This window comes from Castellaniella sp. WN (assembly GCF_054457555.1).
Window position 1 is genome coordinate 2,670,778 of the sequence record NZ_JBTKZC010000001.1, and the last position, 54,287, is coordinate 2,725,064.

57 protein-coding genes and 2 pseudogenes (2 of these 59 only partly in view) are annotated in these 54,287 nt (G+C 67.8%); 30 read left to right on the top strand and 29 right to left on the bottom strand.

From position 1 onward, the window contains the following. The 4 genes in view from ACTPOE_RS12620 to ACTPOE_RS12635 are tightly spaced (each overlapping or abutting the next) and all read right to left on the bottom strand, a layout consistent with a single transcriptional unit that may run on beyond the window. Positions 1–106 carry the beginning of a metal ABC transporter solute-binding protein, Zn/Mn family gene (locus tag ACTPOE_RS12620; protein ID WP_458872485.1) on the bottom strand. The gene continues 938 nt to the left of window position 1, outside the view, so 106 of the gene's 1,044 nt are visible here — the first part of the coding sequence; its start codon is at positions 104–106; its stop codon lies beyond the left edge, outside the window. Further along, the gene (locus tag ACTPOE_RS12625; RefSeq protein ID WP_458872486.1) at positions 103–1,008 is read right to left on the bottom strand and encodes a metal ABC transporter permease; all 906 of its coding nucleotides are present in this window, start codon (positions 1,006–1,008) and stop codon (positions 103–105) included. Before ACTPOE_RS12625 ends, ACTPOE_RS12620 begins: the two co-directional genes overlap by 4 nt. Beyond that, positions 1,008–1,742, bottom strand: coding sequence for a metal ABC transporter ATP-binding protein (locus tag ACTPOE_RS12630; protein ID WP_458872487.1), 735 nt, complete (start codon positions 1,740–1,742; stop codon positions 1,008–1,010). Before ACTPOE_RS12630 ends, ACTPOE_RS12625 begins: the two co-directional genes overlap by 1 nt. Next, positions 1,739–1,882, bottom strand: coding sequence for a hypothetical protein (locus tag ACTPOE_RS12635; RefSeq protein WP_458872488.1), 144 nt, complete (start codon positions 1,880–1,882; stop codon positions 1,739–1,741). Before ACTPOE_RS12635 ends, ACTPOE_RS12630 begins: the two co-directional genes overlap by 4 nt. 52 nt (positions 1,883–1,934) lie before the next feature. Between ACTPOE_RS12635 and ACTPOE_RS12640 the strand changes: the two genes are divergently transcribed. The 6 genes from ACTPOE_RS12640 (at position 1,935) to hslU (ending at position 7,568) form a co-directional block, all read left to right on the top strand. Further along, positions 1,935–2,402 (top strand): Fur family transcriptional regulator, encoded by a 468-nt coding sequence (locus ACTPOE_RS12640; protein WP_458872489.1) that lies wholly within the window; start codon positions 1,935–1,937, stop codon positions 2,400–2,402. 161 nt (positions 2,403–2,563) lie between these two features. After that, on the top strand, positions 2,564–3,673 hold the full coding sequence (locus ACTPOE_RS12645) for a helix-turn-helix transcriptional regulator (RefSeq protein ID WP_458872490.1): 1,110 nt from the start codon (positions 2,564–2,566) through the stop codon (positions 3,671–3,673). 237 nt (positions 3,674–3,910) lie between these two features. Beyond that, entirely contained in the window at positions 3,911–5,005 is a 1,095-nt protein-coding gene (locus tag ACTPOE_RS12650) for a CobW family GTP-binding protein (protein ID WP_458872491.1), read from the top strand. Between the two features lie 82 nt (positions 5,006–5,087). Next, positions 5,088–5,528 (top strand): RNA polymerase-binding protein DksA, encoded by a 441-nt coding sequence (gene dksA / locus ACTPOE_RS12655; protein ID WP_458872492.1) that lies wholly within the window; start codon positions 5,088–5,090, stop codon positions 5,526–5,528. A gap of 162 nt (positions 5,529–5,690) precedes the next feature. Continuing rightward, positions 5,691–6,224 (top strand): ATP-dependent protease subunit HslV, encoded by a 534-nt coding sequence (gene hslV / locus ACTPOE_RS12660; protein ID WP_458872493.1) that lies wholly within the window; start codon positions 5,691–5,693, stop codon positions 6,222–6,224. A gap of 27 nt (positions 6,225–6,251) precedes the next feature. Further along, complete coding sequence (gene hslU, locus ACTPOE_RS12665) at positions 6,252–7,568, top strand: ATP-dependent protease ATPase subunit HslU (RefSeq protein ID WP_458872827.1); 1,317 nt, start codon at positions 6,252–6,254, stop codon at positions 7,566–7,568. 7 nt (positions 7,569–7,575) lie between these two features. Here hslU and ACTPOE_RS12670 read toward each other — a convergent pair whose 3' ends face one another. Beyond that, a complete protein-coding gene (locus tag ACTPOE_RS12670; RefSeq protein WP_458872494.1) occupies positions 7,576–8,634 on the bottom strand; it encodes an AraC family transcriptional regulator ligand-binding domain-containing protein in 1,059 nt (352 codons plus the stop codon). 138 nt (positions 8,635–8,772) lie between these two features. Between ACTPOE_RS12670 and ACTPOE_RS12675 the strand changes: the two genes are divergently transcribed. Continuing rightward, positions 8,773–10,191, top strand: a complete 1,419-nt coding sequence (locus tag ACTPOE_RS12675; protein ID WP_458872828.1) for a coniferyl aldehyde dehydrogenase — start codon at positions 8,773–8,775, stop codon at positions 10,189–10,191. 15 nt (positions 10,192–10,206) lie between these two features. Beyond that, on the top strand, positions 10,207–11,802 hold the full coding sequence (locus ACTPOE_RS12680) for a GMC family oxidoreductase (RefSeq protein ID WP_458872495.1): 1,596 nt from the start codon (positions 10,207–10,209) through the stop codon (positions 11,800–11,802). Here the strand turns inward: ACTPOE_RS12680 and ACTPOE_RS12685 are convergent, their stop codons facing one another. Then, the gene (locus ACTPOE_RS12685) at positions 11,803–12,168 is read right to left on the bottom strand and encodes a copper-binding protein (protein ID WP_458872496.1); all 366 of its coding nucleotides are present in this window, start codon (positions 12,166–12,168) and stop codon (positions 11,803–11,805) included. A 173-nt stretch (positions 12,169–12,341) separates the two neighbouring features. Here ACTPOE_RS12685 and ACTPOE_RS12690 point away from each other — a divergent pair, with 173 nt between their 5' ends. After that, positions 12,342–12,776: a GNAT family N-acetyltransferase gene (locus tag ACTPOE_RS12690; RefSeq protein WP_458872829.1), complete on the top strand. Its 435-nt coding sequence runs from the start codon at positions 12,342–12,344 to the stop codon at positions 12,774–12,776. A gap of 40 nt (positions 12,777–12,816) precedes the next feature. Next, entirely contained in the window at positions 12,817–13,365 is a 549-nt protein-coding gene (locus ACTPOE_RS12695) for a cob(I)yrinic acid a,c-diamide adenosyltransferase (protein WP_458872497.1), read from the top strand. A gap of 10 nt (positions 13,366–13,375) precedes the next feature. On the opposite strand, the gene ACTPOE_RS12700 is transcribed toward ACTPOE_RS12695, so the two are convergent. Both ACTPOE_RS12700 and ACTPOE_RS12705 read right to left on the bottom strand, forming a co-directional pair. Continuing rightward, positions 13,376–13,903: a carboxymuconolactone decarboxylase family protein gene (locus tag ACTPOE_RS12700; RefSeq protein WP_458872498.1), complete on the bottom strand. Its 528-nt coding sequence runs from the start codon at positions 13,901–13,903 to the stop codon at positions 13,376–13,378. A 63-nt stretch (positions 13,904–13,966) separates the two neighbouring features. After that, on the bottom strand, positions 13,967–15,292 hold the full coding sequence (locus ACTPOE_RS12705; protein ID WP_458872499.1) for an aspartate aminotransferase family protein: 1,326 nt from the start codon (positions 15,290–15,292) through the stop codon (positions 13,967–13,969). An 84-nt stretch (positions 15,293–15,376) separates the two neighbouring features. Between ACTPOE_RS12705 and ACTPOE_RS12710 the strand changes: the two genes are divergently transcribed. From ACTPOE_RS12710 to ACTPOE_RS12725, 4 genes are all read left to right on the top strand, one after another. Beyond that, positions 15,377–16,267, top strand: a complete 891-nt coding sequence (locus ACTPOE_RS12710; RefSeq protein ID WP_458872500.1) for a MurR/RpiR family transcriptional regulator — start codon at positions 15,377–15,379, stop codon at positions 16,265–16,267. Between the two features lie 7 nt (positions 16,268–16,274). After that, on the top strand, positions 16,275–17,321 hold the full coding sequence (locus ACTPOE_RS12715) for a C45 family autoproteolytic acyltransferase/hydolase (protein ID WP_458872501.1): 1,047 nt from the start codon (positions 16,275–16,277) through the stop codon (positions 17,319–17,321). A gap of 181 nt (positions 17,322–17,502) precedes the next feature. Further along, positions 17,503–17,889 (top strand): chaperone SicP, encoded by a 387-nt coding sequence (sicP, locus tag ACTPOE_RS12720; RefSeq protein WP_458872502.1) that lies wholly within the window; start codon positions 17,503–17,505, stop codon positions 17,887–17,889. 61 nt (positions 17,890–17,950) lie between these two features. Further along, the gene (locus tag ACTPOE_RS12725; protein ID WP_458872503.1) at positions 17,951–19,312 is read left to right on the top strand and encodes a type III secretion system effector BopA family protein; all 1,362 of its coding nucleotides are present in this window, start codon (positions 17,951–17,953) and stop codon (positions 19,310–19,312) included. A gap of 185 nt (positions 19,313–19,497) precedes the next feature. On the opposite strand, the gene ACTPOE_RS12730 is transcribed toward ACTPOE_RS12725, so the two are convergent. The 8 genes from ACTPOE_RS12730 to ACTPOE_RS12765 all read right to left on the bottom strand — a co-directional run bounded on the left by ACTPOE_RS12730 (position 19,498) and on the right by ACTPOE_RS12765 (position 25,961). Further along, positions 19,498–19,818, bottom strand: a complete 321-nt coding sequence (locus ACTPOE_RS12730; RefSeq protein ID WP_458872504.1) for a c-type cytochrome — start codon at positions 19,816–19,818, stop codon at positions 19,498–19,500. Positions 19,819–19,873: 55 nt separating this feature from the next. Continuing rightward, on the bottom strand, positions 19,874–20,959 hold the full coding sequence (gene nirK / locus ACTPOE_RS12735; protein WP_458872505.1) for a copper-containing nitrite reductase: 1,086 nt from the start codon (positions 20,957–20,959) through the stop codon (positions 19,874–19,876). A 201-nt stretch (positions 20,960–21,160) separates the two neighbouring features. Beyond that, complete coding sequence (locus ACTPOE_RS12740; protein WP_458872506.1) at positions 21,161–21,949, bottom strand: formylglycine-generating enzyme family protein; 789 nt, start codon at positions 21,947–21,949, stop codon at positions 21,161–21,163. A 246-nt stretch (positions 21,950–22,195) separates the two neighbouring features. After that, positions 22,196–22,987, bottom strand: coding sequence for an enoyl-CoA hydratase (locus tag ACTPOE_RS12745; RefSeq protein WP_458872507.1), 792 nt, complete (start codon positions 22,985–22,987; stop codon positions 22,196–22,198). Beyond that, complete coding sequence (gene lipB, locus ACTPOE_RS12750; RefSeq protein WP_458872508.1) at positions 22,953–23,654, bottom strand: lipoyl(octanoyl) transferase LipB; 702 nt, start codon at positions 23,652–23,654, stop codon at positions 22,953–22,955. The genes ACTPOE_RS12745 and lipB overlap by 35 nt, the downstream gene beginning before the upstream one ends. 14 nt (positions 23,655–23,668) lie before the next feature. Then, positions 23,669–23,944, bottom strand: a complete 276-nt coding sequence (locus ACTPOE_RS12755; protein WP_458872509.1) for a DUF493 family protein — start codon at positions 23,942–23,944, stop codon at positions 23,669–23,671. Between the two features lie 7 nt (positions 23,945–23,951). Then, positions 23,952–25,190 carry a D-alanyl-D-alanine carboxypeptidase family protein gene (locus tag ACTPOE_RS12760; protein WP_458872510.1) on the bottom strand — a complete coding sequence of 413 codons (1,239 nt, stop codon included), beginning with the start codon at positions 25,188–25,190 and terminating at the stop codon, positions 23,952–23,954. Between the two features lie 126 nt (positions 25,191–25,316). Then, positions 25,317–25,961: an alpha/beta hydrolase gene (locus tag ACTPOE_RS12765; RefSeq protein ID WP_458872511.1), complete on the bottom strand. Its 645-nt coding sequence runs from the start codon at positions 25,959–25,961 to the stop codon at positions 25,317–25,319. A 45-nt stretch (positions 25,962–26,006) separates the two neighbouring features. Between ACTPOE_RS12765 and ACTPOE_RS12770 the strand changes: the two genes are divergently transcribed. From ACTPOE_RS12770 to galU, 4 genes are read left to right on the top strand one after another with little or no spacing between them, the layout of a single operon-like run. After that, the gene (locus tag ACTPOE_RS12770) at positions 26,007–26,879 is read left to right on the top strand and encodes a biotin--[acetyl-CoA-carboxylase] ligase (RefSeq protein WP_458872512.1); all 873 of its coding nucleotides are present in this window, start codon (positions 26,007–26,009) and stop codon (positions 26,877–26,879) included. Continuing rightward, positions 26,876–27,736, top strand: coding sequence for a type III pantothenate kinase (locus ACTPOE_RS12775; protein WP_458872513.1), 861 nt, complete (start codon positions 26,876–26,878; stop codon positions 27,734–27,736). Before ACTPOE_RS12770 ends, ACTPOE_RS12775 begins: the two co-directional genes overlap by 4 nt. 41 nt (positions 27,737–27,777) lie before the next feature. Continuing rightward, positions 27,778–27,951 carry a hypothetical protein gene (locus ACTPOE_RS12780; RefSeq protein ID WP_458872514.1) on the top strand — a complete coding sequence of 58 codons (174 nt, stop codon included), beginning with the start codon at positions 27,778–27,780 and terminating at the stop codon, positions 27,949–27,951. Then, positions 27,951–28,790 carry a UTP--glucose-1-phosphate uridylyltransferase GalU gene (gene galU / locus ACTPOE_RS12785; RefSeq protein ID WP_458872515.1) on the top strand — a complete coding sequence of 280 codons (840 nt, stop codon included), beginning with the start codon at positions 27,951–27,953 and terminating at the stop codon, positions 28,788–28,790. Before ACTPOE_RS12780 ends, galU begins: the two co-directional genes overlap by 1 nt. An 84-nt stretch (positions 28,791–28,874) precedes the next feature. Here the strand turns inward: galU and ACTPOE_RS12790 are convergent, their stop codons facing one another. Next, positions 28,875–30,224: a 3-deoxy-D-manno-octulosonic acid transferase gene (locus ACTPOE_RS12790; RefSeq protein WP_458872516.1), complete on the bottom strand. Its 1,350-nt coding sequence runs from the start codon at positions 30,222–30,224 to the stop codon at positions 28,875–28,877. A 42-nt stretch (positions 30,225–30,266) separates the two neighbouring features. Beyond that, the gene (gene waaC, locus ACTPOE_RS12795) at positions 30,267–31,271 is read right to left on the bottom strand and encodes a lipopolysaccharide heptosyltransferase I (RefSeq protein ID WP_458872517.1); all 1,005 of its coding nucleotides are present in this window, start codon (positions 31,269–31,271) and stop codon (positions 30,267–30,269) included. A gap of 91 nt (positions 31,272–31,362) precedes the next feature. On the opposite strand from waaC, the gene ACTPOE_RS12800 reads away from it, so the two are divergent. Then, on the top strand, positions 31,363–31,887 hold the full coding sequence (locus ACTPOE_RS12800) for a gamma carbonic anhydrase family protein (RefSeq protein ID WP_458872518.1): 525 nt from the start codon (positions 31,363–31,365) through the stop codon (positions 31,885–31,887). A 26-nt stretch (positions 31,888–31,913) separates the two neighbouring features. Here ACTPOE_RS12800 and ACTPOE_RS12805 read toward each other — a convergent pair whose 3' ends face one another. From ACTPOE_RS12805 to ACTPOE_RS12820, 4 genes are all read right to left on the bottom strand, one after another. Beyond that, entirely contained in the window at positions 31,914–32,969 is a 1,056-nt protein-coding gene (locus ACTPOE_RS12805; RefSeq protein ID WP_458872519.1) for a glycosyltransferase family 4 protein, read from the bottom strand. 16 nt (positions 32,970–32,985) lie between these two features. Next, positions 32,986–34,353 carry a bifunctional UDP-N-acetylglucosamine diphosphorylase/glucosamine-1-phosphate N-acetyltransferase GlmU gene (glmU, locus tag ACTPOE_RS12810; RefSeq protein ID WP_458872520.1) on the bottom strand — a complete coding sequence of 456 codons (1,368 nt, stop codon included), beginning with the start codon at positions 34,351–34,353 and terminating at the stop codon, positions 32,986–32,988. Between the two features lie 74 nt (positions 34,354–34,427). Beyond that, the gene (locus ACTPOE_RS12815; RefSeq protein ID WP_458872521.1) at positions 34,428–35,048 is read right to left on the bottom strand and encodes a PhaM family polyhydroxyalkanoate granule multifunctional regulatory protein; all 621 of its coding nucleotides are present in this window, start codon (positions 35,046–35,048) and stop codon (positions 34,428–34,430) included. Between the two features lie 51 nt (positions 35,049–35,099). Continuing rightward, the gene (locus ACTPOE_RS12820) at positions 35,100–35,981 is read right to left on the bottom strand and encodes an NUDIX hydrolase (protein ID WP_458872522.1); all 882 of its coding nucleotides are present in this window, start codon (positions 35,979–35,981) and stop codon (positions 35,100–35,102) included. A gap of 425 nt (positions 35,982–36,406) precedes the next feature. Here ACTPOE_RS12820 and coxB point away from each other — a divergent pair, with 425 nt between their 5' ends. The 5 genes from coxB to ACTPOE_RS12845 all read left to right on the top strand — a co-directional run bounded on the left by coxB (position 36,407) and on the right by ACTPOE_RS12845 (position 40,483). Further along, positions 36,407–37,564 carry a cytochrome c oxidase subunit II gene (gene coxB / locus ACTPOE_RS12825; protein ID WP_458872523.1) on the top strand — a complete coding sequence of 386 codons (1,158 nt, stop codon included), beginning with the start codon at positions 36,407–36,409 and terminating at the stop codon, positions 37,562–37,564. A gap of 85 nt (positions 37,565–37,649) precedes the next feature. Beyond that, positions 37,650–39,260: a cytochrome c oxidase subunit I gene (gene ctaD / locus ACTPOE_RS12830; protein ID WP_458872524.1), complete on the top strand. Its 1,611-nt coding sequence runs from the start codon at positions 37,650–37,652 to the stop codon at positions 39,258–39,260. A 10-nt stretch (positions 39,261–39,270) separates the two neighbouring features. Further along, positions 39,271–39,387, top strand: coding sequence for a cytochrome oxidase small assembly protein (locus ACTPOE_RS12835; protein ID WP_325123879.1), 117 nt, complete (start codon positions 39,271–39,273; stop codon positions 39,385–39,387). Further along, positions 39,384–39,578, top strand: a complete 195-nt coding sequence (locus ACTPOE_RS12840; protein WP_458872525.1) for a DUF2970 domain-containing protein — start codon at positions 39,384–39,386, stop codon at positions 39,576–39,578. The genes ACTPOE_RS12835 and ACTPOE_RS12840 overlap by 4 nt, the downstream gene beginning before the upstream one ends. A gap of 29 nt (positions 39,579–39,607) precedes the next feature. Beyond that, positions 39,608–40,483, top strand: a complete 876-nt coding sequence (locus ACTPOE_RS12845) for a cytochrome c oxidase subunit 3 (RefSeq protein WP_458872526.1) — start codon at positions 39,608–39,610, stop codon at positions 40,481–40,483. An 81-nt stretch (positions 40,484–40,564) separates the two neighbouring features. On the opposite strand, the gene ACTPOE_RS12850 is transcribed toward ACTPOE_RS12845, so the two are convergent. Beyond that, positions 40,565–40,789, bottom strand: a complete 225-nt coding sequence (locus ACTPOE_RS12850; RefSeq protein WP_458872527.1) for a twin transmembrane helix small protein — start codon at positions 40,787–40,789, stop codon at positions 40,565–40,567. Between the two features lie 227 nt (positions 40,790–41,016). On the opposite strand from ACTPOE_RS12850, the gene ACTPOE_RS12855 reads away from it, so the two are divergent. From ACTPOE_RS12855 to ACTPOE_RS12875, 5 genes are all read left to right on the top strand, one after another. Further along, positions 41,017–41,796 (top strand): SURF1 family protein, encoded by a 780-nt coding sequence (locus ACTPOE_RS12855; RefSeq protein ID WP_458872528.1) that lies wholly within the window; start codon positions 41,017–41,019, stop codon positions 41,794–41,796. Further along, on the top strand, positions 41,793–42,404 hold the full coding sequence (locus ACTPOE_RS12860) for an SCO family protein (protein WP_458872529.1): 612 nt from the start codon (positions 41,793–41,795) through the stop codon (positions 42,402–42,404). Before ACTPOE_RS12855 ends, ACTPOE_RS12860 begins: the two co-directional genes overlap by 4 nt. Next, a complete protein-coding gene (locus tag ACTPOE_RS12865; RefSeq protein ID WP_458872530.1) occupies positions 42,404–43,471 on the top strand; it encodes a COX15/CtaA family protein in 1,068 nt (355 codons plus the stop codon). The genes ACTPOE_RS12860 and ACTPOE_RS12865 overlap by 1 nt, the downstream gene beginning before the upstream one ends. A gap of 34 nt (positions 43,472–43,505) precedes the next feature. Beyond that, a complete protein-coding gene (gene cyoE / locus ACTPOE_RS12870; protein ID WP_458872531.1) occupies positions 43,506–44,414 on the top strand; it encodes a heme o synthase in 909 nt (302 codons plus the stop codon). 88 nt (positions 44,415–44,502) lie between these two features. Then, complete coding sequence (locus ACTPOE_RS12875; RefSeq protein ID WP_458872830.1) at positions 44,503–45,114, top strand: SCO family protein; 612 nt, start codon at positions 44,503–44,505, stop codon at positions 45,112–45,114. Here ACTPOE_RS12875 and ACTPOE_RS12880 read toward each other — a convergent pair. Beyond that, a complete protein-coding gene (locus tag ACTPOE_RS12880) occupies positions 45,098–47,755 on the bottom strand; it encodes a cation:proton antiporter (RefSeq protein ID WP_458872532.1) in 2,658 nt (885 codons plus the stop codon). The two genes, ACTPOE_RS12875 and ACTPOE_RS12880, sit on opposite strands and share 17 nt — an antisense overlap. Before the next feature lie 187 nt (positions 47,756–47,942). Here ACTPOE_RS12880 and ACTPOE_RS12885 point away from each other — a divergent pair, with 187 nt between their 5' ends. Then, complete coding sequence (locus ACTPOE_RS12885; RefSeq protein WP_458871650.1) at positions 47,943–49,052, top strand: IS110 family RNA-guided transposase; 1,110 nt, start codon at positions 47,943–47,945, stop codon at positions 49,050–49,052. A 534-nt stretch (positions 49,053–49,586) separates the two neighbouring features. Here ACTPOE_RS12885 and ACTPOE_RS12890 read toward each other — a convergent pair. From ACTPOE_RS12890 to ACTPOE_RS12910, 5 genes and pseudogenes are all read right to left on the bottom strand, one after another. Continuing rightward, positions 49,587–50,579, bottom strand: a complete 993-nt coding sequence (locus tag ACTPOE_RS12890; protein ID WP_458872831.1) for an ABC transporter ATP-binding protein — start codon at positions 50,577–50,579, stop codon at positions 49,587–49,589. Positions 50,580–50,762: 183 nt separating this feature from the next. Further along, positions 50,763–51,086, bottom strand: a pseudogene (locus ACTPOE_RS12895) (oligopeptide/dipeptide ABC transporter ATP-binding protein); the annotation flags it as partial. After that, a pseudogene (ltrA, locus tag ACTPOE_RS12900) lies at positions 51,070–51,978 on the bottom strand (group II intron reverse transcriptase/maturase); the annotation flags it as partial. The pseudogenes ACTPOE_RS12895 and ltrA, both read right to left, overlap by 17 nt. A 669-nt stretch (positions 51,979–52,647) precedes the next feature. Then, positions 52,648–53,553, bottom strand: a complete 906-nt coding sequence (gene rpoH, locus ACTPOE_RS12905; protein ID WP_458872533.1) for an RNA polymerase sigma factor RpoH — start codon at positions 53,551–53,553, stop codon at positions 52,648–52,650. Positions 53,554–53,664: 111 nt separating this feature from the next. Further along, positions 53,665–54,287, bottom strand: the 3' portion of a protein-coding gene (locus ACTPOE_RS12910; protein WP_458872534.1) for an endonuclease/exonuclease/phosphatase family protein. It continues 229 nt past the right edge of the window; the window shows 623 of its 852 coding nt (coding positions 230–852); its start codon lies beyond the right edge, outside the window; its stop codon occupies positions 53,665–53,667.

A 54,287-nucleotide genomic window follows, 5' to 3' on the forward strand; every position in this document is an offset into this window, starting at 1 on the left:
GGGCCGCCTGCGCGCCCGCCGCCATGCCCAGAACCAGGGCGCAGGCGGCCCCCGCCAACCGCGCGCCGCACCGTCCGAACGCGAAAACCCGTCGATCCTTCATCATTGACCCCCTTCCTTCATGGATTGCAGCAGCCGGGCGCGACGCGCCCGCGCTTCGCGCAGGGCCAGCAGGATCCCGCCGTGAGGCCCGAGCGCCACCGAAATGAAATGGATCGCCCCCGCAGCCAGGATGATGGCGGGCGACGCGGGCACATCGGTGTGATAGGACACCAGCAGGCCCGCGTAGGACGCCAGGGCGCCCAGCGCGGCGGCCAGCACCATCTGGGCGCCCACCGGACGCGCCCAGAACCGGGCGGCCGTCGCGGGCAGCATCATGATGCCCACCACCATCAGGGTGCCCAGCACCTGGAAGCCGGCCACCAGGTTCAGCACCAACAGCAGCAGGAAGCCGATGTGCGCCCAGGCGCCCGCCCGACCCTCGGCGCGCAAGAACCCGGGATCCAGGCATTCCATCGCCAGCACGCGCAGCAGCGCGGCCAGCGCCAGCAGCGTGACGCTGCTGACGATCGTGACCAGAATCAGGGCGGCGTCGCCGAGCCCCAGGACAGTGCCGAACAGCACATGGATCAGGTCCATGTTGGTGCCCTTCAGGGACACCAGCAGTACCCCCAGTCCGAGGGACACCAGATAGAAGGCCGCGAAACTGGCGTCCTCGCGCAGGGGCGTCATGCGCGACACCAGGCCGGCCAGCACGGCCACCGCCACGCCGGTGACCAGTCCTCCCAGCGTCATGGCCGTCATGGACAGCCCCGCCGTCAGGAAACCGACCGCCACCCCCGGCAGGATGGCGTGGGCCATGGCATCGCCCATCAGGCTGAGGCGGCGCAGCACCAGGAACACGCCCAGAGGCCCGGCGGCGAAGGCCAGCGCCAGGGCGCCCGCCAGGGCGCGACGCATGAAGCCGTACTCGATGAAAGGCTGCGCCAGCAGATTCCACAGGTCCATCAGGCGGCTCCCCCGGCGCACAAATGGCGGGCCAGGTGCAAGTTGGACGCGCTCAGCACCTGGCCGCTGTCGCCCCAGCCCACGACCTGCCCCGCCAGCAGCAGCGTCTGCGGGAAATAAGCGCGCACCATGTCCAGGTCATGCAGCACGGCGATCAGGGTACGTCCCTCGCCATGCCACCGGTGCAGCAGCGCCAGCAGGTCTTCCGTCGTGGCCCGGTCCACGGCGGCGAAAGGCTCGTCCAGCAGGATCACCCGTGCGTCGCGCAACATCAACCGCGCGAACAGCGCGCGCTGCCGCTGACCGCCGGACAGCGTGTTCACGGACTGGCGGCCCAGGCCGGCCAGGCCCACGGCGCGCAGCGCGGCCTCGACGGCGTCCCGGCCCGCGTCGTCCAGGCCGCGCCAGGCGCCCAGCCGATGCCAGGCCCCCATGGCCACCAGGTCGAAGGTGCTGATGGGAAAGTCCAGGTCCAGTTCGGCCGACTGCGGCAGGCAAGCCAGGTCGCCCGCGATCTCCGGGTCGATCCGGATGCGCCCCCGGATGGGGCTCAGGCGGCCCGCCATGGCTTTGATCAGCGTGGATTTCCCGGCGCCGTTGGGACCCACCACCGCCGTCAGCGAGCCCCGCGGGAACGCGCCGCTGGCATCACGCACCGCGATCCGGTCGCGCCAGCCCAGCCAGACCTGCTGCAGTTCGATCGCGGGCGCCGCCGCGCCGGGTGTCGGAGTCACCACCATTCCAGCGCCCATCCGGTCAGCAGCCACAGGAACAGCACGGCCAGTGCGGCGCGGCGCATGCGTCGGCCGGCCGACAGCGACAGGGAGGAACCGCGATAGCGGCCCGGTCTGGGAAACAGAGAAGGAAGGGGCATGGTGATCCGCGATCGGCATCGCCTTGAATTGTTATGTTATAACATAACTATCATGAACACGAAGATCAGTTCCCGCTCGCATGCCGGGATCGCCGCGCACCTGGACACGGCCGAACGGCTCTGCGCCGAGCGCGGATCGCGTCTGACGCCCCTGCGACGCCTGGTGCTGGAAACGCTGCTGCGCCATCACGGCAGCCTCAAGGCCTACGAACTGCTCGACGCGCTGCGCGTCGCCCAGCCCGGCGCCGCGCCTCCCACGGTCTACCGGGCGCTGGATTTCCTGACAGAGCAGGGGTTGATCCACCGGCTGGACGCCATCAACGCCTGGAGCGCCTGCACCGACGCGGGCGGCCAGCCCCACGACGTGCTGGTCGTCTGTACTCGCTGCGGCAGCGTGGCCGAACTCAGCGACCCCGATCTGGGCCGCCGTCTGGCTGCCTGCGTCGCCCAGGCGGGCTACGCCCTGAGCGGCCAGGAAACCGAACTGCGCGCGCTCTGCCCCCGCTGCCGGCAGGGCTGAATCATGCGCCCGCCGCGAGAGCTCGCGGCTCCACAAGGCCGGGCCGACCCTTTACTTCGACATCGCGGAACCCTATAGTCCTAAAACAAAAGGACAATAAAACCGACGGGAGGCGGCCCGCGCGAGCCGGCCATCCGCCCTGCCCAGGGAGGGGTTCCACCATGGCATTGGATGCGAGCAGCCTGACACGCCTGTCCGTCAGCCTGTATGACGCCTGTTACGACGCCGACTGTTGGCCTCTGGCCGCCCAGGCGCTGCGCGGCTGCCTGGACAGCATGGCCGCCACGCTGGTCGTGCGCAGAAACACGACTTTCCAGACTGTCCATAGCGATTGCGACGCCGATTTCTCCCAGCGATACTGGCTGGATTTCTCCTCCCGGGATCCGATGTTGGCCGGCCCCGTCCCGGCCCGCCGGGTCTATTGCGACCAGACGGTCATGGACCGCACCCGCTTCCAGCGGACCGCCCTGTTCAACGACTGGCTGCGTCCCCAGGACCGGCACAGCGTCCTCCTCATCAAGCTCCCTGACGAACAAGGCGAAACCGCCGCCATCTTTGCGCTCAACCGGGGCGGGTCGCAACCCTTCTACGGCCCCGATGACCTGAAGGCCTGCCGCCAGATCGGGCCCCTGCTGGTCCATGCCGTCCGCCACCAGCGCCGCATCGAACAGCTGCGGCTGCTGTCCGGGGCCGGCCATCCGTCCACGGACGGGCCGGGCCATCTGGTCCTCGACGCGGGCCGCCGCGTGCGGCACCTGGACTCGGCCGCCCAGGCGCTGCTGGACCGGCACCCGGACATCCTGGGTGTCCGCGGCGGAATGCTGGGCACGCCGGACCTCGCCGCGGCATCGTGCCTGGCCCATGCGCTCCTGCGGGCCTGCGCCGGCCACGCAGCCGGGCCGATCGGCGCCGACCTGCTGCTGCGCGACGCCGCCGGCCGCCCCCGGCTGGCCCTGCACATCGCCCCACTGCCCCACGCCCGGCCCTTTGGACTGGAGGACGATGGCCTGGCCTCTCTCATGCTGCGGTCCCTGCGGGCCGATGTCGGTCCGGACGTCTGCTCCCGCCTGCGAGCCCTGTTCGACCTCAGCCCCAAAGAAGCCCAGTTGGCCCAGGCCCTGATGCGGGGCCTGTCGCTGCGCGAGGCCGCCCAGGAACGCCATGTCGGCCTGACCACCGTACGCAGCCAGCTGGCCAGCCTGTTCCGCAAGACAGGCACGACCCGCCAGGGCCAGCTGATCGCTCTCCTGGCAAGGGCGGCGGCCACATAGCGCATTCTCCGGGCACGCGAAATCGCCAGGTCTCCAGGGAAATCCCTTGCGACCCGCGGGTCTCATCCGCCCGGCGCCCGAGTGGACCCGACCGCCGGGGCGCCAGACTCCGAGTTTGCCCTAAACCCGGGGCTATGATGTAATCGCATGCTGATCGCCGCACCCCAGCCAGCCGCCGGGAGGCCAACGCTCCCGCAGCCGGCGCGTCGGGGACGGCGCATCGCATTCGAGGCCATCATGAACACTGCTCCATCCGCCGATTCCCTGATTCCCGTCACCGTGCTCACCGGTTTCCTGGGAGCGGGCAAGACGACCCTGCTGCGCCGCATCCTGACGGAATTCCACGGCCAGCGCATCGCCGTCATCGAAAACGAGTTCGGCGAGGAAAACATCGACAACGACCTGCTGGTCCAGGACAGCGACGAGCAGGTCGTGGAACTGAGCAACGGCTGCGTCTGCTGCACCGTTCGCGGCGACCTGATCCGCACCCTGGGCGACCTCGCCGCCCGGCGTGCCGCCGGCGACGTGCGCTTCGATCGCGTGATCATCGAGACCACGGGCATGGCCAACCCCGGCCCGGTCTGCCAGACCTTCTTCATGGACGACGACATCGCCGCCACCTACCGCCTGGACGCCGTCGTCACGGTGGTGGACGCCAAGCACGGCATGGCCACCCTGGACCGCCAGGAAGAGGCCCAGCGCCAGGTCGGCTTCGCCGACCGCATCCTGATCTCGAAAAAAGACCTGGTCAACGAAGCCGACTACCAGGCCCTGCGCGCCCGCCTCGTGCGGATCAATCCACGCGCTTCCATCATGCCCGCGCATTTCGGCGAGACCGATCTGAAAACCCTGCTGGACGTCAGCGGCTTCGATCTGGACGCCATCCTGGACATCGACCCCGAATTCCTCGCCGAAGAAGCCGCCGGGCACGATCATCACGGCCACGGCCACCATGATCACGATCACGACGACGAGGACGGCCACCACGCCTGCGGTCCCGCCTGCGGCCACGATCACCACCACGCCCATCACGACGACGAGATCGGCGCCTTCGTGTTCCGCTCAAACCGCGCCTTCGACCCGGAACGCCTGGAGGACTTCCTCGGCGGCATCGTCCAGGTCTACGGTCCCGACCTGCTGCGCTACAAGGGCATCCTGTACATCAAGGGCATCAACCGCCGCATGCTGTTCCAGGGTGTCCACATGATGTTCGGCGCCGAGCCCGGCAGGCCCTGGCCAGCCAGTGAAAAACCGAATACCCGCATGGTCTTCATCGGCCGTAAACTGCCCCAGGACATCTTCACCCAGGGGCTCGAACAATGCCTGGCCTGAACACCGCATCACCGCCGCCGCCCCACCGTACCTTCCGGTCGCGGCACACAGGGCCCGGCACATAAAGAAAAGAGGACACGACATGGCTACCAAATCCAGCACCAAGCCCCAGGGCAAGCCGCTCACGGAAAAAGAGCTGCTGGCGATGCCTGAAAAGGACTACATGAACGATGCCCAGCTGGCGTTCTTCCGCGCACGCCTGCACCAGCTCGAACACGAAATCCTGACCAACGCCGGCGCCACGACCGAGAACCTGCGCGAAACCCAGTACGTGCCCGACCCGGCCGACCGCGCGACGATCGAAGAAGAACACGCGCTGGAACTGCGTACCCGCGACCGCGAGCGCAAGCTGCTGAAAAAGGTCCAGCAGTCCATCGCCCGCATCGATGCGGGCGAATACGGCTGGTGCGAGGAAACCGGCGAACCCATCGGCATCGCCCGCCTGCTCGCCCGCCCCACGGCCACCCTGTCGCTGGAAGCGCAGGAACGCCGCGAAATGCGCCAGAAGCTCTACGGGGATTGAGTTCGGCGCCCGACCGCGCCGCGCCGCGTTGCAAATCCCGCGATAGTCGTACTATCGCTACGATTTGCGCCTTGCCTGGCATGCCCAGGCATCCGTATTTCAAAGCGAGCTTGAATTCCCCGCTCCCGCCCCCATGTGTTTCTCTCCACACGAGAGAACCGCATGGAACAATTTCACGCCACCACCATCGTCTGCGTCCGGCGCGGCGAAGAAGTCGCGCTGGGCGGTGACGGTCAGGTCACGCTGGGCAACATCGTCATCAAGGGTACGGCCCGCAAGATCCGGCGGCTCTACCATGACACGGTCCTGGCCGGCTTCGCCGGCGCCACGGCCGACGCCTTCACCCTGCAGGAACGTTTCGAGGCCAAACTGGAAAAGCACCAGGGCCACTTGATGCGCGCCGCCGTGGAACTGACCCGCGACTGGCGCACCGACCGCGTGCTGCGCCGGCTGGAGGCCATGCTGATCGTGGCCGACCGCGAACACACCCTGATCCTGACGGGCACCGGCGACGTCCTGGAGCCCGAACACGGCATTGCCGCCATCGGCTCGGGCGGCGCCTACGCCCAGGCGGCGGCGCGCGCCCTGCTGTACGCCACGGATCAGTCTCCTGCCGACATCGTCAAGAAATCCCTGGAGATCGCCGGGGAGATCTGTATCTACACCAACCAGAACCACATCGTCGAAACGCTTTAGGCCCGCCCCATGTCTGATGCCACCCCCATGACCCCCAAGGAAATCGTCTCGGAACTGGACAAGCACATCGTCGGCCAGGACAAGGCCAAGCGGTCGGTGGCCGTGGCGCTGCGCAACCGCTGGCGCCGACAGCAGGTGCCCGAGCCCCTGCGCCACGAGATCGTCCCCAAGAACATCCTGATGATCGGCCCCACCGGCGTGGGCAAGACCGAGATCGCCCGCCGTCTGGCCCGCCTGGCCAACGCCCCCTTCATCAAGATCGAGGCCACCAAGTTCACCGAGGTCGGCTACGTGGGCCGCGACGTGGACACCATTGTGCGCGACCTGATCGAGGTCGCCGTCAAGCAGACGCGCGAGACGGAGATGCGCCGCGTGCGCACCCAGGCGGAAGACGCCGCCGAGGACCGCATCCTGGACGCCCTGCTGCCTCCCCCGCGCAATGCCCACGGCGAGCCCGAGCGCGAGGAAAGCAACACCCGCCAGGTCTTCCGCAAACGCCTGCGCGAAGGCAAGCTGGACGACACGCAGGTCGACATCGAGGTCGCCCAGACGCCGCCGCACATGGAAATCATGGCGCCCCCGGGCATGGAGGAAATGACCGAGCAGTTGCGCGGCATGTTCGCCGGCCTGTCCCAGGGCAAGACCAAGTCGCGCAAGCTGTCCGTGAAGGAGGCCTTCCGCCTGCTGGTCGAGGAAGAGGCCGCGCGCCGCATCAACGAAGAGGAACTGCGCGCCCACGCCGTCACCCTGGCCGAGCAGCACGGCATCGTCTTCCTGGACGAAATCGACAAGATCGCCGCACGCCAGGAGCAGGGCGGCGCCGACGTCTCGCGCCAGGGCGTGCAGCGCGACCTGCTGCCGCTGGTCGAGGGCACCACCGTCAACACCAAGTACGGCATGGTGCGCACCGACCACATCCTGTTCATCGCCTCCGGCGCCTTCCACCTGTCCCGTCCGTCGGACCTGATCCCGGAACTGCAGGGCCGCTTCCCGATCCGGGTGGAACTGGACTCTCTGACGGCGGAGGACTTCGTGCGCATCCTCGTCGAGACCGACGCCTCGCTGACCAAGCAATACAGCGCCCTGCTGGCCACCGAGGACGTGACGCTGGAATTCACCGGGGACGGCGTGCGGCGCCTGGCCGAGCTGGCCTTCGAGGTCAACGAGCGCACGGAAAACATCGGCGCCCGGCGCCTGTACACGGTCATGGAAAAGCTGCTGGAGGACCTGTCCTTCGAAGCCGCCAGCCCGGGCTCGAAAACCGTGGTGATCGATGCCGCCTACGTGAACGACAAGCTGTCCGAGGCGGCTGGCAGCCAGGACCTGGCGCGCTACGTGCTGTAGAACCCGTTCACGCCGATCTCGACATCGTGTCGGGCCGGCGCGCCGCCGCGCGCCGGAAGGCGGAGGGCGGCACGCCATGCCAGCGTCGGAACGCCTGGGAAAAACTCGACAAGCTGGCATACCCCATGCGCTCGGCCACCCGCGACAGACTGTCCTGTTCCTCGCCCACCAGACGGGCGGCCAGCGCCGCGCGCTCCTGCGCCGCCAGCACGCGGAACGAAACACCGGCGCGGCCCAGACGGCGCTTGAGCGTCCGTTCGCTGGTGTGCAGGGCACTGGCCAGCGCACCCAGGCTGGGCGGCGTCCCGGAGTCGGAAGACAATAGATAGTCCCGCGCCGCCTGGGCGGCGTCCGGCAGGATCCGTTGCCGTTCGAGCTGCTCGCGGCACAGACGTTCGCACAGCGACAGCGTCAGGGGATCGGCATGGGGCAGGCGGCGCGCCAGGAACCCGACGGGGAAGGCCAGCCGGTAGACCGCGCCCCGGAACGAGGGCTCGGCGCCGCCAGGCCTGGGCGGATCGGCCGGCCGCGAGAACGCCCGTCCCCGGCCGTCCTTGAGCTCGAAGGCCGACAATCGGAAATTCTCGCCACCCACCTCCCGCAGCAGGTTCGCGCTGGCCGCCATGTCGCGTTCCGCCACGAAACGACCCAGCGCCGCGGACAGTCCGGGCGGCGGCGCATAGTGCAGCACGGCCAGCCCCCCGCGCTGTGCAAAGCGGATCGAGCAATAGGCGAAGCTGAGGCCGATGAACCGCAGTGCCCAGGCCAGAGCGTCCCCCATCGTCGGGTTGTTGAGCAGGCCGTAGCCCCACAGGCCGAAGGTCGAAAAGGTATAGTGCCGCCCCATTTCCAGGCCGAGGCCGGGCGGATGGCCCAGTGCGCGGAGCAAGTTCCCGATCACCCGGAGCTCCTGCCCTCCCAGCAGGCGGCATTCCGGATCATCGAGCTGCGCCCGGCCGATGCCGCTGCCCGCCAGCAGGCATCCGGCAGGCAAGCCGCGATGCGCGCCGAACTCCAGCACCAGCCGCACGCTGCCCGGCCCGCGCGCAAAATCCCGAAAGATCATCAGGGGTTTCCCGTAAGTCCCGACCAATGGCCTGAATTCTAAAACGAATGGCCCCGCCGCCCATTGGGATCAACCCGCGCCGGTCCGTATCATGGCCTCCTGCCCTTCTCGCCGCCGCGCACTTCCGACCGAGCCAGAATCATGCCCGCCTCCCTGGAATCACTCGACGCCCTGCTCGCGCGCCAGCGCGCAGCCTTCCGTGCGGACCCCCACCCGGGGCCGACCGCGCGCCGGGACCGGCTGGAGCGCCTGCTGCTGCTCACCGATCGCCACGAGGCGTCGTTCATCCAGGCGATCGACGCCGATTTTGGCGGACGCAGCGCCCATGAGACCCGCCTGGCCGAACTGCTGGTCGTGCGTTCGGGCATCCGCCATGCGCTGCGGCACCTGCGCCGCTGGATGCGGGTGCGGCGGATGCCCACCGCGCCGTATTTCCGGCCCGGCCGCAACCGCCTGATGCCGCAGCCCCTGGGCGTGGTGGGCATCATCGCCCCCTGGAACTATCCCTTCCAGCTCTCGATCGGCCCCGCGGTCGCCGCCCTGGCCGCCGGCAACCGTGCCCTCGTCAAGCCTTCGGAACTGACGCCGCGATTCGCCGAGGCGCTCCAGGAGGCCGTCGCAACGCATTTCGCGCCGGACGAACTGGCCGTAGTCCAGGGTGGCGCCGAACTTGCCGACGCCTTCGCCCGCCTGCCGCTGAACCACCTGTTCTTCACCGGTTCGCCCACCGTGGGACGCCTGGTGGCCCGGGCCGCCGCGGAGCGCCTGACCCCGCTCACGCTGGAACTGGGCGGCAAATCCCCCGCCATCCTGGCGCCGGACTGCGACCTGGCCGACGCCGCGCGGCGGATCGCCTTCGGCAAGCTGCTGAACGCGGGCCAGACCTGCATCGCCCCGGACTACCTGCTGGTCCCCGCCGGCCAGGCCGACGCGGTCGCCGACGCACTGGCCACGGCCATCGGCCGCCTGTACCCCGGACTCCCGGCCACGCCGGACTATTCCGCCATCATCGGCGAACGCCACCACGCGCGGCTGGCCGAACTGGTGGAAGACGCCCGGGCACAAGGCGCTCGCATCCTGCGGCCCGGGTGGCCGGCGCAGTCGGACGCCGCCGCCCGCAAGTTCCCGCCGACCCTAGTCCTGGACGCGCCGCCCCGGGCCCGGCTGATGCGCGAGGAAATCTTCGGCCCCATCCTGCCGATCCTCGAATACCGCGATCCGCAGGAAGCGATCGACCGCGTCAACGCCGGCGAACGGCCGCTCGCCCTCTACTGGTTCGGCCGGGACCCGGAGCTGCGCGACCACGTGCTGCGCTCGACCCACGCCGGCGGCGTCTGCGTCAACGACTGCCTATGGCAACTGGCCCAGGAGGCACAGCCCTTCGGCGGTGTGGGCATGAGCGGCTTCGGGGCCTACCACGGCCGCTGGGGATTCGACCGGTTCAGCCATCTGAAGCCAATCTTCCTCCAGAGCCGCCTGGGCGGCGCCCCCCTGCTGCACCCTCCCTATGGCCGGGCTTTCGAGACACTGCTGGCCCTGCTCAAAAAGATCGCCTGAACCCTGGAACACACCATGGAGACATTCGACTATCTGATCGTCGGCGGCGGCTCCGCCGGCTGCGTCCTGGCCGGCCGGCTGACGGAGGCCCCCCGCGTCACCGCCTGTCTGCTGGAGGCGGGCGGCGACGGCGCCGACCGGCTCATCCGCATCCCCGTGGGCGCGGTCGCCATGGTGCCCACCCGCTACAACAACTGGGCCTTCGAGACCGTGCCCCAGCCGGGCCTGGGCGGACGCCAAGGCTATCAGCCCAGAGGACGCACCCTGGGCGGTTCGTCGGCCATCAACGCCATGGTCTATGTACGCGGGCATCCCCGCGACTACGACGGCTGGGCCGCGCAAGGCGCCGCCGGCTGGTCCTTCGACGAAGTGCTGCCCTATTTCATCCGCAGCGAGCGCAACCAGCGTCTGGGCGGCTCCCTGCACGGCCGCGAGGGACCATTGTGGGTCTCGGACGCGCGCACGGACAACCCCTTCCACGAGGCCTTCCGCCAGGCGGCGCTGCAGGCCGGCTACCCGCTGAACGATGACTTCAACGGCGCGCGGCAGGAGGGGCTGGGCGTCTACCAGGTGACACAGCGGGACGGCGAACGGTGCAGCGCCGCGCACGCCTACCTGTTGCCCTACTTGAGGCGCCCCAACCTGAAGGTCGAGACCCGGGCGCGGGCGCACCGCGTCCTGTTCGACGGCGCGCGCGCCGTGGGTGTTGAATTCCGCCAGAACGGCGAACTGCGCACCCTGCGCGCCCGGCGCGAAGTGCTGCTGGCGGCCGGCACACTGCAATCGCCCCAGATCCTGATGCTGTCGGGCATCGGCCCCGGGGACACGCTCTCCCGCCTGGGCCTGCCCGTGCGCGTCCATCTGCCCGGCGTGGGCGGAAACCTGCAGGACCATCCGGACTTCGTGTTCGGCTACCAGACGCGCAGCCTGGACGCCTTCGGCCTGTCGGTCCGCGCGGGTCCTCGCCTGCTGCGCGAAGCCTGGCGCTACCGCCGGCGGCGCCGGGGCGCGCTGACCTCGAATTTCGCGGAGTGCGGCGGATTCCTGCGCTCGGACCCCGCGCTGCCCGCGCCCGACATCCAGTTGCACTTCGTCCTGGCCCTGATCGAAGACCACGCCCGTACCCTGCGCCTGGGTCATGGCGTGTCCTGCCACGTCTGCCTGCTTCGACCGCACAGCCGGGGCAGTCTGAGCCTGCGCAGCGCCGACCCCGAGGCTGCCCCCCTGATCGACCCGGCCTTCCTGGCCGACCCCCGGGACATGGACAATCTGGCGCGCGGCTTTCGCATGACGCGGCGCCTGCTGCGGGCGCCCGCCCTGGTCGAGCGCCTGGGCCGCGACCTGTACACCGAAGGCGTGGAAAGCGACGAGCAGATCCGGTCCACCCTGCGCGCCCGCGTGGACACGGTCTACCATCCGGTGGGCACGTGCCGCATGGGGACGGACGCGCTCGCCGTGGTGGATCCCCGGCTGCGGGTGCATGGCGTCCAGGGACTGCGCGTGATCGACGCCTCGGTGATGCCCACCTTGATTGGCGGCAACACCAATGCGCCGACCATCATGATCGCGGAAAAGGCGGTCGACCTGATCCGCGCCCCGGGCCCCGCTTGATTACTTCTTCAACTCGACGATACGGTACTGGCCGCCGACGCGCTCGGCCGTGAATTCGACCCGGTCGCCCGCCGAGATCCCCGCCAGCAGCGCCGGATCGACATGGTAGACCAGGGTCATGGCGGGCAGGTCCAGCTTGTCGATGGCGCCGTGGCGGATGGCGATCTTGCCAGCGGCAGCGTTCACCCGCACGACCTCGCCGCTGGCCCTGGCCTGGACAGGCTCCGCCGCGCGCGCCGCACCGGGCAGGCTCCAGGCGCCGAACGCCGCGAGGGCCAGCGCCCCCGGCGACGCGGCCGTCCCACCCGCCACGGGCAGGGCGCAGGCGAGCGCCAGGAACCGGATCCGCAAGACACGAAAACGCATGGGCTACACTCCTGTCTGTTCCCCCGGCGACGCGTCGCCAGGATCTCTCAGCATACCGCGAAACAGAGAAGAATCCCTTGCCCGCCTCCACCCCCGTTCCCGCCTCCACCCCCGTTCCCGGCTACGACCTGCGGACCGCCGCCGAATCCGACATCCCCGCCATCCACGCCCTGATGCTCGAAATGGCGGAATTCGAGAAACTGACCGACATCTTCCAGGCCACGCACGACAGCCTGAAGCAGAGCTTCTTCGGTCCGGAGCCGGCCGCCCGCTGCCTGGTCATCACGACCGTCGAGGATCCAGCCACGGCCATCGCCTACATCATGTGGTTCCACAATTACTCCAGCTTCCTGGACCGGCGCGGCCTGTACCTGGAGGACGTGTACATCACGCCCGCCCACCGCGGACGCGGCCTGGGCGGCTGGGTGCTCAGACACCTGGCGGCGCTGGCCTTGGAACTGGGCTGCGGCCGCTTCGAATGGGTGGTGCTGGACTGGAACCGGAACGCCATCGAGTTCTACAAGCACCATGGCGGGGAAATCCTGGACGACTGGCGCGTCGTGCGCGTCACCGGCGACGCCCTGTCGCGGCTCGCGGGCCGGGCCTGAGCCGCGCCGCCCCTTCCAGCATTCGCATCGGGAGCCTTCCATGTCGATCCGCGTCTCCATCGTATCCACCCGCACCGGCGACGACGGCACCACCGGCCTGGGCGACAAGACCCGCGTGCCCAAGGATGCCCCGCGCATCGCGGCGCTGGGCGACGTGGATGAACTGAACAGCGCCATCGGCCTGTGGCGCACCACGCTCCCGCCCGCCGAAGTGGACGCCCTTCTGGGCCGCATCCAGCATGATCTGTTCGACCTGGGCGGGGAACTCTGCATCCCGGGCTGGACGGCGCTGAAGAACGATCACGTCCTGCGCCTGGACGAGGCCCTGAGGCACTACAACGCCAAACTGGGCCCGCTGCAAGAATTCATCCTGCCCGGAGGCTGCCCGGCCGCCGCCCATGCCCACATGGCGCGCACCATCGCCCGCCGGGCGGAACGGTCCGTAGTGGCGCTGTCCCGCCAGGAAGCGGTGAACCCGCCCGTGCTGCATTACCTGAACCGCCTGTCGGATCTGTGCTTCGTGCTGGCGCGCTTCCTGAACCGCGCCGCCGGAGTGGCCGACACTTTATGGGAACGGCGCGACGCCTGAAACCGGCGCCTCAGCGCCGGTCGTCGGAATGCACCTGCAGCGCTTCCAGGAAGCGCGACACCATGTTGTAGGCCGCGATGGTGGCCGTCAGCTCGACCAGTTCGCGATCCGGGAAATGCCGCCGCACGACCTGGAACACGGCGTCCGGCACCTGCACGAATCGCGTCATGGCGTCCGCATAGGCCAGCACCGCCCGTTCGCGCGCGTCGAACCGGTCCGCCGGAACCTCGTCCAGTGCCAAGGCGTCGAGCTGGTCCTGCCGCAGCCCCTCGCGCAGGGCGATGGGCGCGTGCTGGTCGGCCTCGTAGGGCGCGCGGTTCAGGTGCGCGATGCGCATGATGACCAGTTCACGGATCGCGCCGTCCAGGGCGCAGTGGTGGCGGATGGCGGTCAGGTAATTCAGCCAGCCTTCGGCCGCCGGGGGGCTGTGCAGAAGCATCTGGTACAGGTGCAGCACGCTGCCGCGTTCGGCGGCGATGCGGCTGGCGAGCGCGGCGGCGTCGCCCCGGCTCAGGTCGGCATAATCGATTCGGGCCATGAGGGTCTCCGTGGCGGTCCCCGGCCCGCAGGCCGGGGACAGGGACATGAATCAGTCGGACGATCAGGCGGGCAGGACCTGACGCACCGTGCGGTCCAGCCGGGCGACGATCTCGTCGATGTCCGCCGCCGTGCAAATGAAGGGTGGCGCCAGCAGCACGTGATCCCCATGAACGCCGTCGATGGTACCGCCCATGGGATACACCATCAAGCCGTTCTCCATGGCCTGGCGCTTCAGGCGCGCGTGCGTTTTCAGGGCCGGATCCAGTACGGACTTGTCGGCCCGGTCGCGGACGAACTCGACACCCACGAACAGCCCGCGTCCACGCACGTCGCCGACGTTGGGATGATCGGCGAAGACCTCGCGCAGGCGCGCCCGCAGCTGTTCGCCACGAGCCAGGACGTTGGCCAGCAGACCGTCGCGTTCGATCACCCGCTGCACCGCCAGCGCGGCGGCGCAGGCCGTGGCGTGGCCCATATAGGTGTGGCCATGCTGGAAGAAGCCGCTGCCGTTCACGATGGTGTCGTAGACGCGGCGGCTGGCCAGCATGGCGCCGATGGGCTGGTAGCCCGCCCCCAGGCCCTTGGCGATGGTCAGGATGTCCGGGGCGACGCCGTCCTCGGCGCAGGCGTACAAGTGGCCGGTGCGCCCCATGCCGGACATGACCTCGTCCAGGATCAGCAGCACGCCGTGGCGATCGCAGACCTCGCGGATGCGGCGCAGGTAGGTGCGCACCGGCGGCAGCGCGCCCGCCGTGGCGCCGACCACGGTTTCCGCCACGAAGGCCGCGACCCGGTCCGCGCCGATCTCCAGGATCTTTTGCTCCAGTTCGTCGGCCAGGCGGGCGGCGTACTGTTCCTCGGTCTCGCCGGGCCGCTGATCGCGATAGGCGTAGCAGGGCGACACGTGATGCGCCGGCGCCAGCAGCGGCAGGAAGGGCTGGCGCCGCCAGGCGTTGCCGCCGATGGCCAGCGCGCCCAGCGTGTTGCCGTGGTAGCTCTGGCGACGGGCGATGAACTGGCTGCGTTCGGTTTCCCCGCGCTCGACGAAATACTGGCGGGCGAGTTTCAGCGCCGCCTCGATCGCCTCGGACCCGCCGGACACGAAATACACGTGGCTCAGGTCGCCCGGGGCTTCGCCGGCCAGGAAGTCCGCGAGGTCTTCGCAGGCCTGGGTGGTGAAGAAGGACGAATGGGCATAGGCCACCTGATCGAGCTGCGCCTTGATGGCGGCGATCACGTCGGGATGCCCGTGTCCCAGGCAGGACACGGCCGCCCCGCCCGAGGCGTCCAGATACTGGCGGCCATCCTGGTCGAACAGGGAAATCCCCTGGCCGCGCACGGCGCGCTTCAGCGTATGCTGGGGATTGCGATGGAATACATGGGTCATGGCGTGGCTCAACAAATGTTTCGTGTATCATAGATCAAGCAACATATAATTCATACCCAGATCAAACAGTTTCTTGTATATGTCATGTCGGCACCACACTCACTGGACGAGCTCACCCGCCGCATCCAATCCCGGTATCCGGACCTCAGCCCCCAGTTCCAGGCGGGCGCGCGCTACCTGATCGACCACCCGACCCAGGTCTCCATCCTGTCCGCGCGCAAGCTGGCCGCCCTGGCCGGCGTACAGCCGGCCACGCTGGTGCGCCTGGCCCAGCACCTGGGCTACGCGGGCTGGGATGCCCTGAAAGCCGTCTTCACCCAGGAACTCCACCCTCCGGGCGCCTACGCGGCGCGTGCCCTATCCCTGGTCCACCACCCGGAATCCGACCAGGCGGCCTGGCAGGCCACCATCCAGCAGCAGATCCTCAATCTGCAGGCGCTGGAGCCAGCCAACCAGGCCGCCATGACCCGGGCGGTGGCGCTGCTGGCCGAGGCGGGACGCATCGTGATCGCCGGCTTCCGGTCCTGCTACCCGGCCGCCTTCAGCCTGCGCTACCTGTGCGGTCTGTTCCGCCCCGACGTGCACCTGCTGCACAACACCGGCGGCACCCTGAGCCAGGACACGCACCACCTGCGGCCCGAGGACACGGTGGTCCTGATCGGCTACGCGCCCTATTCCCGCGAGCTCATCGAGCTGGCCGAGGCCTTGCGCCCCCGGGACACCCCGGACCCGAAGGTCTCCCGGGGCTGCCGCGTGCTGGCCCTGTGCGACAGCCAGCTCGCACCGATGGCGCTGCATGCCGACTGCGTGCTGACCTTCTCCACCCAGAGCCACTCATTCTTTCCGACCACCGTGGCCATTCAGGCACTGGTGGAAATGCTGGCCCGGCAGTTGCTGGTCCATCACGGCGAACCCGCCCTGGCCGAACTGAGCCGCACCGAGACCCGGCTCCACACTTCCGGCGCCTACCGCTGAGCATCCCATGAACGACGAGCCCGCCACGCGGACCGATTCCCTCCCGCCCGAACCGGCCTGGGTCGAAGCCCGCGGTTCCCACCACGACATTGGCCGCGCCCTGGGGCGCTGGGGGGCCGAAGCCTGCCACCGACATCTGGTCCGCTCGGACGCCTGGGCGCAGGTCATAGCCTGCCGCGACCGGCCGGAGATCCCGGCCATGCGGACGCTGCTGCGCCAGGCATTTCCCTGGATCGGAGATGAACTCGCCGGCCTGGCCGTAGGCCTGGATCTGCCTCCGGACGAGGTCTTCCTGTGGAACTGCCGCGGCGACCTGTGGGCGCTGGCGCCGGACGGCTGCACCACGGTGCTGGCGCCGCGGCGCCTGAGCCACAACGAGGACGGCGATCCGGGCTTCGCCGGGTCCTGCGGCCTGGCCGAAGTGCGCCCCGCCGGCGCGCCCGCCTTCGTATCCTTCGTCTATCCGGGGTCGCTGCCCGGCCACACCTTCGCCGTCAATGAAACCGGCCTGGCGATGACGGTCAACAACATCCGCGCCCGCCGGACCGGGGCGGGCATGCCCCGCATGGTCCTGACCCGCGCGCTGCTGGCCGCCGGTTCGGCCAACACGGCGGTGTCGATCCTGCGGGCGCATCCGCGCATGGGGGCGTTCCACCTGGGCCTGGGACAGGCCGGGGAATCGCAGACCTGGAGCGTGGAGTTCAGCCGTGCGGCCGTGTCCGTCCGCCCCGTGACCCACGCATCGATGGTGCACGCCAACCACGCCCTGCACGAAGCCCAGGCGGACCTGCCACAGGTGATCACCGCCTCGTCGGCGCATCGCCAGGCGCGCGGAGAGGCCCTGCTGGCGCAGGGCGCGGAGGCGCTGGCGATCCTGGCCGACACGGGCGACGACGCCGAACCGATCCTGCGGCGCTCTCCCGGCGACACCGACCAGGAAAACACCCTGGCCACCGCCGACATCGACCTGTCCGGAACCACCGTCCGCTGGGCGGTGTACGCCCCCGGCGCGGTCGAACCGCATGACCGCTTCGAGGGCCTGCGGCGCCTCTGAAACCACGCCTCGGATGATCTCCTGAATCATCACCCAGCCTGGTTTTAATCGAACTGCTGCACGTTCGATCCCATCCGTCGGCCTGCGACGGAACGCAACCATACGCCCCGGTTTCCTATTGCAGAATCGACTACCTATCCTGCAATAGGGCAGGGACCATACCGCACCAGGAGGCGGGCGCATGAGAGAACAGGGCAACATATTGTCCAGACTGGGAGACCGACTGGGACTGAGTCTTACTTTCGGGGATGACGGAAAATGCTGCCTGCTGCTGGATCAGACCCTGATCATCTCGATAGAAAGCAAGCCTTCAGGATGGCTGTTCTATGGCTTATTGCAAAGCAGCGCAGGCTGGCAAGAGAAAGATTTCTGGCAGCACCTGATGGCTCTCAACCTACTGCTGGCCGAACAACAGGCCGGTTCGATCGCCTATGAGTCCAAATCGGACGTCCTGCTGTACGCGCACCTTCTCCCTGTTTCCGAGCTGGATACCGAGAGCGCTTACGAATTTCTGGGCACATTCGCCGACCGACTCGAAAAAATGGTGGCGGAACTGGACACCCGGTAAAACGGGAAATTTCACCGGCATCGAAAAATATCTTGCCTTCTCTTCACGAGAAAGGAGCACCATGATCGAACTGAACGAATTCTCCAGATTGGCGAACCTGGGGCACCGGATCGAAGTCCGCGACAACAAAGGCATGCCGACGCCGCAAGCCGCTCAGGTCAATTTCAAGGGAAGGATACTGTTGGCGCTCAGCCACGTGCCTTTCCTCAGGAAACTTCAGGTCGTTAACGAATACGTCAACAAATATCGTCAGGCCAATGCCCAGGCGCTGGGGCTGTTCCTGTCCGCCTTATCGCAAAAATTCGGCGCCGAGGCGGCAGACGTCGCACTCACACGAAACAAAGTGGACCTCACGGGCGCAACTCCGCTCCAGAAGCGGATCGTTGAGCGACTCATAAATACCGCCCAAGACCAGTTCAATACGACCGGGCACGCACAAGGTGCCGCAGCACCGCACATTTGCGGGTTCAAGAATCTTGGCAACACCTGTTACGCCAACTCCGCCTTGAAATTCCTGATCTGTTCCATAGGCCAGAAGCACCTGATCGACCATCTCGATAATTTCAGCAAGACCACCACGAATCGCAACGAGCGGGACGCCGCGGAAAAACTCGTCAACGTCATCAACGCGTCTTTTAGCACAAACTCTCCCCTTGAGGAAGAATTGCACGCGCTTTTCTCAAGCCTGCAAGAACTGGATATCTTCCAGACGAGAGAAGAAAACGGCCAGCTTTTATTCAAAATAATCGGCATGCAAAACGACGCGCAGGAGTTTTTGGCGAAGCTGACGGACGTATTCGGGTTTTCAGAAATCGACGGCTGCGCCATGACGTGCCAGCAATCCCTGCTCAACGGGGAGACGCGCCGCCGCTCGCCCAGTGAGTTGTCTTACTGTCACGACACGACCGTGAGCAACCCGGACCTCACCCTGCAAGGCATCGTGGACCAGACGCACCAACCGGAAAAGGTGCAATTGCGATGGAACGAGGGCGACCAGGAAAACACGGAAGTCACCCAGATCAAGCAGTGGTCCGTGCCCGATCTGTCCGAGCTTCACAGATTCAATCTCCACATCAACGCCTTGAACGTAGGCTCCTCGTCATACGTGCCGATTCGGGTGCATTTGAACGCAAAGTTCACCGACGACGTCAAGCTCAAGGTGCTGGACGAGCAAACGGGCGATGAATGGATGGTCACCTTCGAACCGAGAGAGGTCATCATCCAGACGGGAGATGCCATCTCCGGCCACTATTACATGTATTCAAAGCAAGACGCAAACAACTGGCTGAGGCACAACGACACCATGGTGCATTCCTGCTCAAGCCCCAGATCCGGTGACCAAGCCAAGCTGATCGGCTTTGCCGTCAAACAGAAAGTCCGTCTGAAGCCCGACGAGGATACGCGCCTGATGAACGCACCTTGAGGGAGAGCGCAGCGATCGGGACGATAGTCCTCACTTGTTCTGAGCAGGCGCAAGCCCTGGTGTTCAGCCCGCCCAGGCAGCGGCTGGGTGAGCGTGAATTGATCAGCGGACGGTAGAGTTGCGCTGCGCAATCGGTGGGGATCCCGCACTGCCCGGAAGGACGGCAGCGACCCGCGGGACGAGGCTTACTTTACACGGCTGACCATGTATTCCACTGCGGCACGCAGGGTCTCGTCGTCGGCCTTGGTGCCGCCGCGCGCGGGCATGGCGCCCTTGCCATGCGTCGCCACGCTCATCATCTCGTCCATGCCCTTGGCGATCAGCGGCGCCCACGCCTGCTTGTTGCCCAGCTTGGGCGCATTAGCCGCCCCGGTGCTGTGGCAGGCGATGCAGGCCGACTTGTACAGTTTCTCGCCCTTCTTCAGATGGTCGCCACCGTCGGAAGCCATCGACAGGGCCGGCAGCACGGCCAGGGACAGGGCGATCACGCTCACGATCTTCAACATTTTTTGTCACTCTCCGAAGTCGGGACGGCCGCCAGGCCGCCCCGGATACTATGGTTTATTTCTTGATGGGGCCGGGGGCCACGACCTGCTTCATCAGATCGTCGTTCCACTTGCCTTCGACCTTCACGTGACCGGCGGCGCCCAGTTCGAACGCCTCGATCAGGTTGTGGTTGACGTAGGCGTAGACGCCGGGCTGCTTGAAGGTGTACATCATCACGCCGGCCGTGCCGCCCGGAATGAACCAGGTTTCCAGGTTGCGTTCTGGCTTGTTGATGAACTTGCCCGTGGCCCAGACGTAGTCGCCGTGACCGCCGATCAGGTGGGGACGGGTGTCGCGGTTGGCCGTGGAGTGGATGAACAGCACGGTCTCGCCCACTTTGGCCGTCAGGGCACCCGCGCCGATCAGCGCGCCCTTCTTGCCGTTGAACACGATGTGCGACGGGATCAGGCCGCGCATCACTTCGGTGGTGTCGCCGTAGCTTTCCAGGGCGGTGTCGTATTCCTTGTAGTTGCCGTCCTCATCCTTCGGGATGTACAGGTCGAACTCGCCGATGGTGTAGACCTTGTCGTAGTGCAGCGGCTTGCCGTCCTGGTCCTTCAGGCCGTCGCGCGGCAGCACCATCAGGGTGCCGCTCATGCCCGACACCACATGCCAGGGCACCATGCCTTCGGGCGCGCAGTGGTAGATGAAGGTGCCGGTGCGATCCGCCTTGAAGCGCAGCACGGTCTGCTCGCCCGGCTTGATCTTGGTCAGCGCGCCGCCGCCCAGCGCGCCGGTGGACGCGTGGAAGTCGATATTGTGTTCCAGCGCGTTGGTGGCCGGATTGATCAAGGTGAGCTGGACGTAGTCGCCCTCGTGCACCACCATGGTCGGGCCGGGCATGGAGCCGTTGAAGGTCATCGCCTGCATCGTCGTGCCGTTCTCTTCGTCGATGACGATCTTCTTTTCCTCGATGGTCATCGTGAATTCGACCACGCGCGGCTTGGCCTTGGTGGCCTGCTCGTGCGCCATCACGTTCGGCGGGGCGACCAGCACGGGCTTGATGTGCTCCAGCTTGTCGGCGGGATCCGCCAGCGCGGCGCCCCCCGCCAGCAAGGACGCCAGAGCCGTGGCGGCCATGCACAGACGAAATACCTTCATATTCAACTCCCTGATTTGATGTGTCGTCTTGTTTCGACGCGTCCATCTTGTCATGGCCTGGGTTAACCCTTATTGCGCTGGATCAAGCCCGTTCAGGCTACGTTCAGAGTTCGTGGAGAGTATTGATGTGACGCAAACCGCTCCCGCGGCCAGCGGCGCGTCCGCCCCCGGCGGGATCGCCCGCCACGCCACCCGGCACGGTCATTCTTCCCGCACCAGGCGGAAGCCCAGGTTGGACGGCGGCAGCCCGATGGAGCAGGCTCCGTTGCGTGGATCGCGGATGAAATCGGCCATGGCCGCGATATGGGCGCCAGCCAGGATGCGCACGTCGCAGTTCTCGCGCGGCGTCAGCGGCAACGCGCCCACGCTATGGCTGGCGAAGCACGTGTCGGTCCATTCCCAGACATTGCCGCCCATGTCGCTCACGCCCAGGGCGTTGGCGCCGAAATGTCCGAAAGGCTGGGCGGGCTTGATCCGGCCCCGGCTGCGGACGATCTCGCGCTCGTACTCGGCCAGCCAGCGCACCGCGGGATCGGTCGGATCCGAGGGCAGGGCGCCCTCCTCGCGGTAGCGGTCGGCGGCGGCGCGCACCCATTCGGCATAGGCGGGCAGCCGCCAGCGCTGGCCGGTTTCCCGCGACAGCCACGCAGCGTAGGCGGTGGCGTCCAACCAGCTCACGCCTACGGCCGGCAGGTCGGCCGAATCCAGATCCCGGAAACCCTTGTCCAGATGCTTGCAAGCGCCCGCCCGCACGCAGCGGGCGTATTCCGCCTGGCTGACCTGGCGGCGCATGATGGCACGACCTCCCTCGACCCGACCCTGGACCCGGGGCGCGTCCACGGGCCGCCCCTGGTCCAGAAACTCGCCGGCCGCCTGATACGTGAATTCACCGCCCGGAATGGCGACGACGTCGATGGCGGCGGAAGCGCCCTGCACAGACAGCGCCATCCAGGCGCCGGCCGCCAGCAGGCGGGCGGCGAGGCGTTTCATGGAAACCGCCGGGGCGGAACGCGCACCCGAGTTCGTGATCATGGAAAAGGCTCCGTAGCGGGATCCCCTCCATTGGACACGCAGGCGCGGCACGGCGCCTTGTCCAAGCTCAAACCATCGTCATATCAAACGTCTCTACCTGAAAATCCAGAAGCACGAAGATCCTGTGCGCCAGGTACCGGTGTGACGGGTGGACGGCGTAGAACGTGGTGGTGACGGCTCAATCGAGTGCCCGGTCGAGCGCACTCAGCGACCCCGCCATTGCGGCGGACGCTTCCGCATGAAGGCGTCGATGCCCTCGCCCGCGTCCTCGGCCAGCATGTTCTCCGCCATGACGCCGGCCGCGTAGTCGTAAGCCTGGTCCAGCGGCAGGCCCAGTTGCCGGTAGACCATGGCCTTGCCGGCGCGCACCGCCACCGGACTCTTGGCCAGGATGGCGTCGACCAGCCCTTGCACGGCCCGGTCCAGGTCCGCGTCCGGCACGGCGTGATTGACCAGCCCGCGCTCGGCGGCCTGGCGGGCGCTGATGAACTGGCCCGTCACCAGCATTTCGAAGGCATGCTTCAAGGGTACGTTGCGCGTCAGCGCCACGGCCGGCGTGGCGCAGAACAGGCCGACATTGATGCCGGACACGGCCAGCCGCGCGCTTTCGGCGGCCACCGCCAGATCGCAGCTGGCCACCAGTTGACAGCCGGCGGCGGTCGCCGTGCCGTGGACCCGCGCGATGACCGGCACGGGACAGCGCGCGATGGACTGCATCAGCCGGCCGCAGCGCCCGAACAGGTCGCGATAGTAGTCCCGATCGCCCGCATGACCGCGCATCTGCTTCAGATCATGGCCGGCGCAGAAGGCACGGCCAGTGGCGGCCAGCACGACGACCCGCAGGTCCGGGTCGTCCCGGCAGGCGTCGAAACGCGTCTGCAGCGCCGCCAGCATCTCCTCGGACAGTGCATTGAACTGGTCGGGCCGGTTCAGCGCCAGCGTCAGGACGCCGTCGCGGCGATCATCCAGCACCAGATCCATCGGGGCTTGCGTCATGAGAATCTCCTTGATTGCCGGCGGTCGTCCAGGCCGTCGAAAAAATCTCCGCCAGCCGGTCTCCGGTCGCGACCGGGTCGGCCTCGATGCCACAGGCCCGCAGATCGACCGTCTGCAGGCCCTCGTAGCCGCAGGGGTTGATGCCCAGGAAGGGCTCCAGGTCCATGGCGACATTCAGGGCCACGCCATGATAGGCGCGGCCATTGCGGATCTTGACCCCCAGCGCCGCGATCTTGGCCAGGGCGTCTCCCCGGGGCTGACGCAGCGCCGACTGGGGCACGTAGATACCGGGAGCACCGGGCTTGCGGCAGGCGCCTTTCACGCCCAGCCCGGCCAGCAGGTCCAGCACGGATTGCTCGAGCAGTGCGACGAATTCCCGGACGAAGACCCCCTGGCGGCGCAAGTCCACCAGGGTGTAGAGCACGACCTGGCCCGGCCCGTGGTAGGTGACCTGGCCGCCCCGGTTGCAATGCACCACCGGGATGCCGTGCGGGTTCAGGATATGTTCCGGCTTGCCGGCCTGGCCCAGGGTGTAGACAGGCGCGTGCTCCACCAGCCAGAGTTCATCGGGCGTGCCGTCGCCGCGCCCTTCGGTGAAATCCCGCATGGCCTGCCAGACCGGCAGGTAGGGAGCGGGGCGGTCCAGCCAGCGCGCCTGCATGACCATGGCCGGTACCGCGCCTACAGCACCACGGACACCATCGCGTGCCCATGCAGGGCGCGGTACAGGTCATCCAGCCGCTCGCGCGAAGTGACGCGCACCGTCAGGGTCAGGCCCAGGTAATTGCCGCTGGAACTGGGACGGATTTCGATGGTCGCGGGGTCGAAGGCGGGATCGAAACCGAGCGCCACCTCGGCCATGGCGCGTGTGAAATCGTCGTGCGCGCGCCCCATGACCTTGATCGGAAAGTCACAGGGGTAGACGATCAGGGAGTCTTCGGGACGAATCGGTTTCATGCCGTCATTATTCGAACATCAGGCGGATCTTGTCCAGCAGTCGGCCGAAGAACCCGGCCTCGTCCACCGAATGCAGCACCCGCAGCGGCCGCCGGTCCAGTTCCTTGCCGTCCAGGCTGATCAGCAGCGTCCCGGCCTGGGCGCCCTCGGTCAGGGGCGCCATCAGCGGCTGGGTATAGCGGGCCTCGGTCTTGATATCGTCGGCGCGGCCGCGCGGCACCGTCACCCACAGGGCATCGGACAGGCCCAGCTCGGCGGTCTCGGTCGCGCCTTCCCAGACCCGCGCGGACACGGCCGGCTTGCCCTTGTCCAGCAGCTTGACCGTGTCGAAGTTCTTGAAGCTCCAGTTCAGCAGCTTCAGGCTGCTTTCGGTGCGGGCGGCGTCGCTGGCCGCGCCCACCAGCACCGACACGACGCGCCGACCGTCGCGCAACGCCGTGGCTACCAAACAGTAACCCGCGGACTGGGTGTGGCCGGTCTTCAGGCCATCGACGGTGGAATCGGCCCACAGCAGGCGGTTGCGGTTGCTCTGCTTGATGTTGTTGTAGGTGAATTCCTTCTGGCTGTCGTAGTGCCGGTATTGCGGGAATCGCTGGACCAGCGCGCGCGCCAGGATCGCCAGGTCCTCGACCGTGGTCATGTGATCGGGGTCGGGCAGGCCGGGAGCGTTCGTGAAATGCGTGTGCTTCATGCCCAGGGCCTTGGCCTGCTGGTTCATGAGCGCGGCGAAGGCCGATTCGCTGCCGGCGACAGCCTCGGCCAGCGCCACGGTGGCGTCGTTGCCCGATTGCACCAGCATGCCCTGCAGCAGGTCGTCCACCGACACGTCCGTGTTCGGATTGACGAACATGCGCGAACCCTCGGTCTTCCAGGCCTTCTCGGAAATGCGGACCTTCTGGTCAAGCTTCAGTCGGCCGCTTTCCAGCGCCTCGAAGATCACGTAGGCGGACATCAGCTTGGTCAGGGACGCCGGCTCGACGGCTTCCTGGGGGTTCTGGGCCGCGATGATCTGGCCACTGGTGGCGTCCAGGGTCAGCCACGCTTTGGCGCCCAGGGTCGGGGCGGGAATGCTGGACAGGCTGCTGACCATGCCGACCCCGGCCGGAGCCTGTGCGGCCGCGGGCGTGGCGGCGGGCGCGGGCGCCGCCTGGGACCAGGCCGCGCCGGACACCAGCAGCGAGCAGGCCAGCGTCAGGGGTGCCAGACGGGAACGACGGAGGAGCGGCGAAAAGACATTCATGGGCATGAGCGGCGGAAAGATTGGGTAATGAGCGACAAGCGCCCATTATAGGCAGCGCAAAAATCGCCATGCCCGCGCGGCCCGGCCAATTCGAGACAAAACGCAAGCAACTGAAACGGCGTGCCCCAGCCGTCAGAGCCCCGCCAGCCCGAACTGGACGACCCGGCGCAGGATCAGCAGCTTGCCATGGAAGAAATGGCCCGCGTCCGGCACGACCGTCATGGGCAGTTGATGCGCCCGGGCGAAGTCCATGCCTTCGGACAGGGGCACGACCTCGTCGTGCTCTCCGTGGATCATGAGCGTGTCGGGCGGCATGGACAGGGGCCGGTGGCGGAAGCGTTCCACCGCGCAGCCGATCAGCATCAGGCGGGCCGGCAGCGGCAGGCCCCGGTCGGCCAGGTCGGCGTACAACTGCGCGGCCACCGCCGACCCGAACGAGAAACCCGCCAGCACCCAGGGCCCGGAAGCCGCACGCGGCCAGGCCTGGAAGACGTGCTCGACGACGGACACCATGTCGGCCGTTTCGCCGACCGCCCGGTCGAATACGCCCGCCGAGGCGCCCACGCCCCGGAAATTGGGGCGGATGGCCAGCAGCCCATGCTGCACGCAGGCGCGCGATACCGTGGTGACGATCTTGTTGTCACGGGTGCCCCCATGCAGCGGGTGCGGATGCAGCACCAGCGCCCAGCCGGACGGCTCGTCCTCCGGGTGGTCCGCGGTGTACTCGATCAGACCCGCCGGCCCCTGGCATGCGGCTTGTTCTGTGCGTAAACTCATGGCTGAGCGGATTCTCCTGTCTGCTCCAGACCTCATTCTACCCATATGACCGGCCCCCCCCCCGATCCCGCCCGCGTCCTGCCGCCTCCGGAGGCCATGGCCGGCGCCCTGCGCGAGGCCCTGCCGCAATTCCGCCAGGTGGACTGGATCGAACAGACCGGCTCGACCAACGCCGACCTGCTGGAACGCGCGCGCCGCGCCGGAGGGCCGCCGGACCGCCCCTGGCTGCTGGGCACGCATCTGCAGTCCCAGGGTCGCGGACGCGCCGGTCGCACCTGGCAAAACCGCATCGGCGCCAACCTGATGTTCTCCTGCGCCTTCGACGTCTTCCTGCCGGCCCGCCAGCTGCCGACCCTGGCCCCCCTGATCGGCATGGCGACTTGCCAGGCCCTGCGCATGCGCCTCGGCGCCCGCCACAGCCCGCGCCTGACCATGAAGTGGCCCAACGACCTGCTCTGGGATCAGGCCAAGCTGGCCGGCATCCTGATCGAGTCCACCCGCTCGGGTACCGCCCAGGCCGCCGACCACCACCTGATCATCATCGGCATGGGTCTGAACCTGGAAGACGCCCGCGCCCTGTCGCAGTCGCTGGACCGTCGCATCGCCGACTGGGCCGGGGTCGCGGCCGACGATCCCGTCGCCGCACGCGCCACGGCCGCCGATCTGGCCGCCTGCGCCGCCCGGTCCTGGTACGATGCCCTGAACCACGCCACCGCCCGGGGCTTCGCCGACCTGCCCGCCCGCTACGCGGAAGTCGATGGCCTGTCGGGCCGCGTGCTGGACGTGCTCGACGGCGGCCACCTGCGGCACACGGGGGTGGCCTGCGGTATCGACGCTGACGGCCGCCTGCTGCTGCGCAACGCCGACGGCGTCCAGCCCATTTCAGTGGGTGAAATCTCCGTGCGGCTGCAGCGATGATCCTGCTGATCGACGCCGGCAACACCCGGGTCAAGATCTCCTGGCTGGCCCCGGGCGCATCCCGGCGCGATGCCGCGCCCCTGATCCTGGAACATGCTGAGCTGCCCGGCCTGGCCGCCCGCCTGGGCTTCACGCCACAGCGCATCCTGGGATCCAACGTCGCCGGCGGCGGCGTGCGCGACACCCTGGAACACGTCTGCCGTATCGCCTGGGACCTGCCCGTGCGCTGGCACGATGCCCGCGATGGACACGACCAGCTGCTGAACGGCTACCGCCAGCCGGCCCGTCTGGGCGCCGACCGCTGGCTGGGTCTGCTGGGCCTGCTGCGGCACGTCCGTGACGAGCCGGCCTGGAAAGCAGGCGGCCCCTGCATCCTGGCCAGCTTCGGCACCGCCACCACGATCGACACCCTGGCCTGGCAGGCAAGGCCCGATGGCACACGCCGGGCCGCCTTCATCGGCGGACTGATCCTGCCGGGGGCGGCCCTCATGGCCCGCAGTCTGTCCCAGGGCACTGCCGACCTGCCCCTCGCCCGGGGCGAACTCGCCGATTTTCCGATCGACACCGACGCCGCCATCGTCAGCGGCATCGCCGCCGCCCAGGCCGGCGCGCTGCTGCGCCAGCGGCGGCTGGCCGCCGACGCCTATCCCGGCGCACGGCCGCTGCTGTTCGTCAGCGGCGGAGACTGGCCCCGCGTCCAGGGGGAACTGCGGGCGGCGCTGGAACGCGCCGCACCCGACCGCGCGGAGGCGGAGCCGCCGCGCTGGCTGGACAGCCCCGTCCTGGACGGACTGGCCAGCCTGGCGGTCCCTGTCCCCTCCCTCGCCGCGCCCGCCGCCCGCCCGGAAACCCGCTGATATACTGGCGCGTGTTCCCTTCTTTTCATCCGGGCCGACGCATGCGTTTCCTGCTGACCCTCGCCGTCATCGCCAACCTGGCGCTGCTGGCCTACGGACAGGGCTTCTTCGGCCCGCCGCCGGCCGAACAGGGGCGCACACCCAGACCGCTGTCGCAGCGCAACCAGCAGGCCCTGACCCTGGGCGTGCCCATCCCTCCCCCCGCCACCCCCTGATGAAACCGATCCGCAAAGCCGTCTTCCCCGTCGCGGGCCTGGGCACCCGTTTCCTGCCGGCCACCAAGGCCATGCCCAAGGAAATGCTGCCGGTCATCGACAAGCCGCTGATCCAGTACGCCGTCGAAGAAGCCCTGGCCGCGGGCATCACGGAACTGATCTTCGTCACGGGCCGCCACAAGCGGGCGATCGAGGACCACTTCGACCGCATGCCCGAACTCGAGGCCGAACTGGAATCCAAGGGCAAGCAGGCCCTGCTGGAAACGATCCGCACGATCCTGCCGCCACACGTTCACTGCATCTACACCCGCCAGGCCCAGCCGCTGGGGCTGGGCCACGCCGTGCTGTGCGCCGAACCCATCGTCGGCAACGAACCCTTCGCCGTGCTGCTGGCCGACGACCTGCTGGACGCCGGCACCTCCGTCACGCGCCAGCTGGTGGACGCCGCCCACCAGCACGATGGCAGCGTGCTCGCCATCCAGACCATCGATCCGGCCGATTCCCGCAAGTACGGCATGATCGCCGGCACGGTCATCGACCCGCGCAACACACGGGTGGACCAGATCGTGGAAAAGCCCGAACCGCGGGACGCGCCCTCGAATCAGGCCGTCGTAGGACGGTATATCCTGGAGCCCGAGATCTTCGATCACCTGCGCCGCACCCGGGCCGGGGTCGGCAGCGAAATCCAGCTCACGGACGCCATCGCCGACCTGCTCAAGCAGCGCCGCGTGCTGGCACACCGCTACGACGGGATCCGCTACGATTGCGGCAGCAAGGAAGGCTTCTTTCAGGCGACGCTCGCGCTGGGCAAGAAATACCACGGTCTGGAACCGGCCTGATCCTCCGAAGCCCCGCCTGGCCGGCGCGCACGCTCCGGCATTCTCAAGCATCGGGCATTCCGGCGGGGAGGCCGGACCCCGCCCTTAGGTCCCGGGCGGACGCCGCGGCGCCCGCGCCAGCAAGTCCTCGATCCCGTCGGCCACGCGCGCCACGGCGCCGGCATGCCGCCGGACCCAGTCGCGGGCGGCCTCGCCCATGCGGATCAGGCCGGCCGGGTCGTCCAGCCAACGCAGGGCCTGGCGCACGGCCTGGGCCGGATCGGCCGCCTGGGCGATGGCACCGGCGGCCAGGGCGTCGCCGACCGCCTGTTCGAAGTGAGCCGTGTGCGGCCCCACCAGGACCGGCCGCCCCTGGGCGCTGGCCTCGATGAAGTTCTGCCCTCCCAGAGAAGCGAAGCTGCCGCCCACGATCGCCACCTGCGCGCAGGCGTAGTACCAGGCCATCTCGCCCAGCGTGTCGCCCAGGATCACGGCGGCGTCCCGGCACGCCTCGACGGCCGCGCTGCCGTCGTCGCCCAGGTCCAGCAGTCGGCTGCGCCGCACGTGGGGCAGGCCGGCGGCCCGCAGCAGGCCGGCGGCGGCATCGAAGCGCTCCGGATGGCGCGGCACCAGGATGAACAGCAGCGGCCGTTCGGGGTCGTCGCCCCGGGCATGCCGCTGCTCGACCTCGTGGCGAATGGCCTCGATGAAAGGCGCGTCCTCGCCTTCGCGGGTGCTGGCGACGACCACGATCCGCCGGCCCAACCGGGCGGCGAACCCGGTGCCCCGGTCCATCCGCTCGCGATCGAGCCGCAGGTCGAACTTGAAATTGCCCGACACGACGACCTGCCGGGCGCCGGCCCGCTCCAACCGCCGGGCGTCCGCCAGAGACTGGGCATAGGTGCGCGCCAGCGCGCCATAGGCAGGCCGCAGCAGCGCGCCCAGCCGCAGCGTGACGCGCAGCGAGGCTTCCGACATGCGGGCGCTGGCCAGCACCAGCGGCACCCCGGCGCGCTCGGCGGCATGCACCAGGTTGGGCCAGACCTCGCGTTCGATCAGGACCCCGACCGCAGGGCGGTGATGGAGCATGAAGCGGCGCGTCGCTCCCGGAAAGTCATAAGGCAGCCAGTCCTGGCGCAATTGTCCGGAAGCCAGCTCCGCCGCGTAAGCACGGCGGCCTTCGGCCCGTCCGGTGGCCGTCAGGTGCGTCAACAGCACCCGGTGCCCGCGATCCAGCAGAACCCGGATCAGCGGGAGCGCGGCCCGGGTCTCGCCCAGGCTGACCGCATGGATCCAGACCGCGCCGGGATCGCTCGCGGCCCGCCCGTAACGGCCGAAACGCGCCACGCCCATCACCGACCACTGGCCACCCGCGCGGCGGGCACGCAGGGCCATCCAGCCCAGCAGCAGAGGGGACAGGATCCGCAACGACAGGGAATAGAGCCCGCGCATCATGCGTTCCCGGGCGACCGGGCCGCACCCGGCACGCCGCCCACCTCAGGCCCCGTCCACAGGGACGGGAGAACCCATCCTGGGCGGGTCGGCGCGGGCCTCGTCCAGGGCTTCGGCGATGGCGGCACGCACGCGGCCGGCGTCGGGCGCCTGGCCGCGTTCGCCCAGGCTGGCGGTGTAGGCCGCCCCCTGCAGCGGCGTGCGCACCGGAGTCGAGGCCTTGTAGATGCCGATGGTGGGACGACCCAGGCCGGCGCTCAGGTGCGTCAGGCCGCTGTCCAGGCCCACCATGATCCGCGCCCGGGCGAGCTGATCCGCCACCTGGCGCAGGCCCATGCGGGGCAGAACGACCGCGTCCGCCCGCCCCCGGATCAGCTCCCGCGCGCGCGCCTGCTCGGCCTCGTTGCCGGCCAGCAGCCGCAGCGCCAGGCCGCGCCCCTGCAGGTCGTCGAAGACCTGCCGCCAGTCGGCGTCCGGCCAGAGCTTGTCGTCGCGGCTGGCCGAGGGCATGACCAGGGCGGCCGGTTCGATCGCCACCCCTTCGGTCAGGGCGCGCAAGCCGAAATCCGGCGGGCCTTCGACCGCGTAACCGAACACGGCCGCCGCCAGGGTCCGCTGGCGGATGATGGCCGGCTGCCAGAACTCCACCCGGTGGCGCACGTCGTAGAACAGCGAGGCCAGCGGCTCGCGCGCGGACTTCCAGTCCAGCCCGTGGCGCACGCCGCGCGCCTGGCGGACCAGCCAGATCGATTTCATCAGGGCCTGCATGTCCAGGACGACGTCGTAGCGGCGCACGCCCAGGGTGGCGCGCAGGGCGGCGCGCTCGCGGCGGGTGTCGGCCGCCCACCAGTGCCTGCGCCAGCGCCGGTGCGCGACCGGAATGACCTCGTGCACGGCCGGATGCCAGGACGGGATTTCAGCGAAGGATTCCTCGGCCAGCCAGTCGATCCACGCGTCCGGCACGTGTCGGGCGATGTCGCTGATGGCGGGCAGCATGTGCACCAGGTCCCCGAGCGAGGACGTTCGTACGATGAGGATGCGGGTCGTCATGGCGCGATTATAGGGCCGGCCCATGCCGTCCGAACGGGCGTGCTACCATCGAAACGACACCCCGCCGCCCATGCCGACCCGGAGACCGCCGATGACCTGTTACGCCCTGGGGGACCTGACCCCGCACATCGATCCGTCCGCCTTCGTGGCGGCCGAGGCCACCCTGATCGGCGCCGTCACGCTGCGGACCGGCGCCAGCGTCTGGCCCGGCGCCGTGATCCGCGCCGACAACGAGCCCATCGTCGTCGGCGAAAACACCAGCATCCAGGAAGGCGCCGTGCTGCACGTGGACGCCGGCAAACCGCTGCGCGTCGGCCGCAACGTCACCGTGGGCCACCAGGCCATGCTGCACGGCTGCACGGTGGAGGATGGCGCGCTGATCGGCATCCAGGCCGTCGTCCTGAACGGCGCCGTGATCGGTCGCCACAGCCTGGTCGGCGCCGGCGCGCTGGTCACCGAAGGCAAGACCTTCCCGGAACGATCCCTGATCCTGGGCTCGCCGGCCAAGGCGGTGCGCACCCTCAGCGACGAGGAAGTCGCCGGCCTGGAAGACAGCGCCCGCCATTACGCCGAGCGCGGGCGGCAGTACCGCGAAACGCTGCGTCCGCTCCCATGACGTGACTGGCGTGGCCTTACGAAGCGCTACGCCCGCAGCAGGCCGCGATACAGGCTTTCGTAACGCGCCACCATCGCCGGCACGGCGTATTCCCGCGCCGTCATCGCCCGCGCCCGCTCGCCCATGTTCCGGGCGGCCCGCGGGTGATCCAGCACCCAGGCCAGGCGACGCGCCAGGGTCTCGGCATCGCCCGCCGGCGCCAGCAGGCCCCGGTCGGGCGCCAGGATCTCGCGATGGCCGCCGACATCCGTGGCCACCACCGGCAGGCCGGCCAGGCAGGCATCCAGCACGCTGGTGCCCAGAGCCTCGAAGCGCGAGCTGCTGACATAGACTTCGGCCAGCGCCAGCGCATCGGCCACGTGGGACTGGAAACCCGCGAACCGGTAATGATCCTCCAGGCCCAGTTCCGCCACGCGCGCGCGCGCCGCGCTGGCCGCCGCGCCGTCCGCGCCGCAATGCAGGCACAGCACGTCCGGGTGGTCGCGGCGCAGAAACCCGACCGCCTCGATCAGGGTGAGCGGGTCCTTTTCCGGGCTGAGGGCCGCCGCCGTGACCAGCACGCGCCGCCCCTCCAGGCCGAAGCGCGCCCGCAGGTCGCGCATCCCTTCGGGATCGGCCGGCGCGGCCTCGACCGCGCTGGGAATGACGGTCACGGGCAGGCCCAAGGCCCTGGGAGCCGCCGCCGCGGCCTCGCTGATCGCCACCAGCGCGTCGGCGCGCGCCCATTTCCAGCGGCGGCGGGCCGCCGCATCCGGCGCGTCGAACGCCGTGCGGCGCGTGAACACCAGCACGGGCCGCAACACTGGCCGCAACACCGCCAGCAGGCTCATGACCTGGGCCGTCTGCGCATGCAGCACGTCGTAGCGCCAGCCCGCCGTCAGCAGGACGCGCGCCAGACCCAGGGCGCCGCCGCAGCCTAACACCGGGATGCCCTCGGCGGCGGCGCACTCGGCCAGCGGCCCGCCCGCGCGCGCCGCCAGGGCGACCTCGTGGCCGCCCGCGCGCAAACCGCGCAGGGTCAGCAGGGTCTGGCGTTCGCCGCCCCGCCAGCCTTTTTCCAGGTTCAGGTGCAGGATGCGCATGGCGCCCCCGGCGGCGTCACGGCTTGCGCGTCGGCCGTTTCCAGCCCGGCACGGACTGCTGTCGCGCGCGCGACAGGGTGAGCTCGCCCGCGGGCGCGTCCCGCGTCAGCGTCGTGCCCGCGCCCAGCGTGGCGCCCTTGCCCACCCGCACGGGCGCGACCAATTGGGTATCGGAACCGATGAAGACATCGTCCTCGATGACCGTCCGGAACTTGTTGACGCCGTCATAGTTGCAGGTGATGGTGCCCGCGCCGACATTGACGCGCTCGCCGATCTCGGCGTCGCCCAGGTAGGCCAGATGATTGGCCTTGGACCCCCGCCCCAGGCGGGTCTTCTTCAGCTCGACGAAATTGCCGACGTGGGCGTCCGGGCCGATGTCGGCCCCCGGCCGCAGGCGGGCATAAGGCCCGATCCGGGCCGCCTCGGCCACCCGGGCACCCTCGATGTGGGTATAGGCATCCAGCACCGACCCCGCCCCGATGCGCGCGTCGCGGATCAAGCAATGCGGCCCGATGCGCACGCCGTCGGCCAGGTGGACCTCGCCCTCGAAGACGCAGCCCACGTCGATGAAGACGTCGCGTCCGCAGGCGAGCGAGCCGCGCAGGTCGAAACGCGCCGGATCCGCCAGCGTGACGCCCTGTTCCAGCAGCACGCGGGCCTGCTCGCCCTGCCAGATCCGTTCGAGCCGGGCCTGCTGGACGCGGCTGTTGACCCCCAGCGTTTCCCAGTCCGCCGATGGCTGGGCATGCGACACCGGCATACCGTCGGCGACAGCCAGGCCGACGACATCCGTCAGATAGTATTCGCCCTGGGCGTTGCGGTTGTCGATGCGGCCCAGCCAATCGCGCAGCGCCGCCGTGGGCGCGGCCAGGATGCCGGTGTTGACCTCGCGGATGGCGAGTTCGGCGGGGCCGGCGTCCTTGTGCTCGACGATGCGGCGGATGCGGCCCTGGCCGTCGCGCACGATGCGCCCATAGCCGGCGGGATCGTCCAGGGTCTCGGTCAGCAGCGCCAGGCCCTCGCCACGCGCCCGGAGCAGTGCCCGCAGGGTTTCCGCGCGTACCAACGGCACGTCGCCGTACAGCACCAGACTGACATCGTCCGCGCCACCCTCAAGCAACCGCGGCAGAGCCTGCATCACGGCATGGCCGGTGCCCAGCTGGGGCTGCTGCAGGGCGAAGTACAGGTCCTGCTCCGTGAAGGCCGCCTGGACCCGTTCAGCCCCATGGCCGGTGACGACCACGATCCGGTCGGGCGACAGAGCGCGCGCCGAATCCAGGACATGGGCCAGCATGGGCTTGCCGGCGATCGGATGCAGGACCTTGGGCAGGTCGGACTGCATGCGCTTGCCCAGGCCGGCGGCCAGAATGATGATGTTCAGCATGAAAAGACGCGTGGGTGTGGAATCGAAGGGCCCGGCCACATGGGCCGGGCCCGGGGGATGAGGGTGGACGAGCCTTAGGCGCGGGACCGTCGGGCGGTCTTCTTGGCCGCGGATTTCCCGGCCGGCGCCTTGCGCGCGGCGGCGGCCGGCTTCTGGCGGGCGGCGGTGGCCGGCTTCTGGCGGGCGGGAGCCGCACGCTTCGCGGCGGGGGCCGCCGCCTGCTCGGCGGAATCGGCCATGCCCTGCAGGCCTGCGGCGGTCGCGGTCGCCAGTTGCTCGAACTGCTGCTGCACCAGGTTCCACCAGTCGCCCGCCGCGCGGGCGTACTCCGCGCCGGCCGCATCCGCCTGCCCGGCGGAATCGGCGGTCGCCCCGGCGCCCGGAAAAGCGCCGCCGGCGAAGGATTTCAGAGTGCTCAGGGTGCTGCGCTGGATTTCCAGACCCTGGATGGTGTTGGCCAGCATCGTGGCGTTCAACTGCAGCCAGTTCTGCACCGTCTGCAGTTCGCGGATGCGCCTGTCGAGGTCTTCCAGCGACATCGGCGTGAGTTGCGCGGTATCCAGGCCGCTGGCGCCCGCCATGTTCTGCCAGGCCTGGCGCATCATGTCCAGGCCGGCGAACAGCGGATTGCGGGCGGCCTCGCCCTGCTGGCCGAAACCGGGCAGCACGAAAGGATTGGTGGAGTCTTGCGCCATGATGGATTGCCTCCGCCGGCACCATGCCGGGATGATTGAATCAGGATCTGTTCACGCCCGCGCAACGGCCGCCCCGCCGGAAGCGGCCAACAAGCGGTGCCGCAGCGAATCCAGGATGGACAACTCGGCCTCCAGCGTGAAGGCGCCATGGATGATCATATCCCACAGTTCCGCCATCGCCAGGCAGCGGAATTCGAGGACCTCGCCGTCCATGTTCCGGGGCGCGGCGCCCGCGTCCAGCACGCAATCGCTGAGCAGAACGTTCTCGACCTGGTAGCCGTCGTCCAGGCGGCGGTGCATGCGCAGCACCGTGCGCAGCGGTCCATGGGCGGCCAGCGCCACGGCCGGCAGGCCGGCTTCTTCCAGGGTTTCGCGCAACAGCGCGGATTCAGGATCCTCGCCCGCGGCGACCAGGCCGCCCGCCAAGGTGTCCCACAGGCCAGGATCGGTGGATTTGTTCAGGGCGCGGCGCGCCACCCACAGGCGTCCGTCCGGAGACCAGCCATTCAGGTGAACGGCCTGCGTCAGCAAGCCCAGGGGCCGCACGGCGCCGCGTTCGATGCGCCCCAGCGGCCGGCCTTCGGCCATGACGTCCAGCAGTTCGTCGCGCCAGGCGCGGATGCAGCCCGCGTCCCGCAGAGCCAGCGCCACGCCGCGCAACACGGCGTCGAGGTTCAGCCGCGCGGCGGGCGCGGCGGTGAAATGCACGGCTTCGGGTTCGACGTGGACGCCCGGCAGGCCGGCGACGGCCGCCAGCGCGGCCGGGCCGATCCAGCCCCCGACACGACCCGCGACGGTGGCCGGTCGGGCGCCCGCGGGCGGCAATTGCTGAGCGCGGCGGACCAGGCGCGCACTGCGCGCCTGGAGGTCGTCCGAGACAAAGGCCGCTGAAAAAGAATCCATCCGGGGATTGTAGTGGATGAGATCGGACACGGGACAGTCCCCCGCGGACTGTCCCGTGCCGATCGAATCGGAGCGCCTTGCAAGGCGCGACGTGGAGAGATGCCGCGGGCTGGAGATGCCCTGCCGATCGAATCGGAGCGCCTTGCAAGGCGCGACGTGGAGAGATGCCGCGGCTGGAGATGTGCCGTGCCTGATATGAATCCACGGATACCTGCGAGAGGCGGGGATTGGTGGAAACCCGGAAAAGCCGATGAACAGAACATGAACCGGCCTGCACAAGCCGTGACCAGTGGCTATAATCCCTTCAGGTTTATAAGGGTACCCAGGCCGCAGCTACCGCGACTTATTTTACGACCTGGCGATCCATCCATGTATGCAGGGCCCGGTTGTTCTCTCGCTCTTCTTTGACGAAAATCAACCCGCTCTGAAAAAATACACGCCAACAAAGGGACAACATGAAGATGTTCAGAGGGTCGTTGGGCATGATCGCGCTATCGTGGGCGGCAGCCGCAGGAGCAAAGGTTCAGGACATGCCGGGAGGTCCGGCGGTCAATCAATTGAACGTCACGGCGGGCGTCACCCCCATTTCCCGGGAAATCTACTCCCTGCACTGGACGATCCTGATCATCTGTACGCTGATCTTCATCGGCGTCTTCGGCGTCATGCTGTATTCCATCGTCCGCCACCGCAAGTCCAGGGGCTACAAAGCCGCCAAATTCGAGGAACATCTCGGCCTGGAGCTCACCTGGACGGTGATTCCCTTTCTGATCATCGTCGGCATGGCCATTCCGGCCACCCGCACCGTGGTCGCCATGAAGGACACCACCAGTGCCGACCTGACCGTAAAGGTCACCGGCTATCAGTGGAAGTGGGGGTATGAATACCTCGACGGGCCGGCGGCGGGCGTGCGCTTCCTGTCGAACCTGTCCACGCCGCAAGAGCAGCTCGACGGCAAGGCGCCCATCGGCAACACCTACCTGATGGAAGTCGACCAGCCCCTGGTGGTGCCGGCCAACCAGAAGGTCCGTATCGTGCTGACGGCCGCCGACGTGATCCACTCCTGGATGGTGCCCGAATTCGGCGTCAAGCAGGACGCCGTTCCGGGCTTCCTGCGCGACACCTGGTTCCGCGCCGAGAAACCCGGCATCTATCGCGGCCAGTGCGCCGAGCTCTGCGGCAAGAACCACGCCTACATGCCGATCGTGGTCGAAGTGAAGTCCCAGCAGGACTACACCCAGTGGGCCGAACAGCAGAAGTCCGCGATGGCGGCCGCCGCCGAGGACCCGAACAAGACCTGGTCCAAGGATGACCTGGTCGCCAAGGGCAAGCAGGTCTTCTCCACCACCTGCGTGGCCTGCCACCAGGCCAATGGCCAGGGAATCCCGGGCACATTCCCGGCCCTGAACGGGGACAAGTTCGTGCTGGGGCCGATGAAAGACCAGATCCTCACGGTCCTGAACGGGCATCCGGGCACGGCGATGGCCGCATTCCGCGACCAGCTCAGCGACACCCAGATCGCCTCGGTCATCACCTATACGCGCAACACCTGGGACAATACCGGCAAGGGCCAGGACCCCGTCGTCCAGCCCTCGGATGTCAAGGCCCTGCGCTGATCCGGACCGCAACCCACATGGCGAATTCACACAAAATTTCCTCGCGCCGCCCGGATGGCGGCGCGCTCCAGGAAGGAGGCATCCAATGAGCAGCGTCACGGTCGACCACATCCCGCCCCATGCCGGGCATGACGAACACGCCCACCACGTCCCGCGCGGCTGGCGGCGCTGGGTGTTCGCGACGAATCACAAGGACATCGGCACGATGTACCTGATCTTCTCGTTCTGCATGCTGCTGGAGGGCGGCACGCTCGCCCTGCTGCTGCGCACGGAACTGTTCGAGCCCGGCATCCAGTTCTTCCAGCCGGAACTGTTCAACCAGTTCACCACCATGCACGGGCTGATCATGATCTTCGGCGCGATCATGCCCGCCTTCGTGGGCTTCGCCAACTGGATGATCCCGCTGCAGATCGGCGCGTCCGACATGGCATTCGCGCGCATGAACAACTTCAGCTTCTGGCTGCTGCCGGTGGGCGCGATCCTGCTGACGACCTCGTTCTTCGTGCCGGGCGGGGCGAACGCCTCGGGCTGGACCATGTACGCGCCGCTGTCGCTGCAGATGGGCCCGGGCATGGACTTCGCGATCTTCGCCGTGCACATCCTGGGCGCCTCCTCGATCATGGGCGCGATCAACATCATCGTCACCATCCTGAACATGCGCGCGCCCGGCATGAGCCTGATGAAGATGCCGCTGTTCTGCTGGTCCTGGCTGGTCACGGCCTACCTGCTGCTGGCCGTGATGCCGGTACTGGCCGCCGCCGTCACCATGCTGCTGACCGACCGCCACTTCGGCACGCACTTCTTCAACGCCGCCGGCGGCGGCGACCCGGTGCTTTACCAGCACGTGTTCTGGTTCTTCGGCCACCCCGAGGTCTACATCATGATCCTGCCGGCCTTCGGGATCGTGTCGCAAATCATCCCGACCTTCGCCCGCAAGCGGCTGTTCGGCTACGCATCGATGGTGTATGCCATCTGCGCCATCGCCATCCTGTCCTTCCTGGTGTGGGCGCACCACATGTTCACCACCGGCATGCCGGTCACCGCCCAGCTGTTCTTCATGTACGGCACGATGCTGATCTCCATCCCCACCGGGGTCAAGGTCTTCAACTGGACGGCGACCATGTGGCGCGGCTCCATGACCTTCGAGACCCCGATGCTGTGGGCCGTGGGCTTCATCTTCGTGTTCGTCATCGGCGGCTTCACCGGGCTGGTGGTGGCCATCGCCCCGATCGACATCCAGCTCCAGGACACCTACTACGTGGTGGCGCACTTCCACTACGTGCTGGTGGCCGGCTCGCTGTTCGCCCTGTTCGGCGCCACCTATTACTGGCTGCCGAAATGGTGCGGCCACATGTACGACGAGCGCCTCGGCAAGTGGCACTTCTGGATGACGATGATCTCGTTCAACATCACCTTCTTCCCGATGCACTTCCTCGGTCTGGCCGGCATGCCGCGCCGCTACGCGGACTACGCCGCCCAGTTCACCGACTTCCACCAGATCGCCACGATCGGCGCCTACTGGTTCGGCCTGTCGCAGCTGCTGTTCGCCTACATCGTGATCAAGGCGTTCCGCGGCCACGGGGCCCCGGCGGCCGCCAGCCCCTGGGAAGGCGCCGAAGGCCTGGAATGGACGGTGCCCTCGCCCGCTCCCTACCATACCTTCGTGACGCCGCCCCAATACGAGGCCAGCCACTGAGATGCGCGACATGACCCCTGAACAACGCCGCCGCAATCGCCGCACCGGATGGATCCTGGCCCTGTTCGCCGTGGCCATCCTGGTCTGGACCTTCGTGCGCGCCAACCTGTACGGGGTCGTGTCATGACGGAACCACGCAACACCTTCCTGCGCTCCATGCGCACGGTCGCCTGGGCGTTCCTGGGGCTGCGCAAGCGCTCCGGCCACGACGAGGACCTGTCGCACTTGCGCCCGTCGCACCTGATCGCGGCGGGCCTGCTCAGCGGGGCGGTGTTCGTATTGCTGCTGATACTGGCCGTGCGCCTGGCGACGGCCTAGAAGACGGAAGATCCAGAGGAGAGACAACGATGACGACAGCCCAGATGGCCCACACCGGCGAGGCGCCCTACTACTATGTCCCGCCGGATTCGGTCCACCCGATCCGGGCCAGCCTGAGCATGCTGGCCACCCTGATCGGCGCGGCCCTGTGGGTCAACAGCTATGCGATCGGTCCCTGGCTCTGCCTGGCCGGCATCCTGAGCATGTTCGTCGTGCTCTACGGCTGGTTCGGCGACGCCATCCGCGAGTCCGAAGGCGGCCTGAACAGCCAGCGCATCGACCATTCCTACCGCTGGAGCATGGCCTGGTTCATCTTCTCCGAGGTCATGTTCTTCTCGGCCTTCTTCGGCTCGCTGTGGTATACCCGCGAAGTCACCACGCCGTGGCTGAGCAATCTGGACACCCAGACGCTGCTATGGCCGGGCTTCAGCGGCACCTGGCCGAACCAGGGCCCGGCCGGCACCATCGCGCCCTTCCGGACCGTGGGGCCGTTCTGGCTGCCCACCATCAACACCGCGCTGCTGCTGTCCTCCGGTGTCACCCTGACCATCGCCCACCACGCCCTGCGCGCGGCGCATCGATCCAGGGCGATTTTCTGGCTGGGTCTGACGGTGGTCCTGGGCTTCACTTTCGTCGCCTGCCAGGCCTACGAATACCACCACGCCTACACTGAACTGAACCTGCGCTTCACCTCGGGCGCCTACGGCGCGCTGTTCTACATGCTGACCGGCTTCCACGGCTTCCACGTGATCCTGGGCGCCACCATGCTGACCGTGATCTGGTTCCGCCTGGTGCGCGGCCACTTCACCGCCGACCACCACTTCGGCTTCGAGGGCGCCGCCTGGTACTGGCACTTCGTGGACGTGGTCTGGCTGGGCCTGTACATCTTCGTGTACTGGCTGTAGCCGATCCTCGGGGGGTTGCCGCAACCGCCAAGCGCCCCGCGGGGCGCCTGGATTCACCTGGCATGGCACAGGCCGCGGGGACTATCCCATGCCCGGGCCCGCGCCAACCTGCAGCCCGGTCGCGTCGATCCACCCCAGTGCATGCGCCAGCAGCAGGAATAGGAACAACAGGATCGACAAGCCCACCCGCCATGTCAGGGCCCAGGCCATCCGGTCGGTACGGCCCCGGTCCTGCATCAGATACTTCATGGCGGACCCCAGGCTGACCAGCACCCCCAGGAACAACACGACGATCAGAATCTTCATGGATATCCCCCGCAACCAGCATCCTGTTTGACCCATTCAAACAGAATGCTGGTGTCATGGATTGGAAATTCATTTCATGAAAACGCCGATGATCGCCGCCATGCATCGTTGCAAATCCCCGTGATAGCATCGGCTATCCCCGCGGTTTGCGCCTGGCCCGACAGCGATTCCGACATCTTTTTCATATTCATGAACTCCCGATCCATGACACTGGATGTAAACAACGTATGATCCCGCCGCAACCCGCAACCCGCACGAAGGCCGTCCTGGCCCTGGTCCTGCTGGTGCTGCTGGGGACGGCCTGCATCGGCGCCGGCCAATGGCAGTTGCGCCGCGCTCATGAACGCGAAGCGCTGCTGGCCGCCATCGAGGCGGGCCAAAGGGCGCCAACCCGGATGCTGGACGCGCGGCACCGCGACGGTCCCGACTGGCATCCGGCCAGCGTCCGCGGACACTGGCTCAACCCGTTTACTGTACTCCTGGACAATCGCAACCTCAAAGGTCGGCCCGGCCTGTGGGTGGCAACCCCGCTGGAACTGCGGGACAGTCCGGGCACCGCCGTGCTGGTGCTGCGCGGCTGGACGGCCCGCCCGCTGCCGCCCGCCTCGCTACCGGACCTGGAGGCCCCCCCCGGTACCGTCCTGGTCCAGGGCACGCTGCTGCATCGGGTGCCCCGCCTGTTCGACCTGGGCAGCCTGACGGGCCGGGCCGACACGAACCTGCCCAGGCCTTTCCCCGCCGCCGACGGCATTCCGCCGCGCGTGCAGAACCTGCCGCTGGACGCTCTGGCGGCGGCCACCGGCCTGGACCTGCTGCCGGTCGTGCTGCGGCAGGCGCCCACGCAGGACGCGGGTTTGATCCAGGACTGGCCCGGCCCCTCGACGAGCGCCGGCCAGAACTACAATTACGCCCTGCAATGGTTCAGCTTCGCCGCGATCGCGCTGATCGCGGCCGGCATCATGGCCTGGCGCGCCCTGCGCCGTTCCTCACCTTCCCCGCACGCATGACGACCGCCCCCGCCCGCCCCCGCTCCATCCGTCCCCTCATCGCCATCCTGCTGGTCTGCCTGGCTCCGGTGGCGTTCGCCCTGCTGGCCTACTACGTGCCATCCCTGGGCCTGCGCCCCGAGACGCGCACGCGCTACGGCCAGATCATCGAGCCGCAACGTCCCATCCCCGGCGATCTGGCCCTGCGGGACGTTCAGGGCCGTCCCTATGACCTGAACCAGCTCAAAGGCCAGTGGCTGCTGATCAGCACGGGCCCAGGCACCTGCCCGGAATCCTGCGTGCGCGGACTGTTCGTGCTGCGCAACTCACACGCCAGCCAAGGCAAGGAAGTCGACCGGCTGGAGCGCGTCTGGCTCATCACCGACGACGCGCCTCCCGCCCCCGTGGTCGGAGAGGCTTATGCCGGCACGCACGTCCTGCGCGCCGATCCCGCCCGACTGGCGGCCTGGCTGGCCCCCGACGCCGCTGACCCCGACGCCGCCCTGTCGCGTGGCCTCTGGATCGTAGACCCTCTGGGCCATCTGATGATGCGCTTCCCCGACGCGCAACAGCCCGAGGCCGTGCGCGACGACATCCGCACGCTGCTGAAGAACTCGCGGATCGGCTGATGAACCGCCCGGCCGCCGCCCCTTCCGCCGTCGGACCCGATCAGTCCCGGCCGCGCCTACTCCCGCGTTACCGCAAACTGGTGTTCCTGGCCTGGTTCCTGACGCTGGACCTGATCATGTTCGGCGCCTTCGTGCGCCTGACCGATTCCGGCCTGGGCTGCCCCGACTGGCCCGGCTGCTACGGCCATCTCAGCCCCCTGGGCGCCGGAGACCATATCCGCGCCGCCCTGGAGGCCATGCCCTACGGCCCGGTCAGCGCCTTCAAGGCCTGGATCGAGATGATCCACCGCTACGCGGGCGCCGTCCTGGGCATGATGATCATCGCCATCGCCGTATGCGCCTGGCGCCTGCGCCGCCAGCCTGGACGCAGCCCGGCGCTGGCCGGCGGCGTGCTGGTCATGGTATGCGTTCAGGGCGCCTTCGGCGCCTGGACCGTCACCCACCGGCTGATGCCGCTGGTGGTGACCACGCACCTGGTGCTGGGCATGGGCCTGCTGGCCCTGATGACCTGGCTGGCCGCCCGCGAAAAGGCCCACGCCCCCGTCCCCGACGATCCGGGCGCCGGCCGCGCTTGGATGATCCTGGGGCTGGCCGTGCTGTTCCTGCAGATCGCCCTGGGCGGCTGGGTCAGCACCAATTACGCGGCCCTGGCCTGCATGGATTTCCCCACCTGTCACGGTGCCTGGCTGCCGCCCATGGATTTCCGCGAGGGCTACGCCCTGCTGCGCGGACTGGGGCAGGTTTCGTCCGGCGAGATCATCTCCCAGGACGCGCTCACCGCCATCCACTGGACCCACCGCAACTTCGCCTTCCTCGTCATTGCCCTGCTGGGCGTCCTGGCCTGGCGCTGGCGCCGCACGCCCGGCCTGGCCGGCCCGGCGCGCCTGCTGCTGGCCCTGCTGGCCCTGCAACTGCTGACCGGACTGACCACGATCTTCTTCCAGTGGCCCCTGTTGATCGCGGTGATGCACAACGGCGGAGCCGCCGGCCTGGTCCTGGTGGGCGTCACGCTGCTGTGGCGCCTGTCCCGGGCCGGCGCACACGCCCGGGGCAGGGAAACCCATTAGTCGCGGCGCGCCCCGAAGCGCCTAGAATGCCAACATGACCACCGCCGCCGCCACCCGCCGATCTCCTTCCCTGCTGCGCCAGTACCTGGCGCTGACCAAGCCGCGCGTCACGCAGCTGGCCGTATTCTGCGCGGTGATCGGCATGTTCCTGGCCACGCCGGGCCTGCCCGACCCCTGGCTGGCGCTGAGCGCCACGGTGGGCATCTGGCTGCTGTCGGCGGCCGCCTTTTCCATCAACTGCCTGGTCGAACGCGAAACCGACGCGCGCATGCTGCGCACGGCGCGGCGCGGCACGGCCTCCGGCCAGATCGGCAGCCATCAGGTCCTGCTGATGGCCGGGATCCTGGGCGGCGCCGGCATGTGGATCCTGCACACCCAGGTCAATGCGCTGACCATGTGGCTGACCTTCGCCAGCTTCGTCGGCTACGCCCTGATCTACACCGCCATCCTGAAGCCCCTCACGCCGCAGAACATCGTCATCGGTGGCCTGTCGGGCGCGATGCCGCCGGCCCTGGGCTGGGCCGCCATGGCCGACGCCGTGCCGGCCGAGGCCTGGCTGCTGGTGCTGATCATCTTCATCTGGACGCCACCCCACTTCTGGGCGCTGGCCCTGTACCGCCACCACGACTACGAAAAATCCGGCCTGCCCATGCTGCCGGTCACGCATGGCCAGAATTTCACCCAGCTGCACATCCTGCTCTACAGCATCGCGCTGTTCGCGGCTTCCATGATGCCCTACGTCGTGCGCATGAGCGGCCCCGCCTACCTGGCCGCCGCCTGCCTGCTCAGCGGCCGCTTCGTGTGGCAATCTCTTGCGCTATATCGAAGCTACTCGGATGCCAGGGCGCGTAAACTGTTCCATTATTCGATCCTGTATCTGGCGCTGCTGTTCGCCGCGCTGCTGCTGGATCACTGGGTCGGCCTGGTTCTGGGAAACCTCTGAACGAATCCTCCTGGTCCGACCCGGCGGAACCCCGACCCGGGCGCGCGCCTCGGCGCCGCCCCGGCCGATTCACCGACCTGGATGATGGATCATGCCGTTCTCAATCCCCCGCCGCAGGCTCCTGGCCTGCGCCCTCGCCGCCTTGCCCCTCGCCCTGGCCCTGCCGGGCTGCACCTCGAAGGTCGAGCCTCTGCCCTTCGAGGGCAACGACATCACCGGATCCCAGTTGGGACGCGACCTGGACATGATCGACGCCACGGGCCAGCGGCGCACGCTGGCGGACTTCCGGGGCAAGGTCCTGCTGGTGTTCTTCGGCTACACGCAATGTCCGGACGTCTGCCCCACCGCCATGGCGCAGGCCGCCCAGGCCATGCAGCTGCTGGGCGACCAGGCCCGCGACGTGCGCGTCATCATGGTCTCGGTGGACCCCGCGCGCGACACGCCTGAAGTCCTGGGCGCCTACGTGCGGGCCTTCGACCCGTCCTTCATCGGCCTGACGGGTACCCCGGAACAGCTGGACAAGACCGCGCGCTCCTTCAAGGCCTTCTACGCCAAGGAACCCGGGCCGACGCCCGAGCACTATGCCATGAATCATTCGTCGGCCTTCTACCTGATCGATGGCGAGGGCGAGGCCCGCGCCCTGCTCGGGCCGTCCCTGACGCCCGAGGACATGGCCCACGACATCAAGCTGCTGCTGTAGGCGGCGCATCGGCCTCGGTTCGACGAGACGCGTCCGGCTCCAGGCCGGCGGGGTCGGCCTCGCCGGAGGCCGGAGACTCCCCGGCATCGGCCGGCGCTTCCGCCGCCACGATCCGGCCGAGGTCCGGCAGGCGTTCGTGCTGGCGCTCGCCGGACTCGAACTGCCGCCAGACCTCCACCGCCCGCAGACGCTGGCGCACGATCTGGTCGATCTTCTCGCGCAGCATCGGATACTGCCGCAGCAGTCGCTTGAAGTCGCGCTCCTGCAGCATCAGCAGGCGACTGTACCCGAGCGACCGCGCCCGCGCCTGAAAATCCTGGTCCATGGCCAGCGCCATTTCCCCGAAGATCTGGCCGCTGCCCAACTCGGCCACGGTGCCGTCCGGCAGGTCCAGGACCACAGCGCCCGAAGCCACGAAATACATGGCGTGGCTGCGCCCGAAGCGGGTGGGGATTTCCTGGCCCGGCACGACCAGGCGGGGCTTGAGCACGCGGCGGATGGCCGCCATGGTCCTCTCGTCCATGCCCTCGAACATCGACACCCGCTGCACCAGTGCCGCCGCGCTCATGGTGATGTCCAGCACGCCGCTTTTCTCCAGCTTCCCCCAGCGTGCGTCCGTCTGCTGGATCAGGTCGGAATAGGTTTCCCCGCTGATGAGGTTGTGCGCCAGCATGTCGCGGTAACGGATGCGCTCCATGGCGCGCGCCATGCGCGCGAGATAGGCTTCCTGGAGATACTGGGCGTAGTTTGGATATTGCAGCGCCAGGGCCTGCAACGCGCCTTCCAGCAGCGTCAGGCGGCGCTGATGCGCGGCCACGATGATTTCCGTGACCTCCGACCCCAGCAGCGGCTGCACGTCGGTCCGGGCGAACTGGATCAGGCGCCGCGCCACGGACCACTTGCACATCAGGTTCGTGAACCGCTGGGCCAGTTCGCGCACCAGCCAGCCCTGCCAGCCGGTCAGGTGATGCAGGCGCAGCGCCAGCCGCAGCGAATGCGAATAGCGCAGGTCGCCATCGATCGCGGCCTCGAAGCCGCGCAGGCCGCCCGAGCGCACCGCGTCCCCCAGCCGCTCCGCGCGCGCCAGCAGGGACTCGGCCGTACGCCAGTCCACGACCTGGGCCTTGAGGGTCTCGAAGAACATCTCTTCCTCGCGGCCCGCCAGCATGCCCATGCCGACGGCGACCTTCTGGTCCAGGGACAGCTGATGCACCTGCGAGGCGTCCATGCTGGCCTGGCTGGCGTCGAACACCGCGTGCAGACGCTCCAGGACCTCGCCGCCGATGTGCTCGTTGTGGGCGATGTCATCGATCTTCAGGCGCAGGGCTTCGAGTTCCACCACCTGGGCCTGATCGCGCAGCGTCCGGTCCACCGGCGAGAGCTGGTTCAGCCCCAGCCGGTGGATCAGCGGCCGCAGGGTCAGGCCGTTGATGAACAGCGTCATGAGCACGAAGCCGGTCGTGGCCACGGCGATGAACTGCCGCGCCTCGTGAGGCACCGCCGGCTGTTCCGTGACGGCCAGCGCCAGCGCCAGGGATACGGCCCCGCGCAGGCCGCCCAGCAGCATCACGGCCCGATAGGACGGACTCACCTCGGTGCTGAGCCGCAGGCGCCCCAGCAGGGGCAGCAGGCCGTAGACGATCACCGCGCGCGCGCACAGCGTGACGATGAACACGACCAGGATCAGCAGGACCTCCATCCAGGTGATTTCCGCCATCATGCGCGGGATCAGCATGGCGGCGAACAGGAAGATCAGGGAATTGGCCCAGAAGCCGAATTGCGCCCAGGCGCCTTCGAGCTGTTCGAAGGTCGTGGGCGACATGCGTGTACGGCCGCTGGAGCCCACCACCAGGCCCGCGATCACGGTGGCCACAACCCCCGACACCCCCAGGTAATGCTCCGCGACGAAGAAAGTCAGATAGGCCAGCGCCACGGTCAGCGTGACCTCGGCCGCGGGCCAGCCACGCAGCCAGCGGAACAGCTCGATGGCCGACCGCCCCATGACCAGGCCGGCCAGACCGCCGCCCAGGAAACTGATCGTGAAGCCGCGGAAGATCTCCGTCACGGCGGGGGTGGTGCCGCCGAACAGGACGCTGAGCAGCACCGAATACAAGGCGATCGAGGCCGCGTCATTGAACAGGGCCTCGCCCTCGACCAGGGTCGTGAGGCGGCGCGGCGCGCCGACCTCGCGGAAGATGCCCACGACCGCCACCGGGTCGGTGGTGGCCACAATGGCGCCCAGCATCAAACAGACCACCAGCCCGTAAGTGGAGATTGCCGCCAGCGAAAAGCCGACCGCCACGGTGCAGACCACCACGGCCACGATGGCCATCACCAGGATCGGGCTGATATCGTCCAGCAGCCGCCGCAGGTTCGTCGCCAGCGCGGTCTCGAACAGCAGCACGGGCAGGAAGACGAACAGGAACGTTTCGGATGAAATCTCGAAATGCTGCAACGTGTCCAGGAAGTCGGCCACGACGCCCGGCGCCCAGCCGTGCACATGGATGACGACGCCCAGGACGAAGCCGACGATGGCCAGCAGCACGGAATAGGGCAGACGCAAGCGCCCCGCCAGGGGGGGCATGAAGGACACCAGGGCCAGGAGGCCAGCCAGGCCGAACACCAAGAGGCCGATTTTCATGGGCATGTGGCAGAAATGGAGTCACCAGTATGCCATGTTACCCGGCGACTCCCTGCCTCACTAGACATAATGGTCGCTCGTTAAGCGGAAGCGGCCCGTCTCCTGTATCGTGGATTGCGCGCTCTCACGAGGGTGCCGAGCCACATGCGGCGTGGCGGACCAGCCGCAAACCGTATGGAGACGAGCCATGGACAACGATATCAGATTCTATGTCGGCCTGGACGTGCATAAGGACAGTACGGCGGTTGCTGTGTGCGAGCCAGGGCGTGAGGCGAGCCGCTTCGTGGGTTCCGTCGGGCCTGATCTGCAGCAGGTGCTCAAGGTGCTGCATCGGTATGGCAACGCGGCGCAGGTAAGCGTGGTCTACGAAGCGGGCCCGACGGGCTACGGACTGCAGCGGGCGCTCGCAGCGCGTGGCTACCGATGCGAGATCATCGCGCCATCGCTCATTCCCCGGCGGGCGGGTGAACGCGTCAAGACCGACCGGCGCGATTGTGCCCGTTTGGCCGAACTGTCTCGCGCCGGTGAACTCAAAGCCATCTGGGTACCCGATGCGGCTCATGAAGCAATCCGCAACCTGTGGCGGGCTCGAGAAGATGCGGTCGATGCCCGTGTGAAGGCGCGCCAGCAACTGAAGGCGTTCCTGCTGCGTGCCGGGCGTCTGTACGAGGGCAAGACGGCCTGGACAAAGATGCACGAACGCTGGATTGCGGACCAACGATTTGATGAACCCGCCGACCAGATTGCGCTGACTGAGTATCAGCTGGCTGTGCAGGCGGCCGATGAGCGGGTGCGGCGGCTGACCAACGCGCTGGAGCAAAGTGCCGCCGACTGGCAGTTTGCGCCTACCGTGGCAGCCTTGCGGGCGCTACGCGGCATCGATACGGTCAGCGCCATCGGGCTGGTGTGCGAGATCGGTGACATCAACCGCTTTGCCACGGCGCGTCAACTTATGGGCTACCTGGGGCTGGTGCCCTCGGAGCATTCCAGCGGCGGCACGGTCAGGCGTGGCTCGATTACCAAGACGGGCAACGCCCACGCCCGGCGGCTGCTCACCGAGGCGGCGTGGAATTACCGTTTCCCGGCGCGCATGAGCAATGTCTTGCGCATGCGCAGTCGGGATCTTGCCCCCGAGATTCGCAACCATGCCTGGAAGGCGCAGTTGCGCCTGTGTGCGCGCTTCTCCCAGCTCGCGCACCGAGGCATGCAGCCGAACAAGGTTTGCGTGGCCGTGGCCCGTGAATTGGCTGGTTTTATTTGGGCGATCGCCCGCCAGGGCGCAATCCGTCAGCAGTAACCGGAGAGCAGTGGTACGAGGCGATGCGGTACGAATCACGATAGGAAGAATCCTCGAGAACACAATCAACAGAACCCCACGGGGCAACCTGCGTCACTAGAGCGAGGCAGCTTCCACGACGGATCGATGCACGGTGGTAACCAACCCACGGATATCAGTCTGATCCATCGTCGCAGCAGCAGACTGGTGCCGCATCGCCCCGTACCACTGAGCATCAACAGATAAAATCATTTTTATTTCTATTGACAGAAAGCGACCATATCAGTGTCCTGTCTGGCTAATTCCGATCCTTACCTTCGGCGTCTGGGCTCGCCATGCATCCGAATTCAAGTGACCAAACTAACCAGACAGGACACTAGAAAAAAGCCGCCCTGATCGCGGAGCGTCCGCCGACTCGACAGATCCGATCCCCAATAGCTGTAATGTGTTTATCTTGCGCACCTCAGCGTGATCGCACGGCCGGGCTACCGGCCACACATTCTCCATCCCGCATGATCAGGTCAAATCCGGCATCGTCATATTTCTATCAAAATATCAGCGGTGATGACAGGCGACCTGCTGCATCCGCCTTCCATCGCCGGTATGGGACGCGCCTCTGGGCGTCAACTCGGGGAGGACCTCTCGGCAGATGTCCGTCGCAAGCGGACAGCGAGTGTGGAACGGGCACCCGGCGGGGGGATGGGCGGGACTCGGAGGCTCGCCCTGCAGAAGGGCTCGCTCGATGCGGACTCCCGGGCGCGCTTGCGGAACCGCGGAGAGCAGGATCTCCGTATAAGGGTGCAGCGAGCGGGAAAAAAGAGTGTCCCGATCAGCGATTTCGACGATGTGCCCCAGATACATCACAGCCACACGATGGCTGATATGGCGAACCACCGCCAGATCGTGTGCCACGAACAGATAAGCGACCCCCAAGTCGCGCTGCAGATCAGTCAACAAATTGATGACCTGTGCCTGCACAGAGACATCCAGCGCCGAAACCGGTTCATCACAGACAATGATTTTCGGCTGTAGTGCAAGACTGCGTGCAATGCCCAGGCGCTGGCGCTGGCCTCCAGAAAACTCGTGCGGATACCGATCAATCGCTTCCGGACGCAATCCGACCTTGGAGAACAGCCACGCGACACGGTCCGCACGCCCACGCGCCGTCCGAGTATCGGCGCCCTGGAAATTCAGCATCGGCTCAGCCACGATCTGCCCCGCTGTCATGCGCGGGTTTAATGAAGCATAGGGATCCTGGAAAATAATCTGCATATCCCGACGTCGCTCACGCAGATCCTCCTGGCTCAGACCCATGATCTCTTCACCATTCAGCAGAATGGAGCCCGACGTAGGCGGAATGAGGCGCAAGACCGATTTTCCGGTCGTGGACTTGCCGCATCCGGACTCCCCCACCAATGCCAATGTCTCGCCCGGCATCACACTAAAGGAAATATCATCGACCGCGCGAATCACAGGCGGCTGCGATCCAAACCAGACATGCGAGCCTTGGTAGTACTTCTTGAGATGGCGAACCTCAAGCACCGGCACCGGCCCATCTTGCCGGCCCCGTGTGTCGGAGGGAGCTACCGAACCGGCAGCAATCTGACACCCTCCGGGTGGTTCACCACAGCCGACATGCGCTGTCACGCCATCATCGGGAGCCTCTCGTTCCCCTGCCATGACGTGGATCCTGCCAGCCGCGACAACCCTATCATGCTCAAAACAAGCCACAAAGCGGCCATGACTGTCCTCCACCAGAGGCGGCACGGCAGAGCGGCAACGGTCCGTCGCAAAAGGGCAACGCGGGGCAAAGCTGCATCCAGGCCCCAGATCATGCAAGGCGGGTACCAACCCCGGAATCTCCTCGAGACGCCCCACTCCTGCATTGATCGACGGCATGGCTGCAAGCAGCGCGCGCGTATATGGATGCATGGGTCGCTCAAAGATGTCCCGGACCGGAGCTTCTTCGACTTTGCGGCCAGCGTACATCACCACCACGCGATCACAGGACTCGGCCACCACGCCCAAATCATGGGCCCGCGCTTTTGGCCTCATTGACCTTCAGGCGCAGCTTGGCGTACAGCCGTCGCAATAGACCCATTACCCGCTCGCCCGCCCGACGACTGCCAACATAGACGTTACAGTCATCGGCGTAGCGCACGAAGCAATGCCCCCGGCACTCCAGCTCACGATCCACCTCATCGAGCAAGACGTTGGCCAGCAACGGCGAGAGCGGCCCGCCTTGCGGCGTGCCCTCATACCGTTCGATGACCACACCACCCTCCATGATGCCGCTGTTCAGATACGCACGGATCAGCCGGATGACTCCAGCTTCCGGGATACGTTTCCGTAAGCGGTCAATCAGGATGTCGTGGTTGACCCGGTCAAAGAACTTCTCCAGATCCACGTCCACCACAATACGACGACCGGACTGCACATACGACTGAGCGGCAAGTACCGCATCATGCGCACGCCGCCCCGGCCTGAAGCCGTAGCTGTGTTCGCTGAAGGTGGGGTCAAGCAAGGGTTGCAGCACTTGCAGCAGTGCCTGCTGGATCAGTCGATCCGTCACCGTCGGGATGCCCAGCTCGCGCTGGCCGCCGTCGGGCTTCGGGATCATCACCCGCCGCACCGGACTGGGCCGGTACGTTCCCGCCAGCAGCGCTTCACGGATGGCAGGCCAGGCTGCCACCAGGTGGCCGGCGGTCTGGTCAATGTCCAGGCCATCCACTCCAGCGGCGCCTTTATTGGCCCGCACCCGCTTGAATGCCGCTTGCAGGTTCTCCCTCGTCAACGCCGCCACCAGCAGCGTTGACCCTGTATCCTCATTGCCATGTCGCGGGCATCCTGTTTCCTCGCTGGCTGAATCACCTGCGGCTTCACCGCAGGCTACGCCCGCCCGCTCCACCGACGTGGACATCTGAGGCAATACAAGCTGCATCGACATGTCGAGCAATACTCCTTCTCGTTTGGTCCTTCGCCGCCTCGCTCTCAGCCTCACCGGCCCCGCTACCACGACTACTACGACCGCTGCTGAGACCTCGCTCCGGCTCGACGCCGTTACCCTTTCAGGATCAAGGCGAGGCGTCCCCAGATAAGAGCGCACTCCTTCATCGCACAACCGCCGCATCTACGCCGCTTCGCCTTGGTCACGAGAGCTTTGCGGTTTGTGGCCCGCTCGCCCTGCTCGGCAGCGCCTTCTATGCAGTTCTTGTTCATCGGCTCACGATTTACGCTTCACGCTTCCTCCCCACGCTCGGTCACCCTCGCGCAGTTGCGCTTCACTTCGCTCGTTGTGACCAACTCGCGGCGGGACTCGCACCCGCAGGAGTACGCCCATGCTGGGCGTACCACAAAAAAAGGGATGCCAAGCGGCATCCCGTGAACATCCGCTTCGATAGGGAGGGGAAGAGGAGAAGCAGAAGCGGACGACAGAACGGCCGGGCCGGCGAAGCCGGCGCGCGTTCATGAAGGATTGGGCCGCCAGAAGCGCGGAAAGTTCACGGCCCGGACGGGAAAGATGCAAGCGAATATGACCGGACGGGACAGCGGGTGGCGGCACGGCACGGAAGGCCGATGCCGGACGCGCGCGCAGGAAGCGGATCACCCGGAAGGCTCAGGCTGCCTGGAAATCCGCCTGGCGATCGCTCAGGGCGGCGCGCAGCTTTTTCAGGGCGGCCGATTCGATCTGGCGGACCCGTTCGGCGGAAATGCCGTATTCTTCGGCCAGTTCATGCAGCGTGGCGCCGCCGTCATCGGCCAGCCAGCGGGCGCGGACGATATGCTGGGAACGCGCGTCCAGTGAAGACAGCGCGTATTCCAGCCCCTCGCCCTGCAGCGCGTCCATGCCGCGCCGCGCCAGTACCTGAGCGGGTTCCTGGGCCTCGTCGGCCAGCCAGTCGGACGGCGCGTAACGGTCTTCGTCGTCGGCCGGCGCATCCAGGGCGCAGTCGCCGCCCGACAGGCGGACTTCCATTTCGGCGACGTCTTCCGGACGCACGTCGAGTTCGCGGGCGATGTCGGCGACCTGGTCCGGCCCCAGGCTGCGGCCGTCGGGCCGCATGCGGCGCAGGTTGAAGAACAGCTTGCGCTGCGCCTTGGTGGTGGCGATCTTGACCAGGCGCCAGTTGCGTACCACGTATTCATGGATCTCGGCACGGATCCAGTGCACGGCGAAGGACACCAGGCGCACCCCGCGGTCGGGATCGAAGCGGCGCACGGCCTTCATCAGACCGATGTTGCCCTCCTGGATCAGATCCGCGTGCGCCAGGCCGTAGCCCAGGTACTGGCGGGCGATGGAGACCACCAGCCGCAAATGCGACAGAACCAGGTCGCGCGCGGCGTCCAGGTCGTTGTGGTCGCGCAGGCGCCGTCCCAGGTCGGCTTCCTGATCGGCGGTCAGCATCGGCAGCCGGTTGACGGCGCCGATGTAGGCGTCGATGGTACCGAGCGCGCCAGGATTGCCGATCGCCAGCGAAAGCCGGGACGGCGCGAGCGACAGGGCGGACGAAGAGGGGGTCATGGTGACAAGATCCTCGTACTGAATGAAATCATGTTAGCACTCCATTAGGAAGAGTGCTAATTTCAAGGTAACAAAGCTTAGGCGGCCCGCCCGCGGGAAAGTTCCCCGGACTCAGGGCAATTCCAGGTCAGCCACCAGCGGGGCGTGGTCCGACAGTTTCTTCCAGGGCGAGCCGTGCAACACCCGCGCGCGCCGCACGGCGAAGCCGCGCTGGTAGATGCGATCCAGCCGCAGCCAGGGGAACACGGACGGGAAGGTCCGGGGCGGCGGCGTCAGGCGCGCATGGCCGTTCATGGACAGCTCGGGTGCCTGGCGCAGCACCTGGCCCGGCAGCCAGGCCAGGCGTTCACGCAGGCGGGAGACGGTACGGCGCAGCCGGTAGATCTCGTCCGACCCTTGCGGCGCGGCGGCGAAGACCTCGACCAGGCCCAGCTGCTCGACAAACAGCGGCGCCAGGCGATTGTTCCAGTCGTTGAAGTCGCCGGCGATCAGCAGCGGCTCGTGCGCGGGCACCAGGCGCTGGATACGGTCGGCCAGCGCCTGCACCTGGCGTGACCGCCCCCCCGCCAGCAGGCCCAGGTGCACCACCAGGCAATGCACCGGCACGTCGCCGACCCGCACCACGCCATGCAGCAGGCCGCGCTGCTCCAGGCGATGGTCGGAGACGTCCTGGTTCTCGTAGTACAGGATGGGGTAGCGCGACAGCAGTGCGTTGCCGTGGTCGGTCGCCTGGC

Bases quoted from the DNA above. Each gene is read 5' to 3' on its own strand.
- ACTPOE_RS12865 (WP_458872530.1), top strand. From the start codon at position 42,404: ATGAACCGCCCGGCCGCCGCCCCTTCCGCCGTCGGACCCGATCAGTCC.
- ACTPOE_RS12745 (WP_458872507.1), bottom strand. From the start codon at position 22,987: ATGACGCAAGCCCCGATGGATCTGGTGCTGGATGATCGCCGCGACGGC.
- coxB (WP_458872523.1), top strand. From the start codon at position 36,407: ATGAAGATGTTCAGAGGGTCGTTGGGCATGATCGCGCTATCGTGGGCG.
- glmU (WP_458872520.1), bottom strand. From the start codon at position 34,353: ATGCTGAACATCATCATTCTGGCCGCCGGCCTGGGCAAGCGCATGCAG.
- ACTPOE_RS12700 (WP_458872498.1), bottom strand. From the start codon at position 13,903: ATGGCCCGAATCGATTATGCCGACCTGAGCCGGGGCGACGCCGCCGCG.
- galU (WP_458872515.1), top strand. From the start codon at position 27,951: ATGAAACCGATCCGCAAAGCCGTCTTCCCCGTCGCGGGCCTGGGCACC.
- rpoH (WP_458872533.1), bottom strand. From the start codon at position 53,553: ATGACCCCCTCTTCGTCCGCCCTGTCGCTCGCGCCGTCCCGGCTTTCG.
- ACTPOE_RS12850 (WP_458872527.1), bottom strand. From the start codon at position 40,789: ATGAAGATTCTGATCGTCGTGTTGTTCCTGGGGGTGCTGGTCAGCCTG.
- ACTPOE_RS12835 (WP_325123879.1), top strand. From the start codon at position 39,271: ATGACCCCTGAACAACGCCGCCGCAATCGCCGCACCGGATGGATCCTG.
- ctaD (WP_458872524.1), top strand. From the start codon at position 37,650: ATGAGCAGCGTCACGGTCGACCACATCCCGCCCCATGCCGGGCATGAC.
- ACTPOE_RS12815 (WP_458872521.1), bottom strand. From the start codon at position 35,048: ATGGCGCAAGACTCCACCAATCCTTTCGTGCTGCCCGGTTTCGGCCAG.
- ACTPOE_RS12800 (WP_458872518.1), top strand. From the start codon at position 31,363: ATGACCTGTTACGCCCTGGGGGACCTGACCCCGCACATCGATCCGTCC.
- ACTPOE_RS12645 (WP_458872490.1), top strand. From the start codon at position 2,564: ATGGCATTGGATGCGAGCAGCCTGACACGCCTGTCCGTCAGCCTGTAT.
- ACTPOE_RS12740 (WP_458872506.1), bottom strand. From the start codon at position 21,949: ATGAAACGCCTCGCCGCCCGCCTGCTGGCGGCCGGCGCCTGGATGGCG.
- ACTPOE_RS12855 (WP_458872528.1), top strand. From the start codon at position 41,017: ATGATCCCGCCGCAACCCGCAACCCGCACGAAGGCCGTCCTGGCCCTG.
- ACTPOE_RS12685 (WP_458872496.1), bottom strand. From the start codon at position 12,168: ATGCGTTTTCGTGTCTTGCGGATCCGGTTCCTGGCGCTCGCCTGCGCC.
- ACTPOE_RS12730 (WP_458872504.1), bottom strand. From the start codon at position 19,818: ATGTTGAAGATCGTGAGCGTGATCGCCCTGTCCCTGGCCGTGCTGCCG.
- waaC (WP_458872517.1), bottom strand. From the start codon at position 31,271: ATGACGACCCGCATCCTCATCGTACGAACGTCCTCGCTCGGGGACCTG.
- ACTPOE_RS12715 (WP_458872501.1), top strand. From the start codon at position 16,275: ATGAACGACGAGCCCGCCACGCGGACCGATTCCCTCCCGCCCGAACCG.
- ACTPOE_RS12765 (WP_458872511.1), bottom strand. From the start codon at position 25,961: ATGAGTTTACGCACAGAACAAGCCGCATGCCAGGGGCCGGCGGGTCTG.
- ACTPOE_RS12775 (WP_458872513.1), top strand. From the start codon at position 26,876: ATGATCCTGCTGATCGACGCCGGCAACACCCGGGTCAAGATCTCCTGG.
- ACTPOE_RS12845 (WP_458872526.1), top strand. From the start codon at position 39,608: ATGACGACAGCCCAGATGGCCCACACCGGCGAGGCGCCCTACTACTAT.
- ACTPOE_RS12880 (WP_458872532.1), bottom strand. From the start codon at position 47,755: ATGAAAATCGGCCTCTTGGTGTTCGGCCTGGCTGGCCTCCTGGCCCTG.
- ACTPOE_RS12755 (WP_458872509.1), bottom strand. From the start codon at position 23,944: ATGAAACCGATTCGTCCCGAAGACTCCCTGATCGTCTACCCCTGTGAC.
- ACTPOE_RS12670 (WP_458872494.1), bottom strand. From the start codon at position 8,634: ATGATCTTTCGGGATTTTGCGCGCGGGCCGGGCAGCGTGCGGCTGGTG.
- ACTPOE_RS12650 (WP_458872491.1), top strand. From the start codon at position 3,911: ATGAACACTGCTCCATCCGCCGATTCCCTGATTCCCGTCACCGTGCTC.
- ACTPOE_RS12690 (WP_458872829.1), top strand. From the start codon at position 12,342: ATGCTCGAAATGGCGGAATTCGAGAAACTGACCGACATCTTCCAGGCC.
- ACTPOE_RS12695 (WP_458872497.1), top strand. From the start codon at position 12,817: ATGTCGATCCGCGTCTCCATCGTATCCACCCGCACCGGCGACGACGGC.
- ACTPOE_RS12635 (WP_458872488.1), bottom strand. From the start codon at position 1,882: ATGCCCCTTCCTTCTCTGTTTCCCAGACCGGGCCGCTATCGCGGTTCC.
- ACTPOE_RS12805 (WP_458872519.1), bottom strand. From the start codon at position 32,969: ATGCGCATCCTGCACCTGAACCTGGAAAAAGGCTGGCGGGGCGGCGAA.
- ACTPOE_RS12840 (WP_458872525.1), top strand. From the start codon at position 39,384: ATGACGGAACCACGCAACACCTTCCTGCGCTCCATGCGCACGGTCGCC.
- hslU (WP_458872827.1), top strand. From the start codon at position 6,252: ATGACCCCCAAGGAAATCGTCTCGGAACTGGACAAGCACATCGTCGGC.
- lipB (WP_458872508.1), bottom strand. From the start codon at position 23,654: ATGGTCATGCAGGCGCGCTGGCTGGACCGCCCCGCTCCCTACCTGCCG.
- nirK (WP_458872505.1), bottom strand. From the start codon at position 20,959: ATGAAGGTATTTCGTCTGTGCATGGCCGCCACGGCTCTGGCGTCCTTG.
- ACTPOE_RS12860 (WP_458872529.1), top strand. From the start codon at position 41,793: ATGACGACCGCCCCCGCCCGCCCCCGCTCCATCCGTCCCCTCATCGCC.
- ACTPOE_RS12680 (WP_458872495.1), top strand. From the start codon at position 10,207: ATGGAGACATTCGACTATCTGATCGTCGGCGGCGGCTCCGCCGGCTGC.
- dksA (WP_458872492.1), top strand. From the start codon at position 5,088: ATGGCTACCAAATCCAGCACCAAGCCCCAGGGCAAGCCGCTCACGGAA.
- ACTPOE_RS12770 (WP_458872512.1), top strand. From the start codon at position 26,007: ATGACCGGCCCCCCCCCCGATCCCGCCCGCGTCCTGCCGCCTCCGGAG.
- ACTPOE_RS12885 (WP_458871650.1), top strand. From the start codon at position 47,943: ATGGACAACGATATCAGATTCTATGTCGGCCTGGACGTGCATAAGGAC.
- sicP (WP_458872502.1), top strand. From the start codon at position 17,503: ATGAGAGAACAGGGCAACATATTGTCCAGACTGGGAGACCGACTGGGA.
- ACTPOE_RS12625 (WP_458872486.1), bottom strand. From the start codon at position 1,008: ATGGACCTGTGGAATCTGCTGGCGCAGCCTTTCATCGAGTACGGCTTC.
- hslV (WP_458872493.1), top strand. From the start codon at position 5,691: ATGGAACAATTTCACGCCACCACCATCGTCTGCGTCCGGCGCGGCGAA.
- cyoE (WP_458872531.1), top strand. From the start codon at position 43,506: ATGACCACCGCCGCCGCCACCCGCCGATCTCCTTCCCTGCTGCGCCAG.
- ACTPOE_RS12705 (WP_458872499.1), bottom strand. From the start codon at position 15,292: ATGACCCATGTATTCCATCGCAATCCCCAGCATACGCTGAAGCGCGCC.
- ACTPOE_RS12725 (WP_458872503.1), top strand. From the start codon at position 17,951: ATGATCGAACTGAACGAATTCTCCAGATTGGCGAACCTGGGGCACCGG.
- ACTPOE_RS12780 (WP_458872514.1), top strand. From the start codon at position 27,778: ATGCGTTTCCTGCTGACCCTCGCCGTCATCGCCAACCTGGCGCTGCTG.
- ACTPOE_RS12760 (WP_458872510.1), bottom strand. From the start codon at position 25,190: ATGCCCATGAATGTCTTTTCGCCGCTCCTCCGTCGTTCCCGTCTGGCA.
- ACTPOE_RS12640 (WP_458872489.1), top strand. From the start codon at position 1,935: ATGAACACGAAGATCAGTTCCCGCTCGCATGCCGGGATCGCCGCGCAC.
- ACTPOE_RS12710 (WP_458872500.1), top strand. From the start codon at position 15,377: ATGTCGGCACCACACTCACTGGACGAGCTCACCCGCCGCATCCAATCC.
- ACTPOE_RS12790 (WP_458872516.1), bottom strand. From the start codon at position 30,224: ATGATGCGCGGGCTCTATTCCCTGTCGTTGCGGATCCTGTCCCCTCTG.